Genomic DNA, 57,671 nt, shown 5'->3' on the forward strand with positions numbered 1-57,671 from the left:
CCAGCGCCGCGACGAGCAGGGCGCCCGCGACGACCTGCGCGGTGTTGTACGTGTTGAAGCCGGCCGTGATGATCCGGCCGAGGCCGCCCTGGCCGACCATGGCGGCGATCGTGGCCGTGGCGACGACCTGCACGGCTCCCGAGCGGAGCCCGGTCATCACCAGGCCCCGGGCGAGCGGCAGCTCGACCCGCCAGAAGAGCTGCCGGCCGGACATCCCCATGCCCCGGGCGGCCTCCACCACCGACCGGTCGACCTCGCGCATGCCCACGTACGCATTGGTCAGCAGCGGCGGGATGGCGAAGAGCACGAGCGCGGCGATCGTGGGCAGGTACCCGGCGTTGCGCAGCGGCGAGACCATGAACAGCGCCAGCACCGCGAAGACGGGCACGGCCCGGCCGATGTTGGAGACGTTCACCGCGAGGGCGCCGCCCTTGCCGAGGTGGCCGAGGTACAGGCCGAGGGGCAGCGCCACCGCGCAGGCGAGCGCGAGGGCGATCCCGCTGACGTAGACGTGTTCACCGAGCCGGTGCCACACGCCGCTCTCACCGGACCAGTTGGCGCCGGTCCCCAGCCAGTCCCAGGCTCCCTCCAGCACACCCACGGCTCAGGCCCCCTTCACGGGCCGCGCGGCGCGCGTCCACGGAGTGAGCAGCCGCTGCGCCCCCAGCAGCAGCAGGTCCGCCACCAGGGCGAGGAGGACGCACAGGACGGAGGCGGTGAGCACCTGGGCCTTGAAGGAGCTGTTGACGGCGGGGGCGATCAGGTTGCCGAGGCCGCCCTTGCCGACGATGGAGCCGACCGTGGTCAGCGCGACGGTGGAGACGGTGGCGATCCGCACCCCGGCGAGCAGCGCCGGCAGGGCCAGGGGCAGTTCGACCTGCCACAGCAGGCGGCCGGGGCCGTAGCCCATGCCGCGGGCGGCTTCCCGCACGTCCTCGGGGACGGCCTCCAGGCCGGCCAGCACATTGCGGACCAGGATGGTCAGGGAGTACAGCACCAGCCCGGTCACCACGAGGGCCGCGGACAGGCCGAAGAACGGCAGCAGGAGGGAGAACATGGCGAGGGAGGGGATCGTGTAGAGCAGGGTGGTCAGCCCGAGGACGGGCGCCGCCCAGCGGCGGCCGCGGCGGGCCAGCAGGGCCAGCGGGACGGCGACGGCGAGACCGACGGCCACGGACACCCCCGTGATCCAGATGTGCTCCACGGTGGCGTCGGTGAGCTCCTGGGAGCGGCTGGTGACGTACTCCCAGCAGAACCAGTCGTTCGCCACCAGGCAGTTCTGCCCGGCCATGCCTCACCCCCTGTCATCGAACTGGTGTACCTGAGCGACCCTAACCCGAGGCACCCTCATTGGCTTGAATCGTTCGCACGCCGGAAACACTCCCCTGACAAAGTCTTCGCCATGACATGACGGCCGGTAGGGAAGGATGGGGTGGTGATCCGATTCGAGCACGTGACCAAGCGCTACCCCGACGGGACCACGGCCGTCGAGGACCTGACCTTCGAGGTGGCGGAAGGCGAGCTGGTCACGCTCGTCGGCCCGTCCGGCTGCGGCAAGACCACCACCATGAAGATGGTCAACCGGCTCATCGAGCCCACCTCCGGCCGGATCCTGCTCGACGGCCAGGACGTCTCCGCCGCCGATCCGGTGGAGCTGCGGCGCCGGATCGGCTACGTCATCCAGCAGGTCGGGCTGTTCCCGCACAAGACGGTGCTGGAGAACACCGCGACCGTCCCGCAGCTGATCGGCACCACCAAGGCCAAGGCCCGTGCCCGGGCGGCCGAACTCCTCGACCTCGTGGGGCTGGACCCGGCCGTCTACGGGGGCCGGTACCCCGAGCAGCTCTCCGGCGGGCAGCGCCAGCGGGTCGGCGTGGCCCGCGCCCTGGCCGCCGACCCGCCGGTGCTCCTGATGGACGAGCCCTTCGGCGCGGTGGACCCGGTGGTGCGCGAACGCCTGCAGAACGAGTTCCTGGCCCTGCAGCGGACCGTGCGCAAGACCATCCTGCTGGTCACGCACGACCTGGAGGAGGCCGTCCGGATGGGCGACCGCATCGCCGTCTACGGAACGGGCACCATCGAGCAGTTCGCCGCCCCGGCCGCGGTCCTGGGCGCACCGGCCACCCCGTACGTGGCCTCCTTCGTCGGCGCCGACCGGGGCCTGAAGCGGCTCGCGGTCACCCCGGTCGGGCGGACCGACCTCACCGCGGCGGACGGCAGCGCTCCGGCGGCGTCGGTGGCGCTGGGGGCCAGCCTGCGCGAGGCCCTCGCGGCGCTGCTCCAGGAGGACTCCGGCCGGATCGGGGTCACCGACCCCGCCTCGGGCGCGCTGGTGGGCGTACTGACCCCGGAGGGCGTGCACCGGGCGCTGCGCCGGGCCGAGCTCCAGGAGGCATAGCAGAAGGGCCCGACCGGGGTCGGGCCCTTCGCAGGACGGGCGGGCCGTCAGGCCTCGATCCGGCCGCTCATCCACTCCAGCATCGGCGGGATCTCCCGGCGCCAGGTGTTGAAGTTGTGGCCGCCGCTGTCGAGGATGATCGAGGAGACCCGGTCCGGACCCTTGACCAGCTTGATGAACTTCTTGGTGTCGGAGAGGTTCGGCTCCCCCTTCTCACTGCTGGTGACCAGGAAGGACGTACCCGACGGCGTCTTGTTCCCGATGCTGTGCAGCACGTCCGCACGCTTCTTCAGCTTCTCGTCCCCGTGGAACAGGTCACCCGTCGTGGGGTCGTCCGGCGCGTCGTAGTACGCGGACAGGCCGGCGGCGGCGCCGAAGGTCTCCGGGTAGTGCGCCGCGATCTTCAGGGCGCAGTAGCCCCCGGTCGAGTTGCCGATGAAGCCCATGTTGCGGGCTTCCCTGCCCACCCGGAAGGTGCCCTGGATCGCCTGCGGCAGGTCCACGCCGAAGAAGGTCTCGGTCTGCGGGCCACCGGGTATGTCCACGCACTCGGTGTCGCGCGGGGGCGCGACGGTCGGGCGCAGCATGACCAGGATCATCGGCTTCATCTTCCCTGCCTTGGACAGGGTGTAGGCCTTCTTGGGGTAGTCGAGGCCCTTGATCAGGTTCTCGGCGGTACCCGGGTAACCCGTGAGGATGATGGAGGCGGGGAAGTTCCGGTCCTTGTGCTGCGGCTGGAAGTACTCCGGCGGGAGCCAGACGTACCCGGGGCTCGTTATCTTCGACTTCTGGCCGGTTATGGCGACCTTCAGGATCTGACCGCCCACGTGCGGCTTGGCCCCGCCGGGCACGTCCAGCTTCTGCTTGTCCACGACCTTGATGTCGTCGCTGCTCATCGAGTGGTCGACGACCTTGCCCATCGACGTCTGCTGCCCGAACAGGTCGGCCCAGGAACCGTAGAAGGAGAACGACTGGTTGGCCGCGAGGCCCACCGCGGAGAACAGCGCCAGCTGGGTCGCGAGCAGCAGGCCGATCCGGCCCGCGACCGCGCGCCAGGTGCGGCCCGAGAGCTTCGGCCAGGACCAGATGGTGACCGCGAACAGCAGGACACCGGCGATGATGGCCAGCGCCAGGACCGTATAACTGGTGAGACCCATGAGCAGTCAGTCGACTTTCTGATGGCAGGACTGGATTTTTCCGGCGAAGAGTGAACCCGCTCCTCGTCGATGTCGTCCTACTGGACGCACCACACACCGGAGGCTGTTGCGGCCTTCGGCCACTTGTATCTCTCGCGGAGCAACGGGAAGCGATGTCTAGCAGGATAGATGGCGATAAGTCGGGACAGGTTCCGAGCGGGGTCCGCCGAATCCTCAGCGGACCCAAGCCGGAGTCGGTGCCCGGCCTGGTAGGAACGGCCGTCGCGTTCGTCGGCCTCCTGGACGTCGCGGCCGGGGTCTTCCCGCGATTCAGGCACAGCCGGATCCACGCGGTCACCGAGGTGCTGCCGGGCTCCTTCGGCCCGTTCGCGGCCGCCCTCTCCATCAGCGCGGGCGTCCTCCTGCTGCTGCTCGCCCACGGCCTCAAGCGCCACAAGCGGCGGGCCTGGCGGGCCGCCGTCGTCCTGCTGCCGGCCGGCGCCGCGGCGCAGTTCACGTACCGGCACTCGGTCATCGGCGTGGTCATCGCGGCGGTGCTGCTCGCCCTGCTGTTGCGCCACCAGAGTGAATTCAAGGCACTGCCCGACCCGCGCAGCCGCTGGAAGGCGCTCGCCAACTTCGTCCTGCTGGGCGCCGGCTCCATCGGGCTCGGCCTGGTCATCGTCAACGTCCACCCCGGCAAGGTCGTCGGCCGTCCGGGTCTCTATGAGCAGATCACCCACGTGGTCTACGGCCTCTTCGGCTTCGAGGGCCCCGTCGACTACGCCGGCCGGGTGTCCTGGACCGTGGGCTACTCCCTCGGCGCCCTCGGCCTGCTGACCGCGCTCACCACCATGTACCTGGCGTTCCGCCCCGAGCACCCCGCCGCCCGGCTCACCGCCGACGACGAGGGCAGGCTGCGCGAGCTGCTCGCCAAGCACGGCGGCCGCGACTCCCTCGGCCACTTCGCGCTCCGCCGCGACAAGGCCGTCGTCTTCTCCCCCAGCGGCAAGGCCGCCGTCACCTACCGGGTCGTCTCCGGCGTCATGCTCGCCTCCGGCGACCCCATCGGCGACGTCGAGGCCTGGCCCGGCGCCATCGAGCGGTTCATGGAGGAAGCCAAGGCCCACTCCTGGACCCCGGCCGTCATGGGCTGCAGCGAGACCGGCGGCGAGGTGTGGACCCGCGAGACCGGTCTGGACGCCCTGGAACTGGGTGACGAGGCGATTGTCGATGTCAAAGACTTCTCCCTGTCGGGCCGCGCCATGCGCAATGTCCGCCAGATGGTGAAGCGCATCGAGCGCAACGGCTACACCACCAAGGTGCGCCGGGTCAGCGAGCTGACCGAACGCGAGCTGGAACAGGTCCGCGGCGCAGCCGAGGCCTGGCGCGGCACCGACACCGAGCGCGGCTTCTCCATGGCGCTCGGCCGGGTCGGCGACCCGGGCGACGGCGATTGCTTCATCGCCACCGCCCACCGGGTCGAGGAGGGCGACACCAGCCCCTTCGGCGACCTGAAGGCCGTCCTGCACTTCGTCCCGTGGGGCAAGGACGGCATGTCACTGGAGCTGATGCGCCGCGACCGCGCCGCCGACCCCGGCATGAACGAACTGCTGATCGTGGCCTCCCTGGAGGCCGCCCCCTCCCTGAACATCGAAAAGGTCTCGCTGAACTTCGCGATGTTCCGCTCCGCGCTGGCCCGCGGCGAGAAGATCGGCGCCGGCCCGGTCCTGCGGATGTGGCGCGGCCTGCTGGTCTTCCTGTCCCGCTGGTTCCAGATCGAGTCGCTGTACAAGTTCAACGCGAAGTTCCGCCCCCGCTGGGAGCCCCGCTTCGTGGTCTTCCGCACCACCCGGGACCTGCCCCGCATCGGCTTCGCCGCGATGCAGGCCGAGGGCTTCGTCACGCTGGCCCTGCCGCGGCTGTTCGCCAGCCGCCGCCGTCCCAAGCCGGTACGCACCTGCGCGCACCGCCACGTGCCGAGGGTGGCGCAGCAGGAACGCGAGGTCCAGGCCGCCTGACGGCACGCCGCGCACACCGGGCCCCGGCCGCCGTCAGGCGCCGGGGCCCTGCCGTATCCAGGTCAGCCCTACCCTTGGACCCATGAACACGAAGCGCGGAGCCGCCGGCAGGGGCCGGGTCGAAGGTCTGCCGGACTGGGACCGCTGCGGGGTCATGGGCGTCGTCAACGTCACCCCCGACTCGTTCTCCGACGGCGGCCGCTGGTTCGACACCACCGCGGCCGTCAAGCGCGGCCTGGAACTCGTCGTCCACGGCGCCGACCTCGTCGACGTCGGCGGCGAGTCCACCCGCCCCGGCGCCACCCGGGTCGACGAGGACGAAGAGCTGCGCCGGGTGGTGCCCGTGGTGCGCGGCCTGGCCTCCGAGGGCGTCGCCGTGTCCGTGGACACCATGCGCGCCAGCGTCGCCGCCCGAGCCGTCGAAGCCGGCGCCGTGCTGGTCAACGACGTCAGCGGCGGCCTCGCCGACCCGCGGATGATCGAGGCCGTGGCCGCCGCCGAGGTGCCCTTCGTGGTCATGCACTGGCGCGGCTTCAGCCAGGGCATGAACAGCCTCGCCGTGTACGAGGACGTGGTCGCGGAGGTCCTCGCCGAACTGCGGACCCGCATCGACGCCGTGGTGGCCGGCGGGATCGCCCCCGAGCGGCTGCTGGTCGACCCCGGCCTCGGCTTCGCCAAGAACGCCGACCACGACCTCGCCCTGGTCGCCCACCTCCCGCAGCTGCGCGCCCTCGGCTTCCCCCTGCTGGTCGCCGCCTCGCGCAAACGCTTCCTCGGCCGGGTCCTGGCCGGCGCCGAGGGCGCCTCGCCGCCCCCGGCCCGCGAGCGCGACGCCGCCACCGCGGCCGTCTCCGCGATCGCCGCCCACCAGGGGGCCTGGGCCGTTCGGGTCCACGAGGTACGGGCGACCGCGGACGCGGTTCGGGTGGCCCGCGCCGTGGAAGGAGCGCTGTGACCACCGACCGAGAAGGAGCCCAGTGAGCAGAACCGACATCGAAGCGGTCGAAGAGGTCAACACGGCCTTCTACGAGGCCATGGAGCGGGGGGACTTCGATGCACTGTCGGCGCTCTGGCTGGAGGACGAGATCTCCTGCGTGCACCCCGGCTGGCCGGTGCTCTCGGGCCGGGGCGAGGTGCTGCGCTCGTACGCGCTGATCATGTCCCACACGGAGTACATCCAGTTCTTCCTCACCGACACCAAGGTGGCCGTCATAGCCGACACCGCGCTGGTCACCTGCACGGAGAACATCCTCAGCGGCGGCCCCGCCGAGGACGGCGGGGAGCTGGGCCCGCTGGTCGGCCAGCTGGTCGTCGCCACGAATGTGTTCCGACGCACATCCGAGGGGTGGCGCCTGTGGTCCCACCACGGTTCTCCCGTCCTCACGGAGTCCGACGAGGACGACGAGGAGGAGACCTCCTGACCCCTCCGGCGGGGAACGGGGGGTTTCGCAGGTAAATTCGAGGTCGGACGACGCCGACCGCACTCGGCGTAGGCCCATGGCCCCGGGGAGTCCCGGGACCGGAAGACTTACGGAAGCAGGAGTGATTCGCGTGGATCGTGTCGCGCTGCGCGGCCTCAAGGCTCGCGGGCACCACGGCGTCTTCCCCCGGGAACGCGAGGAAGGCCAGACCTTCATCGTCGACCTCGTGCTGCATCTCGACACCCGCCCGGCGGCGGCCGGAGACGACCTTGCGAAGACCGTGCACTACGGCGTCGTCGCCGAAGAGGTCGTCGACGTGGTCCAGGGGGAACCCGTGGACCTGATCGAGACCCTCGCCGAGCGGATCGCCCAGCAGTGCCTGAAGCACGAAGCGGTGGCGCAGGTGGAGGTGGTCGTCCACAAGCCGGACGCGCCCATCACCGTCCCCTTCGACGACGTGACCATCACGATCACCCGGAGCCGCGCATGAACAACGGACTGAACGCACAGAGCGACCCCACCGTCCAGCCGGTACCCGCCTCCGTCGTGGAGACGGTGGACGCGGCGGACGTCACGCTGTCCAACCCCAAATGGGCCGTCATCGCCCTCGGTGCGAACCTCGGCAACCGGCTGGAGACCCTCCAGGGCGCCATCGACGCCCTGGGCGACACCCCCGGCCTGCGGGTCAAGGCCGTCTCCCCGGTCTACGAGACCGCGCCGTGGGGCGTGGACCCCGGCTCGCAGCCCGCGTACTTCAACGCGGTCATCTCGGTGAAGACCACCCTGCCCCCGTCCTCCCTCCTGGAACGCGGCCACGCCATCGAAGAGGCCTTCGACCGCGTCCGCGAGGAGCGCTGGGGGCCGCGCACGATCGACGTCGACATCGTCACGTACGCCGACGTGGTCTCCGACGACCCCGTCCTCACCCTCCCGCACCCCCGCGCCCACCAGCGGGCCTTCGTCCTGGCCCCGTGGCACGACATCGACCCCGAGGCGCAGATCCCCGGCCACGGCGCCGTCGGCGAGCTGCTGACCGGAATCGGCCTGACCGGTGTCACGGCTCGCCCGGACCTGGAACTCCGCCTCCCCGAGTAGCCGTTAGCGTGTGGGGGGCTGCTGACGGATCGGTGCAGGAAGCGGGGAACGGGCAAGTGAAGCAACTGAGGCCGGCGGTACTGGCGGGGATCTTCGCCGTCGCCGGGGTGCTGTCCTGGGCGGGCGCCCGCCTGCTGAACGCGTACGGCGCCCTGCCGGGCGTCCCGCTGGCCGCGCCGATCGTCCTCGCCGTCATCGCGGTGGTGCTGCTGGCCACGGCGCTCTCGCTGCGCTCCCGCCTCAAGGCCCAGCGCGAGCGCCGCCCCGGGGCCAAGGGCGTGGAACCGCTGATGGCGGCCCGCGCCGTGGTCTTCGGGCAGGCGAGCGCCCTGGTGGCCGCGCTCGTGGCGGGCATGTACGGCGGTGTGGGCGTCTTCCTGCTCACCGACGCCCTGGAGGTCCCCGCCCGGCGCGACCAGGCCTGGTACGCCGGTTTCTCGGTCCTGGCGGGCGCCGCGGTCATCGCGGCCGCCCTGTTCCTGGAGCACGTCCTCAAACTCCCGGAGGACGAGGACGACGACCCCGACCAAGCCCCGTCCCCAGCCTGACCGGCCCGGTCGGGCCCGGTACGGGGCCCCTCGGGCTACGCGGGGCCCGACACCAGATGTCCTTGCACCAGGAAGCCCCGGTGAGGCGCAAGGGTGAAGCCGTACAGTCCGTACGGCTTGGCACTCGGTGGCCTCGGGAGGACCGCGCCCACCCCGGCCCACGCCGACTCGTCCAGATCGATGCGGTGCTGCTCCGGACGGAACGTACCGCGCTTCGGCCAGCTGTCGGCGACGACCAGACGCGATGCGGACCCGTCATTGCGGGGCGTGAAGCGAGCACCGATGATCTCGGCGATCGCGGCCAGGAACGGAGCGTTCGAGCTCACGAGGATCCGGGCGGGCCAGCGGGAGATCCTGCACCCGTCTCCGTCCTCGTAGCCGTCCAGGAAGCCCCCGAACGTCTCCTCGTCCGCGAGTACCACCCGGGGGAACGCCTGGCGCATGTGGTGCGCGTCGCCGCCCACGTACTGGCGCAAGAGGTCGGCGAGGTAGGACGAGACGACCCGGACCCGGAAGCCGGGTACGTCCCGCTTGAGGTACCCGGAAGGCCTCGTCACTGCTTCCAGCCGCGCGGCAAGCCCGGTGACAGTCGTCATGGCGTGCGCATACTTCGCGGCCGTCGGGCGTCCGGAGAAGCTGGTCCGGAGCCACTGCAAAGGTCCCCCGGCTGCTGCGGACGTCGACGAGGTCGCGGGTCCGGGTTACCCGGACGTCGACGACCTCGGTCTGTTCCGTGCGCCCCTCCCGGAGCGTCCACAGCCGGTCTCCGGGCCGTACGTCACGCGCCCGGAGCCGCCCGCCCACGGCATTGACGGTTTGCCTGCTCGGCAAGCCCCCCAGCATGGATCCCCCTCCGCTTCCCGGAGGGGGCACCGTAGCGGACCCCACTGACCATCCGGTTCAAGGAGCGATGATCAGGCTCATTGCCTCACTCCGGGTCGCCGGGTCACGCAGCTGACCGCGGACCGCCGAGGTGGTGGTCTTCGCCCCCGGCTTGCGGATGCCGCGGACCGACATGCACATGTGTTCGGCCTGGACCACGACGATGGCCCCGCGGGCCTCCAGGATGGTCATGAGGGAGTCGGCTATCTGCGTCGTGAGCCGTTCCTGCACCTGCGGACGACGGGCGAAGACGTCCACGAGGCGAGCCAGCTTGGACAAACCGGTGATCTTGCCGCTTTCCGCCGGGATGTAGCCGACGTGGGCCACGCCGTGGAACGGCAGGAGGTGGTGTTCACACAGAGAAACGATCTCGATGTCCTTCACCAGGACCAACTCGTCGTGGCCGAGGTCGAACACCGTGGTCAGAACGTCCTCCGGCTTCTGGCGCAACCCGCTCAATATCTCCTTGTACGCCCGCGCCACCCGCCCCGGGGTCGCCAGCAGGCCCTCGCGGTCGGGGTCCTCGCCGACCGCGATCAGGAGCTCACGGACCGCCGCCTCGGCGCGCTTCTCGTCGAACTCGCCGATCGTGCCCTCGCCACCGGTCAGGGTCACTGGGTCGGTCATGTCTTCCTCGTTCCTGTCTGCACGCGGGACACGTGAAAGTGCCGCGCCCCCCAGGCTAGAACCTGGGGGGCGCGGCTTCCATTCCGGGTGGATCAGGCCTCGGGGCTGTCCTCGGGGGCCACCTCGATGCCCTTCTCCGTGGAGACCGGTGCGGCGGCGGACGTGCCGTTCGCCGAGTTCGTCAGCTGGAGCTCCTTGGGAGAGAGCACCGGCGGACGGGTGGAGGGGGTGCGGCGGGAGGAGCCGGTCCACGCGGGGCGGGCCGGACGCTTCACGATCGTCGAGAAGACCTCGGCGATCTGCTCCTTGTTCAGCGTCTCCTTCTCCAGCAGCGCGAGGACCAGGTTGTCGAGGACGTCGCGGTTCTCGACGAGGATCTCCCAGGCCTCGTTGTGCGCGGTCTCGATGAGCTTCTTGACCTCTTCGTCGACCAGCGCCGCGACCTCTTCCGAGTAGTCCCGCGGGTGCGCCATCTCACGCCCGAGGAACGGCTCGGTGTTGTCGCCGCCGAACTTGATCGCACCCAGGCGCTCGGTCATGCCGTACTGCGTGACCATGGCGCGCGCCGTGGCGGTCGCCTTCTCGATGTCGTTCGCCGCGCCCGTGGTGGGGTCGTGGAAGACCAGCTCCTCGGCCGCGCGCCCGCCCAGCATGTACGCCAGCTGGTCGAGCATCTCGTTGCGCGTGGTCGAGTACTTGTCCTCGTCGGGCAGGACCATGGTGTAGCCCAGGGCCCGGCCGCGGGACAGGATCGTGATCTTGTGGACCGGGTCGGAGTTCGGGGAGGCCGCCGCGACCAGGGCGTGTCCGCCCTCGTGGTACGCGGTGATCTTCTTTTCCCGGTCCGACATGATCCGGGTCCGCTTCTGCGGGCCCGCCACGACACGGTCGATCGCCTCGTCCAGCGCGTGGTTGTCGATCAGCTTCTTGTCCGAGCGGGCCGTGAGCAGCGCGGCTTCGTTCAGGACGTTGGAGAGATCGGCACCGGTGAAGCCGGGCGTGCGCCGGGCAACCGCGCCCAGGTCGACGTCCGGGGCGACCGGCTTGCCCTTCTGGTGGACCTTGAGGATCTCCAGACGGCCCTGCATGTCCGGCCGGTCGACCGCGATCTGCCGGTCGAAGCGGCCCGGGCGCAGCAGCGCCGGGTCGAGGATGTCCGGACGGTTCGTGGCGGCGATCAGGATGACCCCGCCCTTCACGTCGAAGCCGTCCATCTCGACGAGCAGCTGGTTGAGGGTCTGCTCGCGCTCGTCGTGGCCGCCGCCGAGACCCGCACCGCGGTGCCGGCCGACAGCGTCGATCTCGTCGACGAAGACGATCGCCGGAGCGTTGGCCTTGGCCTGTTCGAACAGGTCGCGGACACGCGAGGCACCGACACCGACGAACATCTCGACGAAGTCGGATCCGGAGATCGAGTAGAAGGGGACACCGGCCTCGCCCGCGACGGCGCGTGCCAGCAGGGTCTTGCCGGTGCCGGGCGGGCCGTAGAGCAGCACGCCCTTGGGGATCTTGGCGCCGACGGCCTGGAACTTCGCCGGCTCCTGGAGGAACTCCTTGATCTCGTGGAGTTCCTCGACGGCCTCGTCCGAGCCCGCGACATCGGCGAACGTCGTCTTCGGGGTGTCCTTGGTGATGAGCTTGGCCTTGGACTTCCCGAAGTTCATGACCCGGGAGCCGCCGCCCTGCATCTGGTTCATCAGGAACAGGAAGACCAGGACGATCAGGACGAAGGGCAGGAGCGAGAGCAGCACGCTCAGGAACGGGCTGGTCTTGTCCGGCGCGACCTTGTAGCCGTCGGGGATCTGGTCGGCTTCGTACTTGGTCTGGAGGTTCTGGGCGAGCTGGACGCCCTGGTCTCCGATGTAGTTGGCCTGGAACTTGGTGCCGGAGTTGTCGCCGAGCTTGGCGTCCTTCTTCAGCTCGACCTTGATCATCTGGCTGTCGCCGGTGGTGAGCTCGGCGCTCTGCACCTGGCCGCTGTTGATCGCCTTGATGACCTCGCTGGTGTCTACCGTCTTGTAGCCGCCGCCGGAGCCGACGACATTCATCAACACGACCACGGCGAGGACGGCCAGCACGATCCACATGACCGGCCCACGGAAGTATCGCTTCACGTCCATCCATACGGGGCGCCAGGCACCCCGTCCCTCCTGCCCGTAGGTAAATGCTGCTGTGAGTAAAGAGTGTTCTTCGGAATGTACCCCTGAATTGTCACCCGCGGCCTCGTGGGACGGCTGACAGACCCGCCTTCCCCTGTCCAACGGCGGGAAGCGGTCCAGGGTTCCCCGCCCGGGGCGCCGGTTCAGCCGCCGTAGACGTGCGGGGCGAGCGTGCCGACGAACGGCAGGTTGCGGTACTTCTCGGCGTAGTCGAGGCCGTAGCCCACGACGAACTCGTTCGGGATGTCGAAACCGACCCACTTCACGTCGATCGCGACCTTCGCGGCGTCGGGCTTGCGCAGCAGCGTGACGACCTCCAGGGAGGCCGGCTGGCGGGAGCCCAGGTTCGACAGCAGCCAGGACAGGGTCAGGCCCGAGTCGATGATGTCCTCGACGATCAGGACGTGCTTGTCCTTGATGTCGGTGTCCAGGTCCTTGAGGATCCGGACCACACCGGAGGACTGGGTGCCGGCGCCGTACGAGGACACCGCCATCCAGTCCATGGTGAGCGGGGTGGACAAGGCGCGCGCCAGGTCCGCCATCACCATCACCGCGCCCTTGAGGACGCCGACGATGAGCAGGTCCTTGCCCGCGTACTCCGCGTCGATCTTCGCGGCCAGCTCGGCCAGCTTCGCGTCGATCTCTTCCTTGGTGATGAGCACCGACTGGAGGTCGTCGCCCATGTCCTTCTCGTCCACCCGCATCACTTTCGTTGGCGGCCGGGGCTCCGGGGGGTGTGCCCCCGGAGGACTCAGCCGTGTTTCAGCACCAATCAGCCCTGCCGGATGACCAGTCTGCCACCCTGCCGCTGGGCCTCGACCCGGCCGGGCAGGTTGATGGCGCCCTGACCGCGCCAACCGGTGATGAGCCGGTCGACTTCCTCGATGTGGCGGGCGAAGAGCGAACCCGCGGGGGAACCCGCGGCGACCACGGCCCTGCGCAGCACGCGGCGGCGGACCGCCGGGGGCAGGGCGTACAGCTTGGCGCACTCCAGGCGGCCGTCCGCGTCCCGTACGCCGGTCTCGGCCTCGGCCGCCCAGGAGTCCAGGGCGTCGGCGTCGTCGCGGGAGAGCTGGGCGGTGCGGGCCAGGGCCTCGACGACGCCTTTGCCCAGCGCCTTCTCCAGGGCGGGCAGGCCTTCGTGGCGCAGGCGGGAGCGGGTGTAGGCGGGGTCGATGTTGTGCGGGTCGTCCCAGACGGGGAGGGACTGGACCATGCAGGCCTTGCGGGCGGTCTGGCGGTCGACCTGGAGGAAGGGGCGGCGGTAGCGGTGGCTGCGGCCGGGGCCTCCCGACACTTCGGCCATGCCGGACAGTGAGCGGATGCCGGAGCCGCGGGCGAGGCCGAGCAGGACGGTTTCGGCTTGATCGTCCCGGGTGTGGCCCAGGAGCACGGCGGCGGCGCCCAGCCGGTCGGCGGCCTCGTCGAGGGCCCCGTAGCGGGCGTCGCGGGCCGCGGCCTCGGGTCCGCCTCCGCGGCCCACGCGCACGGCGACGGACTCCACCGGGTCGAGGCGGAGCGCGGTCATGCGGGAGACCACCTCGGCGGCGCGCAGGTCGGATCCGGCCTGGAGTCCGTGGTCGACGGTGATGCCGCCGGCCCGGATGCCGAGTTTGGGGGCTTCGAAGGCGAGGGCGGAGGCGAGGGCCATCGAGTCGGCGCCGCCGGAGCAGGCGACGAGGACGAGGGGCTGCCGGTCCCACCCGGCGGGCGCGGCGAGGGCGCCTGCGGCTCGGGGGGCGCAGGCTCCCGCGGACGTGGTGCGGGGGAGGTCGGTCAGATCGGTGAGGACGTCGTGGAGTACGCGGCGGACCGCCAGGCGTATCGCCGCGACCGCAGGATGGGGACCCATGTCCGGTGCCCTTCGGTGGAGTTTCGGATGCCTCGGAGGCTCCCCGGCCGGCGCCGGGGGGCGCCGGCCGGGGCGTGTCGTGTGCCGGGGTGGTGCTCGTTCTGTCACCCGGTGCCCCGCACGGGCCCGTCGGGGGCCGTGCGGGACGCAGGTTGTCACTCAGAGTGCGTCGATGGTGACAGAGCCGAGCCGTTCCCCGAGCATCGCACGCCCTTTCACGGCCCACGGTCCCTCGGACGGGTGACGCTGCTCCCCCGGGTGGGACAGGTTCAGGCCTGTCCGTCACCCGGGCGGCGGGTGAAGGGGCGTCAGGCCTCCGCGGCCCCACCGCCCTCTCCGCCCGCCGTGCGGTGGACGCGGGCGACCCAGTCGGCGGGCTTGGCGATCTCGGCCTTGGTCGGCAGCGTGTTCGGAGAGGTCCAGACGCGGTTGAAGCCGTCCATGCCGACCTGGCCGACCACGGCGCGCACGAAGCGCTCGCCGTCGCGGTACTGGCGCAGCTTGGCGTCGAGGCCCAGCAGCTTGCGCAGCGCCGCGTCGAGGCGGCCGGCCCCGCTGGCCCTGCGCTGCTGGAACTTCTCCCTGATCTCGCCCACCGAGGGGACCACCTCGGGGCCGACGCCGTCCATGACGAAGTCGGCGTGGCCCTCCAGGAGGGACATGACGGCGGTGAGCCGGGCCAGCACCTCGCGCTGCTCGGGGGTCTGCACGAGCTCGACGAGGGAGCGGCCCTCGTCGCCGCGCTCGGATTCGGGGCGGGCCCCGGCGAAGGACTGGGCGGCCTCGCGGAGGCGTTCCAGGACGGTCATCGGGTCCACCTCGGTGGCCCCGAGGAACGTCTGGATTTCGCCCTCGAGGTGGGCGCGCAGCCACGGTACGGCCGTGAACTGGGTACGGTGCGTCTCCTCGTGCAGGCAGACCCACAGCCGGAAGTCGTGCGGGTTCACCTCCAGCTCGCGCTCGACGTGCACGATGTTCGGGGCGACCAGCAGCAGCCTGCCCCCTCCCGTGGCGGAGCCCGGCAGGCTGCGGGAGGCGGGCGCGAAGGTCTCGTACTGGCCGAGGACGCGGGAGGCCAGGAAGCTCAGCAGCATGCCGAGCTCGACCCCGGTGACCTTGCCGCCGACCGCACCCAGCACGGCGCCGCCGGTGGCGCCCGCCCGGCGGTCCTGCAGCTTGCCGAGGAGCGGCTGGAGCAGTTCCCGGAAGCCGGCCACGTTGGCCTTGACCCAGCCGGCCCGGTCCACGACCAGGACGGGCGTGTCGGGGACGGCGGTCCCCTCGGGGATCATCCTGGTGAACTCGCGCACGTGCCGTTCCGAGGTCCTGGCATGCTCGCGCAGCTCCGCCACCACGGCCCGCGCCTCGTCCCGGCTGACCTCCGGGCCGGGCCGCACCAGCCGGGTCGCGGTCGCCACCGCGAGGTTCCAGTCGACCATCTCCGCACCACTGATGCTCGTCATGCGTCAACCGTACGTGGAGCGGCCCCGGCGCGGACCCCCTACGGAGCGGTCGCCACGGCCGCGGCCAGCTTGTCGAGGCCCTTCTCGGCGGCGGGGCCGTCGGCGCTGTTCGCCGTCAGGAAGGCGAAGGCCAGGAGCCTGCCGGCGGGGTCGACCACGGTTCCGGCGAGGGAGTTGACCCCGCTGAGGGTGCCGGTCTTGGCCCGCAGCACCCCGGCGGCCGGGGAGGCGCCGGCGTTGCGGGCGCGCAGCGTGCCGGTGAACCCGGCGACGGGCAGGCCGGTGAGGACGGGCCGCAGCTGCGGGTTGCGGGGGTCGGCCGCCGCGGCCAGCACCCCGGTCAGCAGGCCGGCGCTGACCTTGTCGGCGCGTCCCAGGCCGCTGCCGTCGGCGAAGCGGGAGCCGGCGACGTCGATGCCGAGGGCGGCGAGCCGGTCGGTGACGGCCTTCTCGGCGCCTTCGAAGCTCGCGGGCTGTCCGGCGGCGAGGGCGGTCTGGCGGGCCAGGGCCTCGGCGATGTCGTTGTCGCTGTTGGTCAGCATCCGCTCGACGAGGCCCCCGAGGGGGGTGGAGAGGGTGGTGGCCAGCGGCTGGGCGCCGGCGGGAGCCTTGGCCCGGGCGGGTTGTCCGGAGACTTTGATGCCGCGTTCGGCCAGCAGGGCGGCGAAGGCGCGGGCCGCGTCCTTGGAGGGGTCCTCGCTGCGCTCCACCGGTCCGGAGGTGGAGTCGTCGGGCCGGCCCTCGTCGGCGGTCAGGGCCGTCACGGGGGCGATGTTGGGGTTGTCGCCGATCGGGTGGCGGACGGGGCCGGAGTAGAGGCCGTCGTCGTAGGCCAGGGCCACGCTGTCGGTGCCCGCCGCCTTGAGGGCCTGCGCGGTGTCCGCGGCGAGGGCCACGAGGCTGCCGCCGGAGCCGGCGGGGCTCTTCTTCTTGGCGGTCAGCGAGGGGTCGCCGCCGCCGACGAGCAGGATCTGGCCGGGGGCGGCGCCGGGGACCACGGTGGTGCGGATGCGGTGCTCGGGTCCGAGGGCGGCCAGCGCCGCGGCGGCGGTGACGATCTTGATGGTGGAGGCGGGGGTCATCGCGTCCCGCGCCCCGGCCTCGTACAGCACCGCTCCGGTGGCCGTGTCGACCACGGAGGCGGTGCGGACGGTCCCCAAGGCCGGGTCGGCGAGCAGCGGCTTCAGCGCCGCGGCCAGCCCGTCCGGGGCGGCGGCGCCGACGGCGGACTCCTTGCGCGGGGCCCCGGGCCCGACGGCCCCGAGGACCCCCGGGGCGCTGGGCGCGGCCTCGGGCAGCGGCCCGGCTCCGTGATCTGCGCCACCCGTGCGGCTCCAGGAGGCGACGCGCTCCCGCTCGGCCTTACGCTGGCCGGAGTCCCAAGGACCGGCGGCGGTGACCGTCGCCACCGACAGGGCCAGGCCGGCGACGGCCGACCCTGCGATGAGCTGCCACGTCTTCATCGATGGCACCTCGGACCAGCCCCTTTCGCGATCACACATATGCGTGAGGGACACTTAACCACTGCGTCTTGCCGCGAGCATGGCACCCCACCCGGCACGGCTGGGCCGGACGTGCAGGTTTCGGACCGACGCAGGCTCGAAGCAATGAAGCTGATCATGGAGGAGCAGGACGTGGAGTTCGACGTCACCATCGAGATCCCCAAGGGTTCGCGGAACAAGTACGAGGTGGACCACGAGACCGGCCGGATCCGTCTGGACCGTCGCCTCTTCACCTCGACCAGCTACCCGGCCGACTACGGCTTCGTCGAGAACACCCTCGGCGAGGACGGCGACCCGCTGGACGCGCTGGTCATCCTGGACGAGCCCACCTTCCCGGGCTGCCTGATCAAGTGCCGCGCCATCGGCATGTTCCGCATGACGGACGAGGCCGGCGGCGACGACAAGCTCCTGTGCGTGCCCGCCTCGGACCCGCGTGTCGAGCACCTGCGCGACATCCACCACGTCTCCGAGTTCGACCGCCTGGAGATCCAGCACTTCTTCGAGGTCTACAAGGACCTGGAGCCCGGCAAGTCCGTCGAGGGCGCGAACTGGGTCGGCCGCACCGAGGCCGAGGCCGAGATCGAGGCCTCGTACAAGCGCCTTGAGGCGCAGGGCGGCCACCACTGAGCTCTGCTCGGCGGTAGGGCTGCGACGGGCCGGGGCACTGCCCCGCGCCCCGCGTGACACACAGCGGGCGGGACCCCTCGGGGTTCCGCCCGCTGCGGCGTTCCCGGGGGCCGTCGGGGGCCCTCAAGGGGCCGGCCTCGCGCGGGGGCGCGGCTCTGCTTTCGACGTGGATGAAACGGTTCCGCATACTGGTACCGCGGATGATCACGGACTGGAGGACGCGTGGCGGAAGCCGACTGGGCGGAGGACAGGAAACCCACGTCCGACGAGGCGCACAGTGCCTTCACCCCGCCGCCCGGGGTCGACACCGGGGCTCCGGAGGAGGACCAGCCGACCTCCGAGTTCGCGGTCCCGCCCGGCGCCCAGCCGCAGGCCGCGGAACCGGAGCGGTCCGCCTTCGCCACCCCGAGCGTCTACAGCGCCCAGCACTCGCCGCCCGCCTACACCCCCGCCCACGGCTTCCCGGTCGCCCGGCTGACGGAGTCCCCCTGGCAGGACCGCATGCGCACGATGCTGCGCATGCCGGTCGACGTACGGCCCGTCCCGGAGCCCGTCCAGCGCACGAGCGAGAGCGGGCCCGCCGTGGGCCGCGTGCTCGACCTGACCCTGCGCATCGGGGAGCTGCTGCTGGCCGGCGGGGAGGGCGCGGAGGACGTGGAGGCCGCCATGTTCGCGGTGGCCCGCTCCTACGGACTGGACCGCTGCGAGCCCACCGTCACCTTCACCATGCTCTCGATCACCCACCAGCCCTCCCTGGTGGACGACCCCGTCTCGGCGAACCGGACCGTGCGCCGCCGCGGCACCGACTACAACCGGCTCGCGGCCGTCTTCCGGCTCGTGGACGACATCAGCAACCCGGACATGGACGTCTCCCTGGAGGAGGCCTACCGCCGCCTCGCCGAGATCCGCCGCAACCGGCACCCCTACCCCGGCTGGATGCTGACCTGCTCGGCGGGACTGCTCGCCGGGGCCGCCTCCACGCTCGTCGGCGGCGGGGTCCTCGTCTTCTTCGCGGCCGCGATCGGCGCGGTGCTCGGTGACCGCCTGGCCTGGCTGTGCGCCGGGCGCGGACTGCCCGAGTTCTACCAGTTCGTGGTCGCCGCGATGCCTCCGGCCGCCCTCGGGGTGGCGCTGAACATGACGGGGATCGAGGTGAAGGCCTCCGCCGTGATCACCGGTGGGCTCTTCGCGCTGCTGCCCGGGCGCGCCCTGGTCGCGGCCGTGCAGGACGGCCTGACCGGCTACTACATCACCGCTTCGGCCCGGCTGCTGGAGGTCATGTACCTCTTCATCGGCATCATCATGGGCGTACTGGTGGTGCTCTACGTCGGCCTGCAATTCGACGCCTCCCCGCGGCCGGAGGAGGTGCTGCAGATCCAGCAGCGGCCGCTGATCCAGATCGCGGCCTCGATGGTGCTGGTGTTCACCTTCGCGATCCTGCTCCAGCAGGAGCGGTCCACCGTCCTGATCGTGACGCTGAACGGCGGGGTCGCCTGGGTGACCTACGGGGCCCTGCACTACGCCGGGGGCATCCCGCCCGTGCCCTCCACGGCCATCGCCGCCGGGCTGGTGGGCCTCTTCGGGCAGCTCTTCTCCCGCTACCGCTTCGCCTCCGCCCTGCCGTACGTGACGGCCGCCATCGGCCCGCTGCTGCCCGGTTCGGCGACGTACTACGGGCTGCTGCTGATCGCCGAGAACCGGCTCAACGAGGGTCTCGGCTCGCTGACGACGGCCGCGGCAGTCGCGCTGGCCATCGCGATCGGGGTCAACCTCGGCTCGGAGGCCTCCCGGCTGTTCATGCGCATCCCCGGCGCCGCGAGCGCCGCCAAGCGACGGGCGGCCAAGCGCACCCGCGGCTTCTAGTGCCGGGACCGGGGCCGGGGCGCGGGGCGTGCCCGGGGCCGCCCGGCCGGCGGGCCGGCGGACACACGTCCGCCCCGGGGCCCTGACGGGGCTCCGGGGCGGTACGGGAGTGCCGAGCGGGTCCGGCTGCGTCAGCGCTTGGCGTGGCGGCCGCGCTGGCCCGGGGCCTGCGGGCCGGGGCCCTCGGCGGCGGGCCCCTCGGGGGCTGCGGCGGCCTTCGCCTTGCCCTCCTTGCGGGCCTTGAGCACCTCGAAGACCACCGGGATCACCGAGATGAGGACGATGCCCACCAGGATGGCCTCGACGTTGTCCTTGATGAAGGTGATCTGGCCGAGCCAGTAGCCCGCGACGGTGATGCCCGCGCCCCAGCCGATGCCGCCGATGATGTTGTAGGTGAGGAACGTGCGGTACTTCATCGAGCCGGCGCCGGCGACCATCGGGGCGAAGGTGCGGATGATCGGCACGAAGCGGGCGAGCACGATGGCCTTGGGGCCGTGGTGGTCCATGAACTCGTGGGCCTTGTCGAGGTTCTCCCGCTTGAAGAGCCTGGACTTCGGGCGGTTGAAGATCTTCGGGCCGAAGAACTTGCCGATCATGTAACCGACCTGGTCGCCGATGATCGCGGCGGCCACGATCAGCGTGCAGACCAGCCACAGCGGCTGCTTGATGTACTGGCCGTCCGCGACGAGCAGACCCGCTGTGAACAGCAGCGAGTCCCCCGGCAGGAACGCGAAGAGTCCCGACTCCGCGAAGACGATGACCAGGATGCCGATCAGTCCGAAGTGCGAAATCAGATAGTCCGGGGACAGCCACTCAGGGCCGAGCGCAAGCGTGTACACGGGTTCCGGACTCTCCTGGATCGGGGGGGTGCCGGCGAGGGCAGGCAGGGTCGGGCGGTCTCAATTATCAACGCACGCGACCCCCGCCGGGTTCCAGGGCCCGTCGGGGGTCGCAACCGTGACCTTCCGGCTACACGTGGCGCACCGCGTTGGCGGTGATCGCGTCCCTCAGATGGGCGGCGAAGCCCGGCCGCATGGCGTCGTAGAAGGCCGTGAACCGCTCGTCCGCGACGTACATGTCGCCGAGGCAGGTGTGGAACTCGTGCGAGCAGGCGTAGAACCAGCCCTCGATGTGCAGCCGGTGCTCCTCGGCCAGGTCCATGGCCCGCTCGCCCTCGGCGGGCTCGCCCGCCTCCAGGAGCTCCACGTACCGCCGGCCCCAGTCCGCGGACTCGTCCTGCATCCGCTTCCAGTCCTCCTTGGTGTAGGAGGCGGTCCGGCGCTTGGACTCGGCGTACGCGTCGGTGGTGCCCCAGCGCTCCTCGGCCTCCTGCGCGTACCGGCCCGGGTCCTGCTCCCCGAACACCTCGAACCTCTCCTCGGGCGTGAGGTCGATCCCCATCCTGTGTGCCTCCATGGCGTGCTCGACGGCCTCGGCCATCTGCTGGAGCCGGGTGATCCGGCCGGTCAGCAGGGCGTGCTGCCGGCGCAGCTGCTCCCGCGGATCCGACTCCGGATCGTCCAGCAGGGCCGCGACCTCTTCGAGGGGGAAGCCGAGCTCCCGGTAGAACAGGACCCGCTGCAGCCGGTCGAGGTCGGCGTCCTCGTACCGCCGGTGTCCGGCGTGGCTGCGGCCGCTCGGGCAGAGCAGCCCGATGCCGTCGTAGTGGTGCAGGGTGCGCACCGTGATCCCGGCGAAGGCGGCGACCTGTCCCACGGAGTAGCCCGTCATCTTCCACTCCTCCTGGTCGGTTGACGCCCTTCACTGTGGCGCCTCACGCGGCGTGAGGTGCAAGCCCGAGGGCCCCGGCCGGCCGGGGCCCCCGGACCGGGGCCGTGGCTCAGCCCATGGCGCGGGTGCCGTCGATGGACTCGCGGACGATGTCCGCATGGCCGGCGTGCCGGGCGAACTCCTCCACGAGGTGCAGCAGCAGCCAGCGCATCGAGACCTTCGCGTCCGCGGGGAACCAGGGCGCCGGCGGCAGCGGGAAGGAGTCGTCGAGGCTGGGGACGGCCGCGATGAAGGCCGCCGTCTCCTGCGCGACCTCCTCCCAGAAGCCGAGGACCTGCGCCACCGACTCGCCCTCGACGAGGCGGAAGGCGTCGCCCCAGCTCTCCGCGTCGCGCCCGCGCTCGTTGGGCCGCTGCTGGGCCATCCGCAGCCAGTTGAGCTCGCACTCCGCCGCGTGCTTGAGCAGCCCGGACAGCGAGAGCTCGCTGACGCTGGGGCGGCTCGCCGCCTGCTCCTCGGTCAGCCCCTCGGCTGCCTCGCGCAGGGCGGTGCGCTGCGCCTCGACGAACGCGAGGAGCGTGCCGCGCTCGTCACCGGGGACCTCCGTGGACACCTGAGCCATGACCGACCGCCTTCTTCCGTGCTTCCCGTGCCGTCTCCGGCTGACAAGGACCACGCTACGAAGGGATGCGGTCAGTTCCTGTCCTCATTGGGGTTCACCGGGCCGTGTTCTCCTCGTCCGGCCGGATCGCGGGCAGCGCGGTCGCGGGCTTCGGCAACAGGGCCTTGGCGAGGTCCTGCCGTCCCGTCGGGTCGAGCCCGTACATCGCCTCGTAGATCTTGCGGACGGCCGGCCCGGAGGCGCCGGAGCCGGTGCCGCCCTGGGAGATGGTCATGACGATGGAGTAGTCCTCGGTGTACGAGGCGAACCAGGAGGTCGTCTGCTTGCCCTGGACCTCCGCGGTGCCGGTCTTCGCGTGCATCGGGATCTGCTTCTGCGGCCAGCCGCCGAAGCGCCAGGCGGCGCTGCCGGTGGTGGCCACCGAGGCGAGGGCCCCGTCGATGTCGTCGCGCAGCTCGGCGTCCATGGGCAGCTTGCCCCGTTCCTTCGGCGCGATCTCCTGGACGGAGGTGCCGTCCGCGCTGACCACGGCCTTGCCGATGCTGGGCTGGTGCAGGGTGCCGCCGTTGGCAATGGCCGCGTAGACGGAGGCCATCTGGATCGGGGTGACCAGGGTGTCGCCCTGCCCGATCGAGTAGTTGATGGCGTCGCCCTCGCGCAGCTGGTTGCCCTGGCGGCAGTTCTCGTAGGCGATCTTCTCGGCGAAGGTGCCGTTCTTCTTGCCGTCACGGCACCAGGCGGCCTTGTTCGCGTCGAAGAACTCCTGCTTCCACTGCCGGTCGGGCACCCGGCCGGGCACTTCGTTCGGCAGGTCGACGCCGGTGCGCTTGCCCAGGCCGAACTCGTGGGCGGTCTTCAGGAACCAGTCGCCCGGGTTCTTCTTGGGGTTGATGCCGCCGTCCTTCTTCCACTCCTGGTCGGCGATGGCGTAGTAGACCGTGTCGCAGGAGACCTCCAGGGCGCGGCCGATGGTGATGTCGCCGTAGCCCTGGGACTCGAAGTTCGTGAAGGTCTGGCTGCCCACCGAGTACGAACTGGGGCAGGGGTAGCGGCGGTCGAAGGGGTAGCCGGCGTTGACCGCGGCCGTCGAGGAGACCACCTTGAAGATGGAGCCCGGCGCCGCCTGGGCCTGGATGGCCCGGTTCAGCAGCGGGTGGTTGGAGTCCTTGTCGGTCAGGGCCGCGTAGTCCCTGCCGGAGATGCCGCCCACCCAGGCGTTCGGGTCGTAGGTCGGGTTGGAGGCCATGGCCACGATGCGGCCGGTCTTGGACTCCATGACCACGACCGCCCCCGAGTCCGCCTCGTAGTTGCGGCGGGTGTTCTTGTCGTAGGTCTTGCGGGCGTCGATCATCGCGTTGTTCAGCTCGCGCTCGGCGACGGCCTGCACCCGCGAGTCGATCGAGGTCACCACGTTCGATCCGGGCAGCGACCGGTCGCTGTCGGCCTCGCCGGTGACCCGCCCGAGGTTGTCCACCTCGTAGCGGGTGACGCCGGCCTTCCCGCGCAGCTCCTTGTCGTACGTCCGCTCCAGGCCCGAGCGGCCCACCTGGTCGGAGCGCAGGTAGGGGGAGTCGCTGTTCTTCGCCTTGGCGATCTCCTCGTCGGTCACCGGCGAGAGGTAGCCCAGCACCTGGGAGGTGTTGGCGCCGTCCGGTCCCGCGTAGCGCCGCAGCGCGGTCGGCTCGGCGGTGATCCCCGGGAAGTCGCCGGGGTGCTCCCGGATCTGCAGGGCCTGCTCGGTGGTGGCCTCGTCGCTGACCGGGATGGGCTGGTACGGGGAGCCGTTCCAGCACGGCTGCGGGGTCTTCGCGTCACACAGCCGGACCTTGTCGAGGACCTCCTGGGGGTCCACGCCGAGGACGCCCGCGAGGCGGGTCAGGACGGACTTGCCCTTGTCCTTCATCGTGAGCAGCTCGGTGCGGCTCGCGGACACCACGAGGTGGGTGGCGTTGTCGGCGAGCGGGACCCCGCGGGAGTCGAGGATGGAGCCGCGCACGGCGGGCTGGACCACCTGCTGGACGTGGTTGTTCTTGGCCTCGTCCGTGTACTCCTGGCCGTTGCGTATCTGGAGGTACCAGAGCCGCCCGCCGAGGGTGAGGAGCAGGGAGAAGACCACGACCTGGATGACGACGAGCCGGTTCTGGACCCGAGGGGTCCGGCCGGTCTCCGGTATGTTGCTCAACGTGCTCTCCCCCGGGCGGCTGCGGCGTACGCCCGCCCGAGTCTAGTGCGGTGACCGGGCCCGTCCCGGGCCGGGTGCGCGGCCCCGGGTCGAAGGAGACGGCCTAGAACGGGAAGCGGGAACGGCCGTGCTGGACCGAGATCCACTTCTGGGTGGTGAAGGCCTCGACCGTGGCCTCGCCGTTCAGCCGCCCGAGGCCCGAGGCCTTCTCGCCGCCGAAGGCCGCCAGCGGCTCGTCGCCGATGGTCGAGTCGTTGACGTGGATCATGCCGGTCTCGATCCGCTGGGCGAAGCGGACGCCGCGCTCCACGTCCCGGGTGTGCACGGCGCCGCTGAGCCCGTAAGGGGTGGCGTTGGTCAGCCGCACGGCCTCCTCCTCGCCGTCGAAGACCACCAGCAGCGCCACCGGGCCGAAGATCTCCTGGCCGAGCAGCGGGGAGTCCTCCGGGATCCCGGCCAGCACGGTGGGTTCGACCAGGTTGCCGCGCGTGGAGCCGCGGACCAGCGCCTGTGCGCCCTCCTCCAGGGCCCGGTCCACCAGCGCGGTCAGTGCGTCGGCCTGGAAGGAGTTGATGAGCGGGCCGATGTGGGTGCCCGCCTCGTGCGGGTCGCCGGTCTTCAGGGCCCGCACCCGGGCGGTGAACTTCGCGGTGAACTCCTCGGCGACCGAGGCGTCGACCAGGATGCGGTTCGCGGCCATGCAGACCTGGCCCTGGTAGACGAACCGGCTGAAGACGGCCGCGTCCACCGCGTAGTCGAGGTCGGCGTCGTCGAGGACGACCAGCGCGCTGTTGCCGCTGAGTTCCAGGACGGTCCGCTTGAAGTGGCGGGCGGCGACCGCGCCCACGTGGCGGCCGACCCGGTCCGAGCCCGCGAAGGAGATCACCTTGGGGACGGGGTGGGTCAGCAGCGCGTCGCCGATCTCGGCGATGTCGGTGACCAGGACGTTCAGCAGCCCGGCCGGCAGGCCCGCATCCTCGAAGATCTTGGCGATGACCCCGCCGCCGACGACCGGGGCGTTCTGGTTCGGCTTGATCACGACCGCGTTGCCCAGGGCGAGGGCGGGGGCGACCGACTTCAGGGTGACCAGGAAGGGGAAGTTGAAGGGGCTGATGACGGTGACCACGCCGACGGGCAGCCGCTGGACCCGGTTCTCCTTGCCCTCGACCGGCGAGGCAAGGATCCTGCCCTCGGGGCGGACCGCCAGCTGGACCGACTCGCGCAGGAACTCCATGGCGAGGTGGACCTCGTACTCGGCCTTGGGGCGGGTCCCGCCGAGCTCGTCGATCATCGCCTCGACGATCTCCTTCTCCCGCTCCGCGGTGAGGAGCAGGGCGCGTTCCAGGACCGCGCGTCTCGCATAGGGGCTGGTGGCGGCCCATTCACGCTGGGCGCGCTCGGCGCCGCGGTAGGCCTGGTCCACCTGCTCGACGGTGGCCACCGTGATGGCCGCGAGCTTCTCCCCGTTGTAGGGGTTGACGTCGATGATGTCCCACGAACCGGTGCCGGCCAGCCATTCGCCGTCGATGTACTGGTGAGCCAGGTCGGTGAATATGGACATGCCATCCCTTACTGCGAGCGCGCACCCTTGCGCTGCACCGGAGACCGATCGGTCGTCATGCACTGATCAGACGTCATACTACGTGCGAATCAAGACAGTTGGAGCAGGCCCCGCAGAAGATCCCTGGTCCGGTCGGGGTCCGGGCAGTCCGCCTGGAGCCGCTCCATCGCCCGCCCGTACTGACCCACTTCCTCGTCCTTGTCGAGGTAGAGGGCGCTGGTGAGCTGTTCCAGATAGACGATGTCCTGCAGGTCGGACTCGGGGAAGCGCAGCAGGGTGAAGGCTCCGCTCTCGCCCGCGTGGCCGCCGAAGGAGAAGGGCATCACCTGCAGCTGCACGTTGGGCCGCTGCGAGACCTCGATGAGGTGCTCCAGCTGACCGCGCATGACGTCGCGGTCCCCGTACGGGCGGCGCAGCGCGGCCTCGTCGAGGACGGCGTGGAAGACGGGGGCGCTCTCGGAGACCAGGACCTTCTGGCGCTCCAGGCGCAGCGCCACCCGGCGGTCGATCTCGGCCGCGGTGGCCCCCGGCATGCCGCGGCTGACGACGGCGTGGGCGTAGGCCTCGGTCTGCAGCAGGCCGTGGACGAACTGGACCTCGTAGATCCGGATGAGCGAGGCGGCGCCCTCCAGACCGATGTACGTCTGGAACCACCCCGGCAGCACGTCTCCGTAACTGTGCCACCAGCCGGTCGCGTTGGCCTCGCGCACCAGCCCCAGCAGGGACTCGCGTTCGGAGGTGTCCGTGACCCCGTAGAGCGTGAGGAGGTCCTCGACGTCCCTGGCCTTGAAGCTCACCCTTCCCAACTCCAAGCGGCTGATCTTCGATTCGGATGCGCGGATCGAGTAGCCGGCTGCCTCACGGGTGATGCCGCGGGATTCTCGGAGTCGCCTGAGCTGAGAGCCCAGGAGGATGCGGCGCACCACAGAACCGCTGGCTTCTGCGGTCACTCGTACTGCCCTCCCCATCGCAATGGCGTGCGCGTCGCGGGGCCCCCGTACCCCAAAGGCCGCAGTCTGCCACCAAAACGCATCGGCCCGTACTCGTTCCGTAACGGAATCCCGCCTCCTGGAAAAGAAGTCCGCCAGGAGACGTAGGAAGAAATGAGCAAGAACCGTCACGTGAGGGGACACGTCCGGCGCGTGCACGTGCATCTGCCCTTGCATCCGGCTCCGGCATTCGGAACGATGGTGCCGCGCACCTGCGTGCTCTTCGCGCCGGCGCCGGACCCACCCCGCAGTTCTCTTTGGACGGAGCCGCCGCTCCGCCCGCGAATCCCGGGAGTGCCTCGCATGGGGACGAATGGATCGACCATGCTCGAGCCGTTACGGCAGGGGCTTCCCCCGGTCGACCCCACGGCTGTCTCCGGGTCCGCCTCCTGCGCTCTGCCCGCCCGCTTCGAGGCGGTGCGGGGCGCCCGCTCTTTCTGCCGTTCGACGCTGTCCCAGTGGGGCCTCGACGAACGGTTCGACGACGTGGCCCTGGTGGTCTCCGAGCTGGTCACCAACGCGCTGCGCCACGCCCTGCCGCAGGACGTGCGGGGTGCGGGCGGCGAGGCGGAGCCGCCGGTACGGCTGCACCTGATGCGGTGGAGCACCCGCCTGGTGTGCGCGGTGCGCGACCCCAGCGAGGAGCGGCCCGGCGGGGCGTTCTCGCCGGAGCGCACGGAGGAGAACGTCGACCTGGAGTCCGGGCGCGGGCTCTTCCTGGTCGACTCCTACAGCGACAGTTGGGGCTGGCACCCGCTCGCGGGACGGCTGACCGGCAAGGTGGTCTGGGCGCTCTTCCTGCTCCACGACTGAGGCCTGCCGGGGAGCCGCCCCGGCGCGCGCCGGTGGCCGCACGCACACGTGCACCGGCCGGGACCGATCCGTGCGATCGATCCCGGCCGGTGCACGTGCATGGCTTGATCCGGTCCGCTGTGCCGTCGCCGGTCAGGCGATCGGACGATCAGGACGTCAGGCGATCAGGTGGTCGAACTCGCCGTCCTTGACCCCCAGCAGCAGGGCCTGGATCTCGGCCGGCGTGTACACGAGCGCCGGCCCGTCCGGGAAGCGCGAGTTGCGCATGGCGACGTCGCCGCCGGGCAGTCTCGCGAACTCCACGCACGAGCCCTGCGAATTGCTGTGTCTGCTCTTCTGCCACGTCAGCTCAAACAAGGAAGCGAGTTCTGCAGCTGCCATCCCGTTGTACGCGTGGTCCACAGGAAGCCCCCGATAGTGCAGATGTCAACTGCACCGGATCATAGCTGTGTTCCTCAACGCCTGCATGGGCAGATGCACGTGCACGGAGGGTGCCCTCCTGATCACCAAAGCGACCGCCTCAGGAGCGCAGCGCCCGGGACACCTCGTCGAGCGATCCCAGGAACCGCTCGGCGGCCCCGCGCAGCACCGCCGTCCGCGGCCCGTCCCCGTCCTCCAGCAGGGCCCTCACCTCGTCCCATTGCGGGACCCGGCCCTCCCGGACCTCCCTCGCCCCCGCCTCGGTGGACTTGCGCAGCGCCTCGGCCAGCCGGGCCGCCTCCGGCACCGGCGCATGGGCCCGCTCCGGGAGGTGCGCCTCCAGCAGCATGGCGCTGCGGCCCAGGGCGGGCAGCGCCTCCCCGGCCGCGTCGGCGGCCGCCCGGGACAGCCCGCGGTGGCGCACCGGCTCCCCGGCCGCCCGGTCCACCGCCTCGTGCCAGGCGATGCGGGCGTCCCGGGCAGCCAGCAGGGCCTCCCGGACATCGGCGCGGCGGGCCCCGGCCGGATCGGCGTACTGGCCGAGCACGGCGGCCGCGTACCGGCCGTTCGCGGCGATCCAGTCGGCGAGGCGGGTCCGCAGCCGCGGGGTCTCCCAGGCCGGGTAGAGCGCGTACGCGAGCATCGCGAGCAGCCCCCCGACCAGGGTGAGGGCGACCCGGTCGGGCACGGTCTGGTCCCAGCGGACCCCGCCCATGCCGAGCAGGAACACCACGTACGCGGAGACGAACACCTGCGCGACGGCGTACCCGGTGCGCATCAGGACGTACATGAGCCCCGCGCTGACCACCGCGAGGAAGCCGGACAGGTACATGCCCGGGTGGGCCAGCTGCACCACCCCGGTGGCCACCGCCACCCCGACCAGGGTGCCGGTGAAGCGGGCCACGGCGCGGGAGTAGGTCTGCGTGAAGTCGGGCCGCATCACCATCACGGAGGCCATCGGCGCCCAGTAGGCGTGTCCCAGCGGCAGCGCCCGGCCGATCACCAGGCCCGCGCAGGTGACCGCGGTGATGCGCACGGCGTGCCGCAGGACCGGTGAGTCCGGCCGCAGTTCGGCCCGTACGGACGCCAGGACCACCGGCACCAGCCGCCACAGGGTGGGGCGCAGCATCGACTCCTCGGGATCGGCCCTGCGCCCGGTGCCGGGCCGGGCCGTCTCCAGTACGTCGTCCAGCAGCGCGGCGAGCCGGCGCGCGGCCCGCAGCGGCGGCCCCGCCAGCAGGTCCGGGGTGTCGGGTGACCTGAGGACCGCGAGGGCGGGCGCGGGCAGCCGTACGGGCTCCCCGTGCCGGATGGTCCGCGCGGCGGCGTCCAGCACGGACCCGGCGGCGGCGAGCAGTTCCCGTACCCGGTCGCGCTCAGGGCCTTCGGCCGGTGCCCCCGCGGCGGGGTCGGCGAGCGAGGCCAGCACGGGGCGGATCCGCTCGGCCAGCCCGCGCGCCCCGTGCAGCTCGGCCGGCCGCCGGCGGGCCTGGCGGGCGGTGACGGTGGCGGCCGCCCGGGCCCGCATCAGCGGCTGGGGGTCGAAGGGGGCGTGCGGGTCGTGGCGCAGCCGGCGGGCGTAGTCGGCCTCGGCGGCGAGGGCGTCGGCCAGCGCATCGCGCTGGGCGCCCCAGCGGCGGACGGGGAAGAGCACGATCAGCAGGGCCTGGACCACCCCGCCGGCGGCGATCATCGCGGCGTGCCCGGCCGCCTGGGCCACGGAGGTCGGCAGGGTGACGGTGACCAGCATGATCGCGACATTGCTGGAGGCGATGATCCCGGCCGTGGGGCCGGCCGCCCACAGCAGCCCCGCGGCGAAGGTCCACACGGCGAGGAGCGCGAGGAACAGCGTGGTGTGCGAGGAGCCGACGAGGTAGCCCACGAAGGTGGAGACGGCCAGGGTCAGCCCCGAGGCGAGGGCGAGGACGGGACGCGGCCGCCAGCTCTGCTGGAAGCTCGCGATGGCGGCCATGAAGGCGCCGAAGGCGGAGCTGGCCGCGGAACCCGGTCCGAGGAGGGCCAGTCCCGCGGCGATGACGATCGCGAGCCCGGCGGCGGCGCGCAGCGCGACCAGCGGCTCCAGACGGGTCCGCTCGACCTTCACGCCCGACCGGGCGGTGTGCTTCAGGGCCCGGAGCCAGCTCATGGCGCCGAGCCTAACGTTTTTCAGGACTTCTTCGGACATGTCGGCAGCGCGCGGACGCCTGCGGCGGCGGCGCTCCCCGAAGCGGGCCCGCGCCGCGGCCGACGTTCCGGTCGGGGCGCGGGCCGGCCGGGGCGCGGGCCGGCAGGAGCGCGGGCCGGCAGGGAGCGGCGGCGGCCGGGGGGCGCGGGCCGGCCGGGGGGCGACGGCCGGGAGCGGCGGCGGCCGGGGGGCGCGGGCCGGCCGGGGGGCGACGGCCGGGAGCGGCGGCGGCCGGGGGCGCGGGCCGGCCGGGGGGCGACGGCCGGGAGCGGCGGCGGCCGGGGGGCGCGGGCCGGCCGGGGGGCGACGGCCGGGAGCGGCGGCGGCCGGGGGGCGACGGCTCAGCCGCGGGGCAGCGGGGGCCGGGTGCCGCCCATGTGGGCGCGGTCCGCGGCGGCGGTGCCGTCCTCCCAGCCCGCATGGTCGGTCGCGCCGCGCAGCCGGGTGGTCGTGGTCCGCGGGAACATCTCCTCGGCCCGCGAGGTGACCGCCACGTCCCGGGCCACCAGCGCGGGCAGGTTGTCCGGCGCCCCGGTGGCCGCGTGCTCCGCGGTCTCGGCGAGCCGGTGTCCCAGGCGGCTGGCGTAGGCCAGCAGGAAGGACTGCCTGAAGGTCTTGGTCCGCTTGCGACCGCCCGACCGCTGCGCGGCCTCCGCGCGGGTCATCGCCGCCGTACCCTGCACCAGCAGCGAGGTATACAGCAGTTCCACCGCCTCCAGGTCGCTCTCGAAACCGACCACGGTGGAGAACCCGAAGCCGCTGTTCCACACCGCCCGGCAGCGGTTGGCCGTGGCCACCGCGTCCAGCAGCACCGCCTTCGCCTCCTCGTACGGCGGCTCGACACCGATCCGGCAGGCCCCCGGGACCCGCACCGGGCCGCCGCCGCGCGCGGCCAGCAGCGCCTCGTCCACGGTGTGCCGGGCCATCAGCTCCTGGGCCTTCGCACTGAGGGCCTCCGCCTCCTCCGGGAAGGTGGTCGCCTCGGCCTTCGCGAGCAGTGCGCGGATCCGGCCCAGCATGCGCGGCTCGATGTGGACGTGCTCCAGCGCGTCGGCCGGATCACCCGGCATCGGGCCCACCGGCTCGATCGAGGGCAGCCGGATCAGCAGCCGGAACACCTCCAGGAAGGCGGTGGCCAGCGTGAACCGGTCCGTCCGCTCGCGCCGGGCGAGCTGGTCCGCGTACGCCGTGTCCGCGCCCCACCAGACCTCGGCGTCCGTCCACCGCTCCGGCAGGCGGGCGTAGCGGCGCCCCTCGGCGGCGATCAGGTCCGCCGTGATCCGCAGGTGCCGTTCGGCTCCGGACTCCCCGGCCGCGGAGGCGCCCAGGTCCCGCCGGACCAGGCGCAGCAGGTCAGCCGGCTGCCAGCCCCGCTCCCAGCTCTGCCGCACGTACCCCGCCCCGCGCTCCAGCAGCTCCCGCCCCACCCCGGCCCACTGCCCGGGCTCGGCGGCGAGCAGCGAGGCGCCGGTGTCCAGCCCGGTGTCGTCCTGGGCGTAAAGGGCGGCGGCGAAGGCGCGGTCGACGGTCTCGGCAGGGGTGCTCACCCCCTCAGCTTGGCATGTCCGCCGCCCCGCCCCCGCCGGCCGGTGGGGGCGGCGGCACGGCCCGGCCCCGCCGCCCGGGGGATGTCACAGGGCGGTGGGAGACTCGCACCCATGAGCGACCGCACGCCCCGGTGGGCCCTCGCCGAGGACGGTGACGGCCGCTGGCACGCCGCGCCCGTGGACCCCGCGGCCGGCCCCCGCACGAGCGCCGGCGATCCGGCCGAGGCGGTCCGCGCCGCACCCGCGGGGGCCCGGTGGGTGTGGAGTTCCACCGCCGCCGTGTACCCGCGGCTGCTGGCCGCCGGGGTCCGCATCGAGCGGTGCCACGACGTGGAGGACGCCGAACTGCTGCTCCTCGCCCACGAGGGCCGCTCCGGACAGCCCCGGTCCGCAGCCGCCGCATGGGCCCGGCTCAACGGGTCGCCCGTACCGGCCGATCCGCCGCAGCGGACCGCCTCCCCCGGAACCCAGTCCTCCCTCTTCGACCCGCAGCCCGCCCCGCTCCCCCTCGACGCCCTGCTCGCCGTGCACGCCGAGCAGGTGCGGCGGCTCGACGCCACGGCCCGTCCCGACCGGATGCGGCTGCTCGTCGCCGCCGAGTCCGCGGCCTTCCTGGTCGCCGCCGAGATGAACCGCGCGGGCCTGCCCTGGCGGGCCGACGTCCACCGGGCCCTGCTGACCGAGCTCCTCGGCGAGCGGTACGCGGGGGGCGGCGAGCCGCGCCGGCTGGCCGAGCTCGCCGACCGCATCTCGACCGCGTTCGGCCGGCGGGTCCGGCCCGACCTGCCCGCCGACGTCGTCAAGGCCTTCGCCGAGGCCGGCATCAAGCTGAAGTCCACCCGCCGCTGGGAGATCCAGGGGCTCGACCATCCGGCCGTGGAGCCGCTGATCGAGTACAAGAAGCTGTACCGCATCTACACCGCCCACGGCTGGAGCTGGCTCGCCGACTGGGTGCACGAGGGCCGCTTCCGCCCGGAGTTCATCCCCGGCGGCACCCTCACCGGCCGCTGGGTCACCCACGGCGGCGGGGCCCTGCAGATCCCCAAGGTGATCCGCCGGGCCGTCGTCGCCGACCCGGGCTGGCGGCTGGTCGTCGCCGACGCCGACCAGATGGAACCGCGCGTACTCGCCGCCATCTCCCGTGATCCGGCCTTCATGGAGGTGGCCGGGGACCCGGCGGACCTCTACACCGCCGTCTCCCGGCAGGGCTTCTCCGGCGACCGGGACAAGGCGAAGATCGCCGTGCTCGGGGCCGTCTACGGCCAGACCTCCGGCGACGGCCTGAAGAACCTGGCCGCGCTGCGCCGCCGCTTCCCACGGGCCGTCGCCTACGTGGACGACGCGGCCCGGGCCGGCGAGGAGGGGCGGCTCGTACGGACCTGGCTCGGGCGCACCTGCCCACCGCCGGTCCGGCCCGGCGACGACGACGGGGGCGAGGCCGGCATCCCCCAGGACCGCGAGGAGGGGTGGACCCCCGGCTACGCCTCGACCGACACCCGGGCCCGCGGCCGCTTCACCCGCAACTTCGTCGTCCAGGGCAGCGCGGCCGACTGGGCGCTGCTGCTCCTCGCGGCCCTGCGCCAGTCCCTCGCCGGGATGCGCGCCGAGCTGGTCTTCTTCCAGCACGACGAGGTGATCGTGCACTGCCCGGCCGAGGAGGGCGCGGCCGTCGCCGAGGCGATCCGCGCGGCGGGCGACCGCGCCGGGCGGATCGCCTTCGGCGACACCCCGGTCCGGTTCCCGTTCAGCACGGCGGTCGTGGAGTGCTACGCGGACGCGAAGTGAAGGGGCGCCGGGGCGCCGACCCCCGGCCCGCCGACCGACGGGCGCGGCCCGGTCCGGGCCGGGCCGGGCCGGGCCGGACCCTGCGGGACATCCGGGGCCGGGGCCCCGGATGTCCGGTGCCGGTCAGCCCAGTTCGTGGGAGTACACGTGGAACTCCTCGCGGACGAAGCCCTCCGCCTCGTACAGCCCCTGCGCGACGTGGTTGTCGTAGGCGGTCTCCAGCTGCACGCCCCCCACCCCGGCCTCGCGCGCCCGGTCCAGCACCTCCCGCAGCAGCGCCCGCGCGGCGCCGGAGCGACGGCCGGCCGGGGCGACGTACAGGTCGTAGAGGATCCACGCGGTACTCAGGGTCAGGGAGGAGAAGGTCCGGTACACCTGAGCGAAGCCGACCGTTCCCGCCCCCGGCACGTCGGCGAGCAGCACGAGGGACTCGTCCTTGGCGATGCGCTCGGCGAGGTAGGCCCGCGGGGCGTCGGAGCCTGCTTCCGGGGCGACGCCGTAGAACTCCAGGTACCCGCGGAACAGCGCGGCGGCCACCTCCACATCGGCCTCACCGGCGGTGCGGACCGACACCCCCGCCCCCTGCTGCTCCTGCGTCCGACCGCTGCCGCTCATACGTCGCTCCTCGTGGTGTCCGACCGTGCCCCGCCATTGTGCGCGGGGCCCGCCCGACACCCGGAAGCGGGCCCAGCCCTTACCGAGACCGGGCTGGGCGGGGCTGCACGGGCCGGTCACAGCAGGTCGCCGGGGATGGCCGTGTACTGCCGGTGCAGCGCGGCCACGATGTCCGGCGCGCCCGGCAGCCCGGTCCCGCCGACCGCGCTGATCGTCCGGACGCCGATGGCCGCGTTCGTGGCGAAGGCCGCCTGGAGTTGCGAGAGTTCGGCCAGCGGGACGCGCCGGGTGTCGTGGTCGTGGACGCCCTTGAGCAGTTCCATCGTGACGCCGGCGAGGCAGTCCGCCTCCGGCCAGAGCACCCGGTGGCCGTCGAAGAAGCCGACGTTCCAAGTGGCCCCCTCCGAGACGGCCTGCTCCCGGTCGACGAAGAGCGCGTCGTCGAAACCTGCCAACTGCGCCTGGCGCCGGTGGTGCAGGCCGGCGAACAGTCCGACGCTCTTGACCTCCGGCACCTCCCGTACGCACGCCACCGGCCGCACCCGCAGCGGCGGCAGCGGGAGGGCGCCGGCCGGCCGGGAGGTCACCAGCACCTGCGGCTGCCGCGCCGCCGCAGGGTGTCCGAGGTCGCACTCCGGGTCGAAGACCGTCACCCGGACCACGACCGCACCGCTCGCGGGAACGGCGCGGCGGGCCAGCTCCCGGACGCGCCGCGGGTCGAGGTCGACGCCGAAGAGCGTCCCGCAGTCCCGCCGGAGCCTGTCCAGGTGCAGGGCCAGCCCCCGCACCCGCCCGTCGTCGACCCGCATCGTCGTGAAGTGCCCGTAGTTGGTCAGCGCCAGGCTCTGCCATTGCGCGGGCTCGACCGGCACCCCGTTGAGTTCTGCCACCCGGCCAGGATGCCAGCCGCCCGCACCCCGGCCCGGCCGGTACGGCCCGCGGGACGGGGTCAGGGTGCGCCCAGTTCGGCGTCCAGCAGTGCGGGCCAGTCCGCCCCGCCCAGGCCGGCCGCCATCAGCAGGTCCCGCCAGTCGGTCAGGGCCAGCGCCACCGCGCTCCGCACCCGCCGGGCGTCACCGCACCCCAGCAGCACCACGGCTGCCGCCAGCCGCTCGGCTGCCGCCCCGCGCACCCCGCCCGCACCCAGCCGGTCCGCCAGGTCCCGCAGGGCCCCGGCCACCTCCTCGGCCGCCCCCGGCTCCGGGAAGTCGGCCCGGATCCGCCGCCGGAGCCGCTCGGTGACCCGGTCCCCCGCCGCCTCGTCCACCGCTCCCCCTCACCGCCCCCAGGGCATGAAAAAGCCCCAGGTCACGGCGAGTGAGTCCTGGGGCTGATCCGAGCCGCCTTCGGGATTCGAACCCGAGACCTACGCATTACGAGTGCGTTGCTCTGGCCAGCTGAGCTAAGGCGGCACCGCTGGCCAGACAAGTATTCCCTCGGAGAGGGGTGCTCATCAGCAGCGGCGCCAAGTCTACAGGGTGCGGGAGGGTGCCCCGGACCGCCCCCGACCGCGGGCGGAACGGAGCGGTCCGGCCGGACCGGCCGGACCGGGGGGCCCGGAGAGGCTCAGCACTTCTGGCCGTCCTTCGGGGGCTTGCCCTCCAGCAGGTAGCGGTTGATCGCGGTGTCGATGCAGTCGCTGCCGCGGCCGTACGCCGTGTGGCCGTCGCCGTCGTAGGTGAGCAGCACGCCCGAGTCGAGCTGCCCGGCGAGCGCCTGCGCCCACTTGTACGGGGTCGCCGGGTCGCGGACGGTGCCCACCACCACGATCGGCGGGGCCCCCGGCGCGGCCAGCGCCTTCGCCGTGCCCGTGGCCTTCACCGGCCAGTACCCGCAGTTCAGCGAGGCCCAGGCCAGGCCCGCGCCGAAGACCGGCGAGGCCTTCTCGAAGGACGGCAGGGCCTTCTCCACCGCCGCCGGGCCGTCGAAGGCCGGGGGCTGGTCGAGGCAGTTGACGGCGGCGTTCGCGGACATCAGGTTGGCGTACTTGCCCTGCTGGTCCCGCTCGTAGTAGCTGTCGGCCAGGCCCAGCAGGCCCGCCCCGTCGCCGTCCATCGCCGCCGTGAGCGCCTCGCGCAGCTGCGGCCAGGCGCTCTCGTCGTACAGCGCAGCGATCACCCCGGTCGTCGCCAGGGCCTCGCCCAGCGGGCGGTCAGGGTCGCCGCTCGGCACGGGCTGGGCGTCGAGCTTGCGGAAGAACTCCTTCAGCTGCGCCGCCACCTGCTGCGGGCTGCCCTTGCCGAGCGGGCACTCGGGCTGCTTCGCGCAGTCCTCGGCGAAGGAGGTGAAGGCGGTCTCGAAGCCCGCCGTCTGGTCCCGGTTGAGCTCCAGGGCCGGGCGGGAGGGGTCCATCGCCCCGTCCAGGACCAGCCGGCCGACGCGGCCGGGGAAGAGGTCGGCGTAGGTCGCCCCGAGCAGCGTGCCGTACGAGGCGCCCACGTAGGAGAGCTTCTCGTCGCCCAGTACCGCGCGGAGCATGTCCATGTCCTTGGCGGCCTCGACGGTGGACACGTGCGGGAGGACCCGGGAGGAACGCGCCTTGCAGGCGCCCGCGAACTCCTTGAATGCCGCCACCAGCAGGGCTTGTTCGGCCGCGTCGTCGGGCGTCTGGTCCACCTGTGTGTACCGGTCCATCGCCGGCCCGGTCAGGCACTCGACCGGGCTGCTGCGGGCCACCCCGCGCGGGTCGAAGGAGACCATGTCGTACTGGGCGCGGACGGGCGCGGGGTAGCCGATGCCGGCGTACGCCTGGAGGTATCCGATGCCGGAGCCGCCGGGGCCGCCCGGGTTGACGACCAGCGAGCCGAGGCGCCTGCCGGGGCCGGTGGCGGGGCGGCGGGCCACCGCGATGTCCACGTCCTGGCCCGAACCGGGGTCCGCGTAGTCCAGCGGGGCCTTCATCGTGGCGCACTGGAAGCCGGGCACACCGCAGTCGCGCCAGCTCAGCTTCTGCTGGTAGTACGGGCGCAGCGCCGCGGGGACCGCCGTCGGCCGGGCCGCGGACGCCGGCGCGGACGAGCCCCCGCCGGGGGACGCGGAGGCCGTGGGTCCGGTGGACCCGCCCGAGCTGCAGCCGGAGAGCAGGAGCCCTGCGGCTGCGAACACGGTCCCGGTGGTACGCAGCACGCGACTGGTGTCCATCCTCGGAGCCTATGTCCTGCCCGGACCGCTCCGCGGCGCTCCTGGGCCGGACGGCGGCGCGCCGTGCCCGGTCCTGCCGGGCGGTACGGCGGCCCGGCCCGGCCCGCCACCGGCCCGGCGGTCCGCCCGTACGGGTGAACCGGTCACCGGGGTGAGAGGGCGGACAGGGCGGACAGGGCGGGCACGGCCATGCGGAGGGGCGGCGCGGTCCGAGACGGATGCGGCCGGGCCAGGAGCCCGGACGGGCGCAGGAGCCCGGACGTGCCCAGAAGCGCGGCCGGGCCCAGAAGCCCGGACGTGCCCAGAAGCGCGGACGGGCCCAGAAGCGCGGCCGGGCCCAGGAGCGCGGCGCAGGAGCGCGGACGGGCCGGGGGGACGGTCAGCCCGCGCGCAGTGACATGGTCATCGCCTCGACCGCCAGGAGCGGGGCCACGTTCCGGTCGAGGGCCTCGCGGCAGGCGATGATCGCCTCGATCCGGCGCAGGGTCCGCTCGGGCCCCGAGGCGCGGGCGATCCGGTCGAGGTCCGGCCGCACCTCCTCGTTCGCGATGGCCACGGCCGAGCCCAGCTGGAGGGCCAGGACGTCCCGGTAGAAGCCGGTGAGATCGGTCAGCGCCAGGTCGAGGCTGTCGCGCTGGGTCCGGGTGCGGCGGCGCTTCTGCCGGTCCTCCAGCTCCTTCATCACGCCCGCCGTGCCGCGCGGCATCCGGCTGCCGGCGCCCGCTCCGGCGCCGAGCGCGGCCCGCAGCTCCTCGGTCTCCTTGGTGTCGACCTCCTCCGCGACCTGCTTGGCGTCCTCGGCGGCGGCGTCGACCAGTTCCTGCGCCGCCTTGAGGCAGCCGCCCACGTCGTGGACGAGCAGCGGCAGCTTCAGCACGGTGGCGCGGCGGAACCGGGCGGCATCGTCGGTCGCCAGCCGGCGCGCCCGGCCGATGTGCCCCTGCGTGGCCCGGGCGGCGGCCTCGGCGACGGCGGGCTCGATGCCGTCGCGCCGCACCAGTACCTCGGCGACGGCCCGTACGGGCGGGGTGCGCAGGGTCAGGTGCCGGCAGCGGGACCGGATCGTGGGCAGGACGTCCTCCAGCGAGGGTGCGCACAGCAGCCACACCGTGCGGGGGGCGGGCTCCTCCACCGCCTTGAGCAGGACGTTGCCCGCGCCCTCCGTCAGCCGGTCGGCGTCCTCCAGGACGATGACCTGCCAGCGGCCGACCGCCGGGGAGAGCTGGGCGCGGCGGACCAGGTCGCGGGTCTCCTTCACGCCGATCGACAGCAGGTCGGTACGGACGATCTCCACGTCGGCGTGGGTGCCGACCAGGGTGGTGTGGCACCCGTCGCAGAAGCCGCAGCCCGGCTCGCCGCCGAGGGCGCGGTCGGGGCTGGTGCACTGCAGGGCCGCCGCGAAGGCGCGGGCGGCGGTGGACCGACCGGAGCCGGGCGGTCCGGTGAACAGCCAGGCGTGGGTCATCTTGGACGCGGCGGGCGGCGGGGTGCCGTCGGTGATCGCCGTGACCAGGGCGTCGGCGTCCCGGGCGGCGGCGGCCAGCTGGGTCTGCACCCGCTCCTGGCCCACCAGGTCGTCCCACACGGGCATCGCGCCCACCGCCTCTCGCTGTTCTGCCGTCGTGCTGTTCACAGTGTGGCCCGCCCCGCTGACAGGCCGCGCCGTGGCCGACCGTCCCGGCCGGCCGCCGCTGCGTCAGCGGCGGCGCCGACCGCGGCCGTCGCCGTCAGCCTCCGCCTCGGGGTCCTCCTCCTCGCGGCGGTGGCCCAGCAGTTCGTCGGCCAGCGTCGGCAGATCGTCCAGCGGGGTCTCCTCGGCCCAGTCGGAACGCGCCCGGCGGGGCCGGCCGTTCTCGTCGAGCGCCGGGAGCTCCCGGGTCCGGTCGTTGCCGGTGTCCCGGAAGATGCCGGGCGGCACCCGGTCGGCCGGGGACTCCTCGGAGCGCCGGGCGGTGGGCCGGGTCGCGGACCGGCCCGGCTCCCCCGCAGCCGGGGAGGCCGGGGACCCGGACCGGGCCGGGCCGGAGGGCCGCACGGGCGGCAGTACGGCCGTCTCGTCGACCTCGCGGACCGGCGGCAGCACCGCGGTCTGCTCGGCGGACGAGGGCTCGTCGGCCGACTCCGGAAGCTTCGGCACCGGAACCGTCTGGGTGACGTCGTCGGGCCGTACGGTCCGCTTCACCAGCGGGGTCTCGACCGTGACCGCATCGTCCGGATGCGGCTGCGGACGGGCCGGCGACTGCGGACGGGCCTGCGGCTGCGGGTCCGACTGCGGCTGCGGGCGAGGCGACTGCGGCTGCGGGTCCTTGCGCATCCGGTCCGGCCCGCCCGGAGCGGGAGCCGGCGCGGCCGCGGGAGCCGGCGCGGAGGCCGCCGCTGCCGCAGCCGCCGCGGCCGTCTTCGCCGCCACCTCGGCCGCGGCGGCCTCCGCCAGCCGGCGGGCCTCCTCGGCCTTGAGCAGGGCCTCCTCGGCCCGCCGCTGCTTCTCCAGCCGGCGTTCCTCGGCCTCGGCCCGCAGCCGGGCCTCCTCCTCCGCCTGCCGGCGCAGCCTCTCCTGCTCGACGGCCCGCGCCCGCTCCTCGGCCTCGGCGCGCAGCCGCTCGGCCTCGGCCCGGGCCCGGGCCTCCTCCTCGGCGCGCCGGCGCTCCTCCGCGGCCCTGCGCGCGGCCTCCGCCTCGGCCCTGACCCGGGCCTCCTCGGCCTCGCGGGCCAGCCGGGCCTCTTCCTCGGCCTTCAGCCGGGCCTCTTCCGCCTTGCGCGCGGCCTCGGCCTCGGCGCGCAGCCGGGCCTCCTCCTCGGCGACCCGGCGGGCCTCGATCTGCGCGGCCACCTCGGCCTCGGAGAGCGGGAGCATCCGGTCCAGGCGGTGGCGTACGACGGTGGTGACCGACTCCGGGTCCTGCCCGGCGTCGACGACCAGGTAGCGGCCGGGGTCGGACGCGGCCAGCGTCAGGAAGCCGGCCCGTACCCGCTGGTGGAATTCCGCGGGCTCCGACTCCAGGCGGTCGGGCGCCTCCGTGAACCGCTCCCGGGCCGCCTCCGGCGACACGTCGAGCAGCACGGTGAGGTTCGGGACGAGCCCGTCGGTGGCCCAGCGGGAGATCCGGGCGATCTCGGTCGGGGAGAGGTCGCGTCCGGCGCCCTGGTAGGCCACCGAGGAGTCGATGTACCGGTCGGAGACCACGACGGCGCCGCGCTCCAGTGCGGGCCGCACCACCGTGTCCACGTGCTCCGCCCGGTCCGCCGCGTACAGCAGCGCCTCGGCCCGGTTCGACAGTCCGGCGGAGGACACGTCGAGCAGGATCGAGCGCAGCCGCTTGCCCACGGGGGTGGCCCCCGGCTCGCGCGTCACGACGACCTCGTGGCCCTTGCTCCGTATCCAGTCGGCCAGCGCCTCCACCTGGGTGGACTTGCCCGCTCCGTCGCCCCCTTCGAGGGCGATGAAGAAGCCGGTGGCGGAGGCCGCCTGCGCGGGCTCGCCGCCCCGCAGAGCCTCGCGCAGGTCGCGCCGCAGGGGTACGCCGCTGCGGTCGTCGGCCTTGGTGAGGACCACCACGGAGACGGGCAGCAGCAGGGCGCCGACCAGCATCAGCGTGAAGGCCGCGCCGCCGTGCGAGAAGACGATCTCGGCACCGGTCAGCCGGTGCGGGCCGATCAGCGCTGCGAGCAGCGGGGCCGCGATGGCTCCGATGCCGACGGCGACCCGGACGACTGCCTGGAGGTGCTCGGTGACCCGGGCCCGGCGGAACTCCTCGGTCTCCTGGTCGAGCAGGGTGTGGCCGGTGTTGGCCGCGACACCGGCGGCGGTGCCCGCGAGCAGGGCCAGGAACACGACCGTCGCGGTGTCCGGCACCAAACCGGCCAGCAGCAGGGCGAGGCCGGTCACCGCTATGGCGAGGGCCAGCAGGCGGCGCCGCGACAGCGCGGGCAGCACCTTGCCGGCCTGGGTGGCGCGGATGCCGGCCGCGGTGCCGCCGACCAGCGCCAGGATCGTCAGGGCGAATGCGGCGGGGCCGCCGCCCAGGTCGAAGGCGTGCAGGACGGACACGGCCGCGGCGGCGGCCACCGCCGCGGCGACCGCCGCGCAGGCGAGCACGAGCAGCGGGACGGCGCCCGTGCGGCCCTTGTCGGGCCGGTCGCCCGCCCGGGGGGCGCGCAGCCCCTCCAGCGGGGAGCGCGGGCGCGGGGTCTTCGCGTCCGGGAGCACCAGGGGCAGCAGCAGCGAGACCGATGCGGCGAAGAGGCCGGAGGCCACGTACGAGCCGAGCGCGGCCTGGTTCTCGGCGAACCAGCCGACCCCGAGGCCGAGGGCCTTGCCGACCAGCGTCGCGGCGAGCAGGGCGGCCGCGGCGACGGGTACGGCGGCGAAGGAGGTGCGCAGGGTCAGCCGGCGCAGCGCGTCCAGGTGGTCGGGGAGCGGCCGTACGGTCGCCCCCTCCGGCGGCGGCGCGGGCAGCAGGGCCGGGGCGGCGCTGTCCTTGGCCAGGCTCCACAGCCGCTCGGCGGCGCCGGAGACGAAGACGGTGGCCAGCAGCGCGGTCATGGCGTGGGCCGGGATCCAGTCGAGCCAGAGCGGGGCGACGACGAAGAGGGCCAGGCGCACGCCGTCGGCGCCGACCATCGTCCAGCGCCGGTCGAGCTTCCCGCCGGGGGCGACGAGCGCCGTCAGCGGGCCGAGCAGGACCGCGCCGAACAGCAGGGTGGCGAGGATCCGCACCCCGAACACGGCGGCGACCGCCAGGGCCGCGCCTCTGTAGCCGCCGCCGAAGGCCGCCTCCGAGACGGCTGCCTGGTAGGCCAGCAGGACCAGGACCAGCAGGGCGAGGGCATCTCCGATGCCGCTCACCAGCTGGGCGCTCCACAGACGGCGCAGCCCTGGGGTGCGCAGCAGTGCGCGCACCGCACGCTCGCGGGAGTCCGCAGCGAGGGCTTCGTCGTACGTGGGGTTTGCCGGGGCGGTCACGACCGTTGGCTGCTCGGCTCGCGTCATCCGCCCAGCCTATCCGCTGTGCTTGGCGGGTGCGGAAGCCTGTGGACAAGGTCGGTTCCGCCGCCCCGTCCGGGCCGGGAACGCCGCCCGCGGGACCGTGTGCGCGAGGGGCCCCGCGCCACTGCGCGGGGCCCCTCGGTGCCGGAGGTGCTGCCGGCGGATGCCCTTCGTGTGCTGCCGGCGGCTACTCGTCCGCCGGGGCGCCCGCCGCAGCCTTCTTCGCGACCGTCTTCTTGGCCGTGGTCTTCTTCGCAGCCGCGGTCTTGGTCGCGGTGGTCTTCTTCGCCGCGGCCGCCTTCGTGGCCGTCGCCTTCTTCGCCGGGGCCTTCTTGGCCGTGGCCTTCTTCGCGGGGGCCTTCTTCGCCGTCTTCTTGGCCGGGGCCTTGGCGCGCTTCTCCGCGAGCAGCTCGTATCCGCGCTCCGGGGTGATGGTCTCGACGTCGTCGTCCCGGCGCAGGGTGGCGTTCGTCTCGCCGTCCGTCACGTACGGGCCGAAGCGGCCGTCCTTGACCACCACCGGCTTCTCGCTCACCGGGTCGGTGCCCAGCTCCTTCAGCGGGGGCTTGGCCGCGGCCCGGCCGCGCTGCTTGGGCTGCGCGTAGATCGCCAGGGCCTCGTCGAGCGTGATGGAGAAGAGCTGGTCCTCGGTCTCCAGGGACCGCGAGTCCGTGCCCTTCTTCAGGTACGGGCCGTAGCGGCCGTTCTGGGCCGTGATCTCCACGCCCTCCGCGTCGGCGCCGACCACCCGGGGCAGCGACATCAGCTTGAGCGCCTCGTCGAGGGTGACCGTGTCCAGGGTCATCGACTTGAACAGCGAGGCGGTACGCGGCTTGACGGCGTTCTTGCCGGTCTTCGGGGTGCCCTCGGGGAGGATCTCGGTCACGTAGGGGCCGTACCGGCCGTCCTTCGCGACGATCTCGTTCCCGCTGACGGGGTCCTTGCCGAGTTCGAACTCCCCGCTCGGCTTGGCGAACAGCTCCTGGGCGTACTCGACCGTCAGCTCGTCCGGGGCCATGTCGTCCGGTACGTCGGCGCGCTGGTGGCCCTCCGCGTCCTTCTCGCCGCGTTCCACGTACGGGCCGTAGCGGCCTACCCGCAGCACGATGCCCTCGCCGACCGGGAAGGAGGAGATCTCCCGGGCGTCGATCGCGCCGAGGTCCGTGACCAGCTCCTTCAGGCCGCCGAGGTGGTCGCCGTCGGCCGGCACGACCTCGGTGGCGTCCTCCGAGCCGAAGTAGAAGCGCTTGAGCCACGGGACGGACTGGGCCTCGCCCCGCGCGATGCGGTCGAGGTCGTCCTCCATCTTCGCGGTGAAGTCGTAGTCGACGAGCCGGCCGAAGTGCGTCTCCAGCAGGTTCACCACGGCGAACGACAGGAAGGACGGCACGAGCGCCGTGCCCTTCTTGAAGACGTAGCCGCGGTCGAGGATCGTGCCGATGATCGACGCGTAGGTCGACGGCCGGCCGATCTCGCGCTCTTCGAGCTCCTTGACCAGCGAGGCCTCGGTGTAGCGGGCCGGCGGCTTGGTCGAGTGGCCGTCCGCGGTGATCTCCTCGGCGGACAGTGCGTCGCCCTCGGCGACCTGCGGGAGGCGCTTCTCGCGGTCGTCGAGCTCCGCGTTCGGGTCGTCCGCACCTTCCACGTAGGCCTTCATGAAGCCGTGGAAGGTGATCGTCTTGCCGGAGGCGGTGAACTCGGCGTCGCGCCCGTCCGCCGCCCGTCCGCCGATCTTGACGGTGACCGAGTTGCCGACGGCGTCCTTCATCTGGGAGGCGACGGTCCGCTTCCAGATCAGCTCGTAGAGGCGGAACTGGTCACCGGTCAGGCCGGTCTCGGCCGGCGTGCGGAAACGGTCACCCGAGGGGCGGATCGCCTCGTGCGCCTCCTGGGCGTTCTTGACCTTGCCCGCGTAGACGCGGGGCTTCTCCGGCAGGTAGTCGGCCCCGTAGAGCTGCGTGACCTGCGCGCGGGCCGCGGACACGGCGGTGTCCGACAGCGTCGTGGAGTCGGTACGCATATAGGTGATGAAGCCGTTCTCGTACAGCTTCTGCGCGACCTGCATGGTCGCCTTCGCCCCGAAGCCCAGCTTGCGCGAGGCCTCCTGCTGGAGCGTCGTCGTACGGAAGGGCGCGTACGGGGAGCGCCGGTACGGCTTGGAGTCGACCGAGCGGACGGCGAAGGCGGTCTGCTCCAGGGCGGCGGCGAGCGAGCGCGCGTTCGCCTCGTCGAGGTGCAGCACCTCGCTCTTGAGCCGCCCGGTCGAACCGAAGTCACGACCCTGGGCGACGCGCTTGCCGTCCACCGTGTTCAGGCGGGCGACCAGGGTCGAGGGGTCGGAGGCGTCGCCGGCGCGGCCGGTGGCGAAGGTGGCGGTCAGGTCCCAGTACTCGGCGGAGCGGAAGGCGATGCGCTCGCGCTCCTTCTCCACCACCATGCGGGTGGCCACCGACTGCACCCGGCCCGCCGACAGCCGCGGCATGACCTTCTTCCACAGGACCGGCGAGACCTCGTAGCCGTAGAGGCGGTCGAGGATGCGGCGGGTCTCCTGGGCGTCGACCATGCGCTGGTTGAGCTCGCGCGGATTGGCGACGGCGTCGCGGATGGCGTCCTTGGTGATCTCGTGGAAGACCATCCGGTGGACCGGGACCTTGGGCTTGAGGACTTCCTGCAGGTGCCACGCGATGGCTTCGCCCTCGCGGTCCTCATCGGTGGCGAGGAAGAGTTCGTCGGACTCGGCCAGCAGCTCCTTGAGCTTGCGGACCTGGGCCTTCTTGTCGGCGTTCACCACGTAGATCGGCGCGAAGTCGTGCTCGACGTCGACGCCGAGGCGGCGGACCTCGCCGGTGTACTTGTCGGGGACCTCTGCCGCGCCGTTCGGGAGGTCGCGGATGTGCCCGACGCTCGCCTCGACGACGTATCCGGGGCCGAGGTAGCCCTTGATCGTCTTCGCCTTGGCAGGGGACTCGACGATGACGAGTCGGCGGCCGCCCTTTGCGGTCTCGCTAGTCGGGGACAACTTGGCTCTTCTCTCCGGTCGGCACTCGGTCGCGATACGGCGACGCTGCGGAGTGTGACGGTACAACCCGCCCCCGTGTCAAACGGCACAAGCCCGCAACGGCCACTCGAACGGTAACCCGACAAGTGCCGTTTCTGCCGCCCGGATGCCGCGCCGGACCCTTCCCGATCACCGGGCGGGGTGGCCGGGGGGCCGTCTGGCCCCGCCCGCGGACGGGCCCCCGCACCCGCTCCGACGTGCACTTACCAGCCAGTCCCCCGGCGGTCCCGCGCTCCGGTTCAGAGCTGTGCGAGGCACCACACGCCGAGGGCGAGCGATCCGGCGCCGGCGAGCACCGCCAGCGGTACGGCCACGACGGGGCGCACGCCTTCCGCCACCGGCGCGCCGTGCAGGGCGCGCGCCCCCGTCCAGACCAGCAGAGCGGCTCCGAACAGCAGGAACACGGTCGCCGCGAAGATCGCCGGGCCTGTCTCCATGCCGTTCCCCTCTTCCCCGAGCCGCTCCCCGGATCCCCCCGGATCCGGCTGGCGGTGAGCCTGCCAGCCCCGGGAGGACGGGAACCGAACTCGGGGTTACATCATGGGGTCGGCCGGCTTCCCGGCTCCGGGGCCCGCGTCCGGAACCGGCGCCGCCGGCTCCAGGAAGCCCTGCTCGACCAGCATCCGGATGGCCTCCGGCGTACGGTCGCGCAGGACGACCGGGTCCTCCTGCACCAGGTGGGCGATCGCGTCGAGGATCCGGCCCGCGCTCAGTGAGCCGTCACACACTCCGGCGAAGCCCGCGCCGACCGTGTCGACCTTGGTGGCGCGCCGCATCCCGCGGTTCTGCCGCAGGACGACGTGCTCCGGATCCTCCGCGCCGGGCGCGCCGACCTGCTCCTGCACCACCTCCGCACCGAGCAGGAAGTAGCCCTCAAGCAGCGCCGCGTCGTCGTGGTCGCGCAGGTAGTCCTGGCGGGCGAAATGGGCCAGGACGGTCTCGCCGAGCGGCTGCTCCACCGAGTGCGGCCATTCCTCGATCACGATCGAGGGCTCGGGCGCGTCGCTGCGGCGCAGGGTGATCCAGCCGAAGCCGACGGACTTGGTGTTGCGGGCCTCGAACTCGTCCAGCCAGTCCTCGTACCGCCGCTGGTACTCGGCGGGGTCCGAGCGGTGGTCGCCCGCGTCGCGCAGCCACAGCTCCGCGTACTGCGTGACGTCCTGCACGTCGCGCTGCACGATCCAGGCGTCGCAGCCCCGCGGCACCCAGGAGCGCAGCCGGTCGCGCCAGTCCTCGCCGTCCACGTGCTGCCAGTTGCCGAGGAACTGCGCGTATCCGCCGGGGTTGAGGTGGTCGCCCGCCTGCTGGACCACGCTGCGGCACAGGTCGTCGCCGCCCATGCCGCCGTCGCGGTACGTGAGGCGGGCGCCGGGGGAGATCACGAACGGCGGGTTCGACACGATCAGGTCGTACGAGGTGTCGCCGACCGGCTCGTAGAGCGAACCGGTGAGCAGTTCCGCCGCCGGGGCGCCGGAGAGCGCCAGGGTCAGACGGGTGAACTCCAGGGCCCGGGGGTTGACGTCGGTGGCCGTGACCCGGGTGGCGTGCTGGGCGGCGTGCAGGGCCTGGATGCCCGATCCGGTGCCGAGGTCGAGGGCGGAGCCGACCGGGGTGCGCACGGTGATCCCGGCCAGCGTGGTGGAGGCCCCGCCGACACCGAGGACGACGGCCTCCTCCCGGCGGCCGATCCCGCCTGCCCCGCCGACGGCGCAGCCGAGGTCCGAGACGATGTACCAGTCCTCGCCGTCGGGCCCGCCGTACGGACGCACGTCGACGGCGGCGTACACCGCCTCCGCGTCCTCGCCGTCGGCGGCCGCCCCCCGCCGCAGCCAGCCGTCGGCCAGCGCCGCGTCGACGGGCAGGGCGGCCTGCGCGCGGGCGTACGGGGCCGGCTGCTGGAGCAGGAACAGCCGGACCAGGGCGCTGAGCGGGCCGTCGCCGCGCGTGGCGCGCAGGGCGGGGACGGTCTCACTGCGGGCCAGGGCGGCGTAGGCGGGGGCACCGAGCAGGTCGAGCAGCCCGTCGGCGGTGAAGCCGGCGGCGAGCAGGGCTTCGCGGAGTTCGGCGGCGCGGCCGGGCGAGGGAAGGCTGGTGGTACTCACCGCACCATTGTGTCCGCTGGCACCGGCATTGCGTGCGCCACGCGGGCTTCGGCGTGGGCCGGGCGCAGACCCCGGCGCACGCGCCCGCCGCCGGGGCGCTCCGGGGCCCCGCATGCGGCAGGGCGGCCGCAGCCCCTTTCCGGAACCGCGGCCGCCCTGCACCGGGGGCGCTGCGTCAGGCCGTGTCCGCCGGCCCGCTTCGGTGCCGCGAAGCCGCCGTCCGCCGGTCTAGTTCGGCGACGGCGAAGCCGCCGTCACCTGGCAGCCCTTCTGGCTGTTCATGGCCTTCTCCAGGCCGCCCGCCTTGAGCTGCGCGAGGGCTTCCTTGCCGCCCGTCGTCGCCGCCTCCAGGCCGCCTGCGAGCTCCTTGAGCCCCTCGGCGAACTTGGTCTGGTCGTTGGGGTCGAGGCTGTCCATCCTGGTCTTCAGGTCGGCGTAGCCCTTGGAGGTCGACTCGAAGCCCTTGACGGCCTCGGCCTGGGTCGCCTGCCCGTCCTTGACCGGCGGGACGCCCGCGCTCTGCAGGGCCGTGCCCATCGTCTTGTACGACTCGGACATCGTGGCGAAGGCCGCCGAGTCGGTCTGCTGGACCTCCTGCGGCTTGCTGCTCTCCGTGGCCACGCGCTTGATGTCGGCGTTGGCCGTCTCGATCTTCTTCAGTTCGGGCTGCCACTGGTCGCAGACCTTCTTGGCCCAGGCGTCGGCCTTCTTGTCGCCGTCGTCCCCGCCGCAGCCGGACAGGACGAGCATCAGCACCGCACCGCCCGACAAGGCGGCCGCAAGCTTCTTGTTCACCGGATTGGTCCCTTCGAAGGCTCTCGGCCCGGAAGATACACGCCTGCCATCCGGTGACGTACAAAGGCGGACGGACGGCGCGTCAGTCCGCGCCGCCCGTCCGCCGTTCGGTCGTACCGCCGGCCCTGCCCGGCTCCGCCCCGGTTCCGGTCGGACCGGGTCAGGAGACCGTTGCGGGATCCGAGGACTGGGCCACCCGCTCGGCGGCTGCGCCTTCGCCCTCGTCGCCGACCGCGATGCCGCGGCGCTTGGACACGAACACCGCGCCGACGATGATGCCGATCGCGATGACCGCGACGACGGCCCGCACGGCGGGGCTGGTGTCGTCCCCGTAGCTGAACTGCACGACGGCGGGGGCGATCAGCAGGGCCACCAGGTTCATGACCTTGAGCAGCGGGTTGATGGCCGGGCCGGCGGTGTCCTTGAACGGGTCGCCGACCGTGTCGCCGATGACGACCGCGGCGTGGGCCTCGCTGCCCTTGCCGCCGTGGTGGCCGTCCTCGACGAGCTTCTTCGCGTTGTCCCACGCGCCACCGGAGTTGGCGAGGAAGACCGCCATCAGGGTGCCCGTGCCGATCGCTCCCGCCAGGAAGGAGCCGAGGGCACCGACACCGAGGGAGAAGCCCACCGCGATCGGGGTGAGGACGGCGAGCAGGCCGGGCGTGGCGAGTTCGCGCAGCGCGTCCTTCGTGCAGATGTCGACGACGCGCCCGTACTCGGGCTTCTCGCTGTAGTCCATGATCCCGGGGTGCTCGCGGAACTGCCGGCGCACCTCGTAGACCACCGCGCCCGCGGAGCGGGAGACCGCGTTGATGGCGAGGCCGGAGAACAGGAACACGACGGCCGCGCCGAGGATCAGCCCGACGAGGTTGTTGGGCTGGGCGATGTCCAGGCTGAGGTTCATCTCCCCGGCCTTGGCCCCGACTTCCTTGACGGCGGTGGCGATGGCGTCGTTGTACGAGCCGAAGAGCGCGGCCGCGGCGAGCACGGCCGTGGCGATGGCGATGCCCTTGGTGATGGCCTTCGTCGTGTTGCCCACGGCGTCCAGGTCGGTCAGCACCTGCGCGCCGGCGCCCTCGACGTCACCGGACATCTCCGCGATGCCCTGGGCGTTGTCGGAGACCGGTCCGAAGGTGTCCATGGCGACGATGACGCCGACGGTGGTGAGCAGGCCCGTGCCGGCCAGGGCCACCGCGAAGAGGGCGAGCATGATCGACGTGCCGCCGAGCAGGAACGCACCGTAGACGCCGAGTCCGATGAGCAGCGCGGTGTAGACGGCGGACTCCAGGCCGACGGAGATGCCGGCGAGGACCACGGTGGCGGCGCCGGTCAGGGAGGACTTGCCGATGTCCCGGACGGGGCGCCGGCTGGTCTCGGTGAAGTAGCCGGTCAGCTGCTGGATCAGGGCCGCGAGGACGATGCCGATGGCGACGGCGACGACGGCCAGGATGCGCGGGTCGCCGGCGTGGTTCGCGATGGCGGCGTCCTCGACGCCGGCGAGCTCCTTGTAGGTGGCCGGCAGGTAGGCGTAGACGGCGATCGCGACCAGCACCAGGGAGATCACCGCGGAGATGAAGAACCCGCGGTTGATGGCGGTCATCCCGCTGCGGTCGGAGCGCCGGGGGGACACCGCGAAGATGCCGATCATGGCGGTGACCACGCCGATGGCAGGGACGATCAGCGGGAAGGCCAGGCCCAGGTCGCCGAAGGCCACCTTGCCGAGGATCAGTGCGGCCACCAGGGTGACGGCGTAGGACTCGAAGAGGTCGGCGGCCATTCCGGCACAGTCGCCGACGTTGTCGCCCACGTTGTCGGCGATGGTCGCGGCATTGCGCGGGTCGTCCTCCGGAATGCCCTGCTCGACCTTGCCGACCAGGTCGGCGCCGACGTCGGCGGCCTTGGTGAAGATGCCGCCGCCGACACGCATGAACATCGCGATGAGTGCGGCGCCGAGACCGAAGCCCTCCAGGACCTTGGGCGCGTCGGCTGCGTAGACCAGTACGACGCAGGAGGCGCCGAGGAGGCCGAGGCCGACGGTGAACATGCCGACCACGCCGCCCGTGCGGAAGGCGATCTTCATCGCCTTGTGGGAGACCTCGGTCAGGTCCTTGGCGGGCTCGCCCTCGGCCGGGGTCGCCTCGCGCGCGGCCGCGGCGACGCGGACGTTGGCGCGGACGGCGAGCCGCATGCCGATGTAGCCGGTGGCCGCCGAGAAGAGCGCGCCCACGAGGAAGAAGGCCGACCGCCCCGACCGCTGCGACCAGTCGTCTGCGGGGAGCAGGAAGAGCAGGAAGAAGACCACGACGGCGAAGACGCCGAGCGTGCGCAACTGCCGCCCCAGGTAGGCGTTGGCGCCTTCCTGGACCGCCGCGGCGATCTCTTTCATGCTGTCGGTTCCCTCGTCGGCGGCGAGGACCTGGCGGACCAGGATCTGCGCGACGACGAGTGCGGCCAGTGCCACGGCCGCAATGACGATCACGATGAGCCGATTGTCATCGGTGAGTACTGCGGCTGCCAGATCCGTGGTGCGATCCGGCGCGATAGGGGTGAAGAGCCCCGTCATTCGTCCTCCTTGACGCGATGAGCTCAAGATGTGGACGGATTGTAGGGAGCACGCCCTGATCAAAACAGTGCGCAGGAAACCGAATTGGCCTGCACGCGCCCCTCAGCAATAGATCGCGTCACTCCATTACCCTCGAAAGAAGTAATGGGGCAAAGCCATTGACGACCGGTCATGCGGCGCGGGACATGAAAAAGGCCCTGCTCAGCAGGGCCTGAATAAAGATCGGACGATATGACGGCGGGTCCGGCCGCGGATCTCCGGCGCGGCTCGTCTAGCGGAGATCACCGGCCGAGGACACCGGCCAGCTCATCCGGATGGTTCCGCCCGCATCCCCGGTGGTCACCTCGACGTCGTCGACGAGTCCGCTGATCACCGCGAGCCCCATCTCGTCCTCGCCCTCGATGTCGGGGTCCAGGACCGCTTCGATGCCGGGCACGGTTTCGACCGGGCCGCCGGCCGGTCCGGGGACGTCGTCGCCGACCTCGATGGAGAACACCTTCTCCTCCTCGGTCAGCACGACCCGGACCGGCGCGGTCAGACCGTTGCTCCGATGGAGTCCGACGGCGCGCGAGCAGGCCTCGCCCACGGCGAGGCGGACCTCGTCGAGGACGGCTTCCTCCACGCCGGCCCGGCGCGCCACGGCGGCCGCGACCAGGCGGGCCGTCCGGACGTGTTCGGGCTGGGCGCTGAAGCGCAGTTCAACGGTGGCCATGCGCGTCCCCCTCGGACTACGGGCGTGCCTTGACAGGGGCCCGGACCACCGTGGCCCGGTACCCCCGCTCTGCTTGCCGGCTCCTTGCCGCCGGAGCCGTCAGTCGGTGGCGTTGACGGCGTCTTCCACCGTCGTGTGGATCGGGAACACCTTGGTCAGACCGGTGATCCGGAAGATCTTCAGGATGCGCTCCTGGTTGCACACCAGTCTCAGCGAACCCTCGTGCGCGCGGACGCGCTTGAGGCCTCCCACGAGCACACCAAGCCCGGTGGAGTCGAGGAAGTCCACTCGCTCCATGTCGACGACCAGGTGGTAGCTGCCGTCGTTCACCAACTCGACCAACTGCTCGCGCAGCTTGGGCGCGGTATACACATCAATCTCGCCACCGACCTCTACGACCGTACGGTCGCCGACAGTGCGAGTCGACAGGGACAGGTCCACGGATCCTCCAGCACCTTGCTATCGAGCGGCGCCCCCCAGGGGCCTCACCACCCGAAGGTAGGCGAGGGATTGGCTGCCGCAACGGCATTCAATCACTTACCGGCAGGCGCGCACGACGCCTTGGGACCATTGTCCCGCACGCCAGTGACACACTCACTTCCAATGGCCAATACTCACCGCCCCGGACGGCCCACGGCACCCGTGGACGCCAGACCCACCCCCGGCACGGTCCTGGACCGCTTGTCACGGGGGTCTTCCCGGGCTGCGCGCATCACCCATACGGAGCACTTGCCCCCTCGGGCGGGTCGTCATGCGGTCTGGCCCGACCGCATCCGTACGGATGTCGTGGCCGCGATCCAGGCCGCCGGGATCGACCATCCGTGGGAGCACCAGGCCGCCGCGGCCGAGCTCGCCCTGGACGGCGAGTCCGTGGTCGTCGCCACCGGAACCGCCTCGGGGAAGTCGCTGGCCTACCTGGCGCCGCTGCTCTCCGCACTGGCCGACGGGGCCGAGGCCCCCAACGGGCGCGGCGCCACCGCCCTGTACCTGGCCCCCACCAAGGCCCTGGCGGCCGACCAGCGGCGCGCCGTACGGGAGCTGTCCGCCCCCCTGGGCAACGCGGTGCGGCCGGCCGTCTACGACGGGGACACGCCCGTCGAGGAACGCGAATGGGTGCGCCAGTACGCCAACTACGTGCTCACCAATCCCGACATGCTGCACCGCGGGATCCTCCCGGGCCACCCCCGCTGGTCCTCCTTCCTGCGGGCCCTGCGCTACGTGGTGATCGACGAATGCCACACCTACCGGGGAGTATTCGGCTCCCACGTGGCCCAGGTGCTGCGCCGGCTGCGGCGGCTGTGCGCCCGCTACGGCTCCGAACCCGTCTTCCTGCTGGCCTCCGCCACCGCGAGCGACCCGGCGGCCGCGGCGTCCCGGCTGACGGGGACGGCGGTGACGGAGATCACCGACGACGCCTCCCCCCGCGGCGAGGTCGTCTTCGCCCTGTGGGAGCCGCCGCTGCTCACCGAGCTCCGGGGCGAGCGGGGCGCCCCCGTCCGCCGCACCGCCACCGCGGAGACCGCCGACCTGCTGACGGACCTGGTCGTGCAGGGGGTCCGCACGGTGGCCTTCGTACGCTCCCGGCGCGGCGCCGAGCTCATCTCCGTGATCGCCCAGGAACGCCTGGCAGCGGTCGACCGCTCACTGGTGCGGAGGGTCGCGGCCTACCGGGGCGGCTACCTCCCCGAGGAGCGCCGGGCCCTGGAGCGGGCCCTGCACTCCGGAGAGCTGCTCGGGCTGGCCGCGACGACCGCCCTGGAGCTCGGCGTGGACGTCGCCGGCCTGGACGCCGTACTGATCACCGGGTACCCGGGCACCCGGGCCTCCCTGTGGCAGCAGGCGGGCCGCGCCGGGCGCGCGGGGCAGGGCGCCCTGGCCGTGCTGGTCGCCCGGGACGACCCGCTGGACACCTACCTGGTCCACCATCCGCAGGCGCTGTTCGAGCAGCCGGTGGAGGCCACCGTGCTGGACCCGGACAACCCGTACGTCCTCGCACCGCACCTGTGCGCGGCCGCCGCGGAGCTGCCGCTGACCGCGTCGGATCTGGCTCTTTTCGGCCCCTCGACGGCCGAACTGCTCCCCCAGCTGGAGGCCGCCAAGCTGCTCCGCCGGCGGGCCGCGGCCTGGCACTGGACCCGGCGCGAGCGGGCCTCGGACCTCACCGACATCCGCGGCGGCGGGGGCCGCCCGGTGCAGATCGTGGAGGCCGCAACCGGGCGGCTGCTCGGCACCGTCGAGGAGTCTGCGGCCCACACCGCCGTCCACGACGGCGCCGTCCACCTCCACCAGGGCCGCACCTACCTGGTGCAGCACCTGGACCTGGAGGACTCGGTGGCGCTCGTCGAGCAGGCCGATCCGCCCTTCTCCACCACCGCCCGCGACACCACCTCCCTGTCCGTCCTGGAGACCGAGACCGAGATCCCCTGGGGCTCGGCGCGCCTGTGCTACGGCTCCGTCGAGGTCACCCACCAGGTCGTGTCCTACCTGCGCCGCAAGCTGATCACCGGCGAGGTCCTGGGCGAGGCCAAGCTGGACCTGCCCCCGCGCACCCTGCGCACCCGGGCGGTGTGGTGGACGGTCACCGAGGACCAGCTCGACGAGGCCCGGATCAGCCCGGAGATCCTCGGCGGAGCGCTGCACGCCGCCGAACACGCCTCCATCGGCCTGCTCCCGCTGTTCGCCACCTGCGACCGCTGGGACATCGGCGGCGTCTCCGTGCCGCTGCATCCCGACACCCTCCTCCCCACGGTCTTCGTCTACGACGGCCACCCCGGCGGCGCCGGCTTCGCCGAGCGGGGCTTCCACACCGCCCGCGCCTGGCTGACGGCGACCCGGGACGCGATCGCGGCCTGCGAGTGCGAGGCCGGGTGCCCCTCCTGCATCCAGTCGCCCAAGTGCGGCAACGGCAACGACCCCCTCCACAAACGCGGCGCCGTCCGCCTCCTCGACCACCTCCTCGCCGGCGCCCCGCCCGAGGACACCCCCGCGGCTCCGGAGGCCTGAAATTCCCCCACTCGCCGCAAGCGCCCCATGGCGGCCCGGCCCGCCCGGGTGCCCGTCCCTGCCGGGGCCCGGCGGCGGGCCGGCACGGGACCGTACGCCGGGGCTGTAGGGCCCCGCCCGCACCCGGGCCGTGACCTCGGCGACCTCGCCCTCCACCCGGCACACGGCGAGCACCGCCCCCTGGGCGCGAGCCACCCGCAGCGCCGCCCCGCAGGCCGCCTCGGGGCCGTGCGCCCAGTACGCCGCGGCGGCCAAGGCGCTCAGGTCGGCGGCCGCAGCCGCCCGGTGCCGGGCCGCCACCGCCTGTCCGAGCAGCAGCACCCCGCCGAACACCGCGCCCAGCACGGTGGCCGTCAGCGCCGCCCACACCGTGGCCGAGCCCCGGTCCCGGCTCACGGCGGCGGCCCCACGCTGTCCTCCGCCAGGGCCACCGCCTCGGCACCGAGCCGTACGGGCAGCGCTTCCGGCCCCGGCGCCGGCGCCGCCACCCGGACCCGCCACAGGTCGCCCGCCCGCTCCACCTGCACCTCCGCCCCGGCCGGCGCGGCCCCCCGGGCCGCTGCCACCGCCACCTCCACCGGTTCCGACCGGGCCGCGGCCCGGGCACCGGCCCGGGCCGCGTCCACGCACCGGATCTGCGCGGCCGCCGCCATCAGCGCCCACACCAGCAGCGCAGCGAACAGCACCAGGGCGGGAATCACCAGAGCGGCTTCCGCGGTCACGTATCCCCGGTCGCCGAGGCCGTGCGCCCTGGCGCGGGCCGTCCGCCTCCCGCCCGCCCCGGAGCGGCCCTCGGGAGTGCCCTCGGGGCAGCCCTCGGGACTGCTTGGGAAACGAGCCTCAGAACGGCACATCGAGGGCCTTCCCGATGGTCGACTGAAGTGCCGTGGAGACCACGTCACTCGTCACCACCTTGTACAGAACAGCCGCGAATGCACACGCCGCGATCGTGCCCATGGCGTATTCCGACGTGGACATCCCCGCGTCGTTCCGGCAGCCCTTCAGCGCCGCCCGCACGCGAACCAGGATGATCCTCATGACAGCCTCCATGTATTTCCGTCGTCTTTTCCGGTACCGGTTTTCCGATACCGGCCACTCGTCGTGGTCGCTTGTCACTTCAGATGTCACTTCAGATGGTCATTCCGCACACCCCCGGAGATCTTCTGCGGCACCCCGTGCAGATCAGCTGCCGGACAGAAGTCCCGAGGCCATACCGATCACCACCGGCGCGACCCCGATCGCGAGAAATGCGGGAAGAAAGCACAGCCCCACGGGTGCGGTGACAAGGACCGCCGCCCGCTGCGCCCGGGCTCCCGCCTGCCGGGCCCGGTCCGCCCGCAGGGCCGAGGCGATCCGGGCGACCGGCTCGGCCGCCGGCGCACCGGTGCGGGCCGCCCTCTCCAGGCACTGCGCGAGCGCCCCGGCGTTCGGCACCTGCGCCAACCGCCCCCACGCCGCCGCCGGGTCGCCGCCCAGCCGCAGCTCCGCCCCGGCCAGCGCCAACCGCTCGCCCACCGGACCACCCAGCGACTCGCCGACCACCTCGGCGGCCTCCACCGGGCCCGCACCGGCCGCCAGGCAGGCGGCCAGCAGATCGGCCGCGAAGGGCAGCTGGCGCTCCGCCTCGGCCGGATCCACCCCGGCCGGCGGCCGGGCCCGTGCCCGCAGGCGCCACACCCCGAGGGCCGCCGCGCAGCCCACCGCGATCCCGGCGGCCCCGCCGAGCAGCACCCAGCCCGCGAGCACCGCCCCGGCCGGCGCGGCCCAGGCCGCTGCCGCGTCCCGGACCCGTGCGCCCGGCCCCGGTCCGGCCCGCGGCGCGGGTACCGCGAGCACCGCCTCGGTCCGGCGCCGGGCGGCCCGCGCCCGCATCCGGCCCGAGGCCAGCGAAGCCGCCCCGAGCGCCGCCGACGCGAGGCACAGCGCCGCCCCCAGGCTGTGGACGGCCCCGGCCCCGGTCACCGCTCCCCCGCCCGGACGATCCGGCTGCACCACAGCAGGCCCAGCGCTTCCAGCAGCGCCCCCGCCAGCAGGCAGCCCCAGCCCATCGGGGTGTGCAGCAGCACCCGCAGGGGATCCGCACCCAGCCCCGTCCCGATGAGCAGGCCCACGAGGGGCAGCAGAGCGAGCACCACCGCGGTGGACCTGGCTCCGGCCAACTGGGCCCGCAGCGACTCCTCCCGGTCCCGCTCGGCCCGCAGAGCAGCCTCCAGGCGGTCCAGCCCGGCGGCCAGCCCCGCGCCGCCGTCCACCGACACCCGCCAGCAGGCGGCCATCCCGGCCAGGCCCTGCGCACCGGGTTCCCGTGCGGCCTGGTGGAGGGCCGCCGGCACGTCCCCGGCGAACGCCGCGGCGGCCAGCAACGCGGCCTCCGCCGCCCCCGGACCGCCCGGGCCCGGCAGGGTCCGGCGCAGCGCCGCGGTCAGCGCCTGCCCGGGCTGCGCCCCGGACCGCAGCTCGCCCACCGCGGCCCCGCACAGGGCAGCCACCCCGGCGGCCCGCGCCACCCGGGCCCGCTCGCCCTCCCGCACCCGCAGCCAGCGCCTGACCAGCGGCACCGCCGCCGCACCCACGGCCAGCGGGATCACCGACCCGCCCAGCAGGGCGAGCAGCAGCCCGGCGCCCAGCGGAGCCGCTTCCCGCCAGCGGCCGGCCCGCACCTGCACCACAGCCACCAGCCGCTCCCGGCGGACCCGGCCCACCGACGGCCCCGGGACGCCACCGGCCATCAGCACCCGGGCCCGCCGCCGGACCCGGTCTCCCCCGGCCACCGTCCAGGCGGCCGCAGCCGCACAGAGCGTCCCGGCGAGGACCGGCACGGGCAGGCCGACCGCCCCCGCGCTCACCGGGCACCCCGCAGCAGGGGCCGCAGCCGCTCCCAGCCCTGCTCCCGGACGAAGCCGCGCGCACCCCAGCGCAGCGCCGGTACGGTCACCACCAGCCCGGCGGCGTCCCGCTCCAGCACGTGCACCTCGGCCACCCGGCGCCGCCCCTCCCGGTCCCGGACCAGGTGGATCACCAGGGTGAGCGCCGCCGCCAACTGGCTGTGCAGGGCGGCCCGGTCGAGTCCCGCCGCCGTACCGAGGGCCTCCAGCCGGGCCGGGACATGGGCGGCGGCATTGGCGTGGACGGTGCCGCAACCGCCCTCGTGGCCCGTGTTCAGAGCGGCCAGCAGATGGGTGACCTCGGCTCCGCGGACCTCGCCGACCACCAGCCGGTCGGGCCGCATCCGCAGCGCCTGGCGCACGAGGTCGGCGAGGGTGACC

Annotated in this window: 48 protein-coding genes, 1 tRNA gene and 2 pseudogenes (2 of these 51 running past the window's edge); 12 read left to right on the plus strand and 39 right to left on the minus strand. The window is 73.1% G+C overall.

The window, feature by feature from the left end; translation table 11 throughout:
* On the minus strand, positions 1-601 hold the 5' portion of the coding sequence (locus tag ACLJTM_RS11180; protein ID WP_411103359.1) for an ABC transporter permease. The gene continues 77 nt to the left of window position 1, outside the view; the window shows 601 of its 678 coding nt (coding positions 1-601); it begins with the start codon at positions 599-601; its stop codon lies off the left edge, out of view.
* A gap of 3 nt (positions 602-604) precedes the next feature.
* A complete protein-coding gene (locus tag ACLJTM_RS11185; RefSeq protein ID WP_411103360.1) occupies positions 605-1,291 on the minus strand; it encodes an ABC transporter permease in 687 nt (228 codons plus the stop codon).
* Between the two features lie 144 nt (positions 1,292-1,435).
* Between ACLJTM_RS11185 and ACLJTM_RS11190 the strand changes: the two genes are divergently transcribed.
* A complete protein-coding gene (locus ACLJTM_RS11190; RefSeq protein ID WP_411103361.1) occupies positions 1,436-2,398 on the plus strand; it encodes an ABC transporter ATP-binding protein in 963 nt (320 codons plus the stop codon).
* A 47-nt stretch (positions 2,399-2,445) separates the two neighbouring features.
* Here the strand turns inward: ACLJTM_RS11190 and ACLJTM_RS11195 are convergent, their stop codons facing one another.
* A complete protein-coding gene (locus ACLJTM_RS11195) occupies positions 2,446-3,555 on the minus strand; it encodes an alpha/beta hydrolase (protein WP_411103362.1) in 1,110 nt (369 codons plus the stop codon).
* A 152-nt stretch (positions 3,556-3,707) separates the two neighbouring features.
* On the opposite strand from ACLJTM_RS11195, the gene ACLJTM_RS11200 reads away from it, so the two are divergent.
* From ACLJTM_RS11200 to ACLJTM_RS11225, 6 genes are all read left to right on the plus strand, one after another.
* Positions 3,708-5,555: a phosphatidylglycerol lysyltransferase domain-containing protein gene (locus ACLJTM_RS11200; RefSeq protein ID WP_411103363.1), complete on the plus strand. Its 1,848-nt coding sequence runs from the start codon at positions 3,708-3,710 to the stop codon at positions 5,553-5,555.
* A gap of 82 nt (positions 5,556-5,637) precedes the next feature.
* Positions 5,638-6,510 carry a dihydropteroate synthase gene (gene folP, locus ACLJTM_RS11205; protein ID WP_411103364.1) on the plus strand — a complete coding sequence of 291 codons (873 nt, stop codon included), beginning with the start codon at positions 5,638-5,640 and terminating at the stop codon, positions 6,508-6,510.
* A 79-nt stretch (positions 6,511-6,589) separates the two neighbouring features.
* On the plus strand, positions 6,590-6,976 hold the full coding sequence (locus tag ACLJTM_RS11210; RefSeq protein WP_411103779.1) for a nuclear transport factor 2 family protein: 387 nt from the start codon (positions 6,590-6,592) through the stop codon (positions 6,974-6,976).
* A gap of 130 nt (positions 6,977-7,106) precedes the next feature.
* Positions 7,107-7,466, plus strand: coding sequence for a dihydroneopterin aldolase (gene folB / locus ACLJTM_RS11215; RefSeq protein ID WP_030010912.1), 360 nt, complete (start codon positions 7,107-7,109; stop codon positions 7,464-7,466).
* Positions 7,463-8,071, plus strand: coding sequence for a 2-amino-4-hydroxy-6-hydroxymethyldihydropteridine diphosphokinase (gene folK / locus ACLJTM_RS11220; protein ID WP_411103365.1), 609 nt, complete (start codon positions 7,463-7,465; stop codon positions 8,069-8,071). Before folB ends, folK begins: the two co-directional genes overlap by 4 nt.
* 56 nt (positions 8,072-8,127) lie before the next feature.
* Positions 8,128-8,619, plus strand: coding sequence for a DUF3180 domain-containing protein (locus ACLJTM_RS11225; protein WP_411103366.1), 492 nt, complete (start codon positions 8,128-8,130; stop codon positions 8,617-8,619).
* Between the two features lie 35 nt (positions 8,620-8,654).
* Here the strand turns inward: ACLJTM_RS11225 and ACLJTM_RS11230 are convergent, their stop codons facing one another.
* From ACLJTM_RS11230 to dacB, 7 genes are all read right to left on the minus strand, one after another.
* Positions 8,655-9,215 (minus strand): hypothetical protein, encoded by a 561-nt coding sequence (locus ACLJTM_RS11230; protein WP_411103367.1) that lies wholly within the window; start codon positions 9,213-9,215, stop codon positions 8,655-8,657.
* A gap of 304 nt (positions 9,216-9,519) precedes the next feature.
* Positions 9,520-10,128 carry a GTP cyclohydrolase I FolE gene (gene folE, locus ACLJTM_RS11235; protein ID WP_411103368.1) on the minus strand — a complete coding sequence of 203 codons (609 nt, stop codon included), beginning with the start codon at positions 10,126-10,128 and terminating at the stop codon, positions 9,520-9,522.
* A gap of 92 nt (positions 10,129-10,220) precedes the next feature.
* A complete protein-coding gene (gene ftsH / locus ACLJTM_RS11240) occupies positions 10,221-12,248 on the minus strand; it encodes an ATP-dependent zinc metalloprotease FtsH (protein WP_411103369.1) in 2,028 nt (675 codons plus the stop codon).
* A 182-nt stretch (positions 12,249-12,430) separates the two neighbouring features.
* Entirely contained in the window at positions 12,431-12,991 is a 561-nt protein-coding gene (gene hpt / locus ACLJTM_RS11245) for a hypoxanthine phosphoribosyltransferase (protein WP_037794157.1), read from the minus strand.
* Positions 12,992-13,059: 68 nt separating this feature from the next.
* Positions 13,060-14,139 carry a tRNA lysidine(34) synthetase TilS gene (gene tilS, locus ACLJTM_RS11250; protein WP_411103370.1) on the minus strand — a complete coding sequence of 360 codons (1,080 nt, stop codon included), beginning with the start codon at positions 14,137-14,139 and terminating at the stop codon, positions 13,060-13,062.
* Between the two features lie 308 nt (positions 14,140-14,447).
* Positions 14,448-15,602, minus strand: a complete 1,155-nt coding sequence (locus tag ACLJTM_RS11255; protein ID WP_411103371.1) for a zinc-dependent metalloprotease — start codon at positions 15,600-15,602, stop codon at positions 14,448-14,450.
* A 38-nt stretch (positions 15,603-15,640) separates the two neighbouring features.
* Positions 15,641-17,065 (minus strand): D-alanyl-D-alanine carboxypeptidase/D-alanyl-D-alanine-endopeptidase, encoded by a 1,425-nt coding sequence (dacB, locus tag ACLJTM_RS11260; protein WP_411103372.1) that lies wholly within the window; start codon positions 17,063-17,065, stop codon positions 15,641-15,643.
* 171 nt (positions 17,066-17,236) lie between these two features.
* On the opposite strand from dacB, the gene ACLJTM_RS11265 reads away from it, so the two are divergent.
* Both ACLJTM_RS11265 and ACLJTM_RS11270 read left to right on the plus strand, forming a co-directional pair.
* Positions 17,237-17,731: an inorganic diphosphatase gene (locus ACLJTM_RS11265; protein ID WP_008742522.1), complete on the plus strand. Its 495-nt coding sequence runs from the start codon at positions 17,237-17,239 to the stop codon at positions 17,729-17,731.
* Between the two features lie 222 nt (positions 17,732-17,953).
* A complete protein-coding gene (locus ACLJTM_RS11270; protein WP_411103373.1) occupies positions 17,954-19,594 on the plus strand; it encodes a threonine/serine exporter ThrE family protein in 1,641 nt (546 codons plus the stop codon).
* Between the two features lie 161 nt (positions 19,595-19,755).
* Here the strand turns inward: ACLJTM_RS11270 and ACLJTM_RS11275 are convergent.
* From ACLJTM_RS11275 to ACLJTM_RS11300, 6 genes and pseudogenes are all read right to left on the minus strand, one after another.
* Positions 19,756-20,433, minus strand: a pseudogene (locus ACLJTM_RS11275) (VTT domain-containing protein); the annotation flags it as partial.
* 130 nt (positions 20,434-20,563) lie between these two features.
* Positions 20,564-21,325 carry a MerR family transcriptional regulator gene (locus tag ACLJTM_RS11280; RefSeq protein WP_411103374.1) on the minus strand — a complete coding sequence of 254 codons (762 nt, stop codon included), beginning with the start codon at positions 21,323-21,325 and terminating at the stop codon, positions 20,564-20,566.
* 109 nt (positions 21,326-21,434) lie between these two features.
* The gene (locus tag ACLJTM_RS11285; protein WP_411103375.1) at positions 21,435-21,947 is read right to left on the minus strand and encodes a DinB family protein; all 513 of its coding nucleotides are present in this window, start codon (positions 21,945-21,947) and stop codon (positions 21,435-21,437) included.
* Positions 21,948-22,041: 94 nt separating this feature from the next.
* A complete protein-coding gene (gene mrdA, locus ACLJTM_RS11290) occupies positions 22,042-24,129 on the minus strand; it encodes a penicillin-binding protein 2 (RefSeq protein ID WP_411103376.1) in 2,088 nt (695 codons plus the stop codon).
* A 103-nt stretch (positions 24,130-24,232) separates the two neighbouring features.
* Entirely contained in the window at positions 24,233-25,690 is a 1,458-nt protein-coding gene (locus ACLJTM_RS11295) for an aldehyde dehydrogenase family protein (protein WP_411103377.1), read from the minus strand.
* Positions 25,691-25,779: 89 nt separating this feature from the next.
* The gene (locus tag ACLJTM_RS11300; protein ID WP_411103378.1) at positions 25,780-26,658 is read right to left on the minus strand and encodes a helix-turn-helix domain-containing protein; all 879 of its coding nucleotides are present in this window, start codon (positions 26,656-26,658) and stop codon (positions 25,780-25,782) included.
* A gap of 345 nt (positions 26,659-27,003) precedes the next feature.
* Between ACLJTM_RS11300 and ACLJTM_RS11305 the strand changes: the two genes are divergently transcribed.
* Positions 27,004-27,492, plus strand: coding sequence for an ATP-binding protein (locus ACLJTM_RS11305; RefSeq protein ID WP_411103379.1), 489 nt, complete (start codon positions 27,004-27,006; stop codon positions 27,490-27,492).
* Between the two features lie 156 nt (positions 27,493-27,648).
* On the opposite strand, the gene ACLJTM_RS11310 is transcribed toward ACLJTM_RS11305, so the two are convergent.
* From ACLJTM_RS11310 to ACLJTM_RS11320, 3 genes are all read right to left on the minus strand, one after another.
* Entirely contained in the window at positions 27,649-27,894 is a 246-nt protein-coding gene (locus ACLJTM_RS11310; protein WP_411103380.1) for a DUF397 domain-containing protein, read from the minus strand.
* A 118-nt stretch (positions 27,895-28,012) separates the two neighbouring features.
* Complete coding sequence (locus ACLJTM_RS11315; protein ID WP_411103381.1) at positions 28,013-30,058, minus strand: FUSC family protein; 2,046 nt, start codon at positions 30,056-30,058, stop codon at positions 28,013-28,015.
* 380 nt (positions 30,059-30,438) lie between these two features.
* Positions 30,439-31,644 (minus strand): DUF2786 domain-containing protein, encoded by a 1,206-nt coding sequence (locus ACLJTM_RS11320; RefSeq protein ID WP_411103382.1) that lies wholly within the window; start codon positions 31,642-31,644, stop codon positions 30,439-30,441.
* A gap of 111 nt (positions 31,645-31,755) precedes the next feature.
* On the opposite strand from ACLJTM_RS11320, the gene ACLJTM_RS11325 reads away from it, so the two are divergent.
* Complete coding sequence (locus ACLJTM_RS11325) at positions 31,756-33,429, plus strand: bifunctional 3'-5' exonuclease/DNA polymerase (RefSeq protein WP_411103383.1); 1,674 nt, start codon at positions 31,756-31,758, stop codon at positions 33,427-33,429.
* 123 nt (positions 33,430-33,552) lie between these two features.
* On the opposite strand, the gene ACLJTM_RS11330 is transcribed toward ACLJTM_RS11325, so the two are convergent.
* The 14 genes from ACLJTM_RS11330 to bldG form a co-directional block, all read right to left on the minus strand.
* Positions 33,553-34,044 (minus strand): GNAT family N-acetyltransferase, encoded by a 492-nt coding sequence (locus ACLJTM_RS11330; RefSeq protein WP_411103384.1) that lies wholly within the window; start codon positions 34,042-34,044, stop codon positions 33,553-33,555.
* A 116-nt stretch (positions 34,045-34,160) separates the two neighbouring features.
* Positions 34,161-34,934 (minus strand): aminotransferase class IV family protein, encoded by a 774-nt coding sequence (locus ACLJTM_RS11335; RefSeq protein ID WP_411103385.1) that lies wholly within the window; start codon positions 34,932-34,934, stop codon positions 34,161-34,163.
* Between the two features lie 59 nt (positions 34,935-34,993).
* Positions 34,994-35,311, minus strand: coding sequence for a hypothetical protein (locus tag ACLJTM_RS11340; RefSeq protein ID WP_411103387.1), 318 nt, complete (start codon positions 35,309-35,311; stop codon positions 34,994-34,996).
* A 71-nt stretch (positions 35,312-35,382) separates the two neighbouring features.
* A tRNA-Thr gene (locus tag ACLJTM_RS11345) sits at positions 35,383-35,456 on the minus strand.
* Between the two features lie 154 nt (positions 35,457-35,610).
* Positions 35,611-37,185: an alpha/beta hydrolase gene (locus tag ACLJTM_RS11350; protein WP_411103388.1), complete on the minus strand. Its 1,575-nt coding sequence runs from the start codon at positions 37,183-37,185 to the stop codon at positions 35,611-35,613.
* Positions 37,186-37,564: 379 nt separating this feature from the next.
* The gene (locus ACLJTM_RS11355) at positions 37,565-38,776 is read right to left on the minus strand and encodes a DNA polymerase III subunit delta' (RefSeq protein WP_411103780.1); all 1,212 of its coding nucleotides are present in this window, start codon (positions 38,774-38,776) and stop codon (positions 37,565-37,567) included.
* 105 nt (positions 38,777-38,881) lie between these two features.
* Positions 38,882-42,175: a dTMP kinase gene (gene tmk / locus ACLJTM_RS11360; protein ID WP_411103389.1), complete on the minus strand. Its 3,294-nt coding sequence runs from the start codon at positions 42,173-42,175 to the stop codon at positions 38,882-38,884.
* Positions 42,176-42,359: 184 nt separating this feature from the next.
* The gene (gene topA, locus ACLJTM_RS11365; RefSeq protein ID WP_411103390.1) at positions 42,360-45,191 is read right to left on the minus strand and encodes a type I DNA topoisomerase; all 2,832 of its coding nucleotides are present in this window, start codon (positions 45,189-45,191) and stop codon (positions 42,360-42,362) included.
* Positions 45,192-45,469: 278 nt separating this feature from the next.
* A complete protein-coding gene (locus ACLJTM_RS11370; protein ID WP_411103391.1) occupies positions 45,470-45,667 on the minus strand; it encodes a hypothetical protein in 198 nt (65 codons plus the stop codon).
* A gap of 96 nt (positions 45,668-45,763) precedes the next feature.
* Positions 45,764-47,332, minus strand: a complete 1,569-nt coding sequence (locus tag ACLJTM_RS11375; RefSeq protein WP_411103392.1) for a methyltransferase — start codon at positions 47,330-47,332, stop codon at positions 45,764-45,766.
* A 228-nt stretch (positions 47,333-47,560) separates the two neighbouring features.
* Positions 47,561-48,127 carry a small secreted protein gene (locus tag ACLJTM_RS11380; RefSeq protein ID WP_411103393.1) on the minus strand — a complete coding sequence of 189 codons (567 nt, stop codon included), beginning with the start codon at positions 48,125-48,127 and terminating at the stop codon, positions 47,561-47,563.
* 160 nt (positions 48,128-48,287) lie between these two features.
* Entirely contained in the window at positions 48,288-50,690 is a 2,403-nt protein-coding gene (locus ACLJTM_RS11385) for a sodium-translocating pyrophosphatase (RefSeq protein WP_411103394.1), read from the minus strand.
* 271 nt (positions 50,691-50,961) lie between these two features.
* On the minus strand, positions 50,962-51,402 hold the full coding sequence (locus ACLJTM_RS11390) for an ATP-binding protein (RefSeq protein ID WP_411103395.1): 441 nt from the start codon (positions 51,400-51,402) through the stop codon (positions 50,962-50,964).
* 99 nt (positions 51,403-51,501) lie between these two features.
* Positions 51,502-51,843 carry an anti-sigma factor antagonist BldG gene (gene bldG / locus ACLJTM_RS11395; protein WP_008743037.1) on the minus strand — a complete coding sequence of 114 codons (342 nt, stop codon included), beginning with the start codon at positions 51,841-51,843 and terminating at the stop codon, positions 51,502-51,504.
* A 162-nt stretch (positions 51,844-52,005) separates the two neighbouring features.
* Between bldG and ACLJTM_RS11400 the strand changes: the two genes are divergently transcribed.
* Positions 52,006-54,405, plus strand: a complete 2,400-nt coding sequence (locus ACLJTM_RS11400) for a DEAD/DEAH box helicase (protein ID WP_411103396.1) — start codon at positions 52,006-52,008, stop codon at positions 54,403-54,405.
* Between the two features lie 138 nt (positions 54,406-54,543).
* On the opposite strand, the pseudogene ACLJTM_RS11405 reads toward ACLJTM_RS11400, so the two are convergent.
* From ACLJTM_RS11405 to ACLJTM_RS11430, 6 genes and pseudogenes are all read right to left on the minus strand, one after another.
* Positions 54,544-54,906 (minus strand): annotated as a pseudogene (locus tag ACLJTM_RS11405) (Rv3654c family TadE-like protein); the annotation flags it as partial.
* A complete protein-coding gene (locus ACLJTM_RS11410; RefSeq protein ID WP_411103397.1) occupies positions 54,798-55,127 on the minus strand; it encodes a TadE family type IV pilus minor pilin in 330 nt (109 codons plus the stop codon). The gene ACLJTM_RS11410 and the pseudogene ACLJTM_RS11405, both read right to left, overlap by 109 nt.
* A 118-nt stretch (positions 55,128-55,245) precedes the next feature.
* Positions 55,246-55,443 (minus strand): DUF4244 domain-containing protein, encoded by a 198-nt coding sequence (locus ACLJTM_RS11415; RefSeq protein WP_411103398.1) that lies wholly within the window; start codon positions 55,441-55,443, stop codon positions 55,246-55,248.
* A 144-nt stretch (positions 55,444-55,587) separates the two neighbouring features.
* Entirely contained in the window at positions 55,588-56,367 is a 780-nt protein-coding gene (locus ACLJTM_RS11420; protein WP_411103399.1) for a type II secretion system F family protein, read from the minus strand.
* On the minus strand, positions 56,364-57,251 hold the full coding sequence (locus ACLJTM_RS11425) for a type II secretion system F family protein (RefSeq protein WP_411103400.1): 888 nt from the start codon (positions 57,249-57,251) through the stop codon (positions 56,364-56,366). The genes ACLJTM_RS11420 and ACLJTM_RS11425 overlap by 4 nt, the downstream gene beginning before the upstream one ends.
* Positions 57,248-57,671, minus strand: partial view of a TadA family conjugal transfer-associated ATPase gene (locus ACLJTM_RS11430; protein WP_411103401.1) — the 3' portion only. Its footprint extends 725 nt past the window's final position; only the last 424 of its 1,149 coding nucleotides appear in the window; its start codon lies beyond the right edge, outside the window — the gene reads right to left on this strand; the stop codon is at positions 57,248-57,250. Before ACLJTM_RS11430 ends, ACLJTM_RS11425 begins: the two co-directional genes overlap by 4 nt.

Origin of the sequence: Streptomyces sp. cmx-4-9 (assembly GCF_046548835.1) — a bacterium.
In the GTDB taxonomy this organism is placed as follows: Bacteria; Actinomycetota; Actinomycetes; order Streptomycetales; family Streptomycetaceae; genus Streptomyces.

Coding starts and splice junctions, on each gene's coding strand:
- folE (WP_411103368.1), bottom strand. CDS start 10,128: ATGACCGACCCAGTGACCCTGACCGGTGGCGAGGGCACGATCGGCGAG.
- ACLJTM_RS11390 (WP_411103395.1), bottom strand. CDS start 51,402: ATGGCCACCGTTGAACTGCGCTTCAGCGCCCAGCCCGAACACGTCCGG.
- ACLJTM_RS11210 (WP_411103779.1), top strand. CDS start 6,590: ATGGAGCGGGGGGACTTCGATGCACTGTCGGCGCTCTGGCTGGAGGAC.
- ACLJTM_RS11200 (WP_411103363.1), top strand. CDS start 3,708: ATGTCTAGCAGGATAGATGGCGATAAGTCGGGACAGGTTCCGAGCGGG.
- ACLJTM_RS11185 (WP_411103360.1), bottom strand. CDS start 1,291: ATGGCCGGGCAGAACTGCCTGGTGGCGAACGACTGGTTCTGCTGGGAG.
- ACLJTM_RS11385 (WP_411103394.1), bottom strand. CDS start 50,690: ATGACGGGGCTCTTCACCCCTATCGCGCCGGATCGCACCACGGATCTG.
- ACLJTM_RS11300 (WP_411103378.1), bottom strand. CDS start 26,658: ATGGGGAGGGCAGTACGAGTGACCGCAGAAGCCAGCGGTTCTGTGGTG.
- ACLJTM_RS11350 (WP_411103388.1), bottom strand. CDS start 37,185: ATGGACACCAGTCGCGTGCTGCGTACCACCGGGACCGTGTTCGCAGCC.
- dacB (WP_411103372.1), bottom strand. CDS start 17,065: ATGAAGACGTGGCAGCTCATCGCAGGGTCGGCCGTCGCCGGCCTGGCC.
- folK (WP_411103365.1), top strand. CDS start 7,463: ATGAACAACGGACTGAACGCACAGAGCGACCCCACCGTCCAGCCGGTA.
- tilS (WP_411103370.1), bottom strand. CDS start 14,139: ATGGGTCCCCATCCTGCGGTCGCGGCGATACGCCTGGCGGTCCGCCGC.
- ACLJTM_RS11325 (WP_411103383.1), top strand. CDS start 31,756: ATGAGCGACCGCACGCCCCGGTGGGCCCTCGCCGAGGACGGTGACGGC.
- ACLJTM_RS11400 (WP_411103396.1), top strand. CDS start 52,006: ATGGCCAATACTCACCGCCCCGGACGGCCCACGGCACCCGTGGACGCC.
- ftsH (WP_411103369.1), bottom strand. CDS start 12,248: ATGGACGTGAAGCGATACTTCCGTGGGCCGGTCATGTGGATCGTGCTG.
- ACLJTM_RS11370 (WP_411103391.1), bottom strand. CDS start 45,667: ATGGAGACAGGCCCGGCGATCTTCGCGGCGACCGTGTTCCTGCTGTTC.
- ACLJTM_RS11315 (WP_411103381.1), bottom strand. CDS start 30,058: ATGAGCTGGCTCCGGGCCCTGAAGCACACCGCCCGGTCGGGCGTGAAG.
- ACLJTM_RS11280 (WP_411103374.1), bottom strand. CDS start 21,325: ATGACGGGCTACTCCGTGGGACAGGTCGCCGCCTTCGCCGGGATCACG.
- ACLJTM_RS11285 (WP_411103375.1), bottom strand. CDS start 21,947: ATGGCTCAGGTGTCCACGGAGGTCCCCGGTGACGAGCGCGGCACGCTC.
- folP (WP_411103364.1), top strand. CDS start 5,638: ATGAACACGAAGCGCGGAGCCGCCGGCAGGGGCCGGGTCGAAGGTCTG.
- ACLJTM_RS11295 (WP_411103377.1), bottom strand. CDS start 25,690: ATGTCCATATTCACCGACCTGGCTCACCAGTACATCGACGGCGAATGG.
- hpt (WP_037794157.1), bottom strand. CDS start 12,991: ATGCGGGTGGACGAGAAGGACATGGGCGACGACCTCCAGTCGGTGCTC.
- ACLJTM_RS11415 (WP_411103398.1), bottom strand. CDS start 55,443: ATGAGGATCATCCTGGTTCGCGTGCGGGCGGCGCTGAAGGGCTGCCGG.
- tmk (WP_411103389.1), bottom strand. CDS start 42,175: ATGACGCGAGCCGAGCAGCCAACGGTCGTGACCGCCCCGGCAAACCCC.
- ACLJTM_RS11330 (WP_411103384.1), bottom strand. CDS start 34,044: ATGAGCGGCAGCGGTCGGACGCAGGAGCAGCAGGGGGCGGGGGTGTCG.
- ACLJTM_RS11355 (WP_411103780.1), bottom strand. CDS start 38,776: ATGCCCGTGTGGGACGACCTGGTGGGCCAGGAGCGGGTGCAGACCCAG.
- ACLJTM_RS11305 (WP_411103379.1), top strand. CDS start 27,004: ATGCTCGAGCCGTTACGGCAGGGGCTTCCCCCGGTCGACCCCACGGCT.
- ACLJTM_RS11255 (WP_411103371.1), bottom strand. CDS start 15,602: ATGACGAGCATCAGTGGTGCGGAGATGGTCGACTGGAACCTCGCGGTG.
- ACLJTM_RS11230 (WP_411103367.1), bottom strand. CDS start 9,215: ATGACGACTGTCACCGGGCTTGCCGCGCGGCTGGAAGCAGTGACGAGG.
- ACLJTM_RS11195 (WP_411103362.1), bottom strand. CDS start 3,555: ATGGGTCTCACCAGTTATACGGTCCTGGCGCTGGCCATCATCGCCGGT.